Annotated in this window: 38 protein-coding genes; 24 read left to right on the forward strand and 14 right to left on the reverse strand. The window is 67.9% G+C overall.

Annotated features, from left to right (window positions below):
- The 7 genes from K1Y73_RS10905 to K1Y73_RS10935 all read left to right on the forward strand — a co-directional run.
- A partial coding sequence (locus tag K1Y73_RS10905; protein ID WP_225028327.1) for an aminoglycoside phosphotransferase family protein occupies nucleotides 1-872 on the forward strand: 872 nt, incomplete at its 5' end.
- The gene (locus tag K1Y73_RS10910; protein ID WP_225028328.1) at nucleotides 848-1546 is read left to right on the forward strand and encodes a nucleotidyltransferase family protein; all 699 of its coding nucleotides are present in this window, start codon (nucleotides 848-850) and stop codon (nucleotides 1544-1546) included. The genes K1Y73_RS10905 and K1Y73_RS10910, both read left to right, overlap by 25 nt.
- The gene (addB, locus tag K1Y73_RS10915; RefSeq protein WP_225028329.1) at nucleotides 1543-4467 is read left to right on the forward strand and encodes a double-strand break repair protein AddB; all 2925 of its coding nucleotides are present in this window, start codon (nucleotides 1543-1545) and stop codon (nucleotides 4465-4467) included. The genes K1Y73_RS10910 and addB overlap by 4 nt, the downstream gene beginning before the upstream one ends.
- Nucleotides 4464-7778 carry a double-strand break repair helicase AddA gene (gene addA, locus K1Y73_RS10920; RefSeq protein ID WP_225028330.1) on the forward strand — a complete coding sequence of 1105 codons (3315 nt, stop codon included), beginning with the start codon at nucleotides 4464-4466 and terminating at the stop codon, nucleotides 7776-7778. The genes addB and addA overlap by 4 nt, the downstream gene beginning before the upstream one ends.
- Before the next feature lie 58 nt (nucleotides 7779-7836).
- Complete coding sequence (trxA, locus tag K1Y73_RS10925) at nucleotides 7837-8163, forward strand: thioredoxin (RefSeq protein WP_225028331.1); 327 nt, start codon at nucleotides 7837-7839, stop codon at nucleotides 8161-8163.
- 108 nt (nucleotides 8164-8271) lie between these two features.
- Entirely contained in the window at nucleotides 8272-8829 is a 558-nt protein-coding gene (gene hslV, locus K1Y73_RS10930; RefSeq protein ID WP_225028332.1) for an ATP-dependent protease subunit HslV, read from the forward strand.
- An 81-nt stretch (nucleotides 8830-8910) separates the two neighbouring features.
- Nucleotides 8911-9972: a hypothetical protein gene (locus tag K1Y73_RS10935; RefSeq protein ID WP_225028333.1), complete on the forward strand. Its 1062-nt coding sequence runs from the start codon at nucleotides 8911-8913 to the stop codon at nucleotides 9970-9972.
- Nucleotides 9973-10004: 32 nt separating this feature from the next.
- Here K1Y73_RS10935 and K1Y73_RS10940 read toward each other — a convergent pair whose 3' ends face one another.
- The gene (locus K1Y73_RS10940) at nucleotides 10005-10508 is read right to left on the reverse strand and encodes a pyridoxamine 5'-phosphate oxidase family protein (RefSeq protein ID WP_225028334.1); all 504 of its coding nucleotides are present in this window, start codon (nucleotides 10506-10508) and stop codon (nucleotides 10005-10007) included.
- Nucleotides 10509-10597: 89 nt separating this feature from the next.
- On the opposite strand from K1Y73_RS10940, the gene hslU reads away from it, so the two are divergent.
- Nucleotides 10598-11899, forward strand: coding sequence for an ATP-dependent protease ATPase subunit HslU (hslU, locus tag K1Y73_RS10945; RefSeq protein ID WP_225028335.1), 1302 nt, complete (start codon nucleotides 10598-10600; stop codon nucleotides 11897-11899).
- A gap of 31 nt (nucleotides 11900-11930) precedes the next feature.
- On the opposite strand, the gene K1Y73_RS10950 is transcribed toward hslU, so the two are convergent.
- Complete coding sequence (locus K1Y73_RS10950; protein WP_225028336.1) at nucleotides 11931-12386, reverse strand: MarR family winged helix-turn-helix transcriptional regulator; 456 nt, start codon at nucleotides 12384-12386, stop codon at nucleotides 11931-11933.
- Nucleotides 12387-12432: 46 nt separating this feature from the next.
- On the opposite strand from K1Y73_RS10950, the gene K1Y73_RS10955 reads away from it, so the two are divergent.
- Nucleotides 12433-13653, forward strand: coding sequence for an MFS transporter (locus K1Y73_RS10955; protein ID WP_225028337.1), 1221 nt, complete (start codon nucleotides 12433-12435; stop codon nucleotides 13651-13653).
- Nucleotides 13654-13660: 7 nt separating this feature from the next.
- Here the strand turns inward: K1Y73_RS10955 and K1Y73_RS10960 are convergent, their stop codons facing one another.
- Nucleotides 13661-14491, reverse strand: a complete 831-nt coding sequence (locus K1Y73_RS10960; RefSeq protein ID WP_225028338.1) for a fumarylacetoacetate hydrolase family protein — start codon at nucleotides 14489-14491, stop codon at nucleotides 13661-13663.
- 46 nt (nucleotides 14492-14537) lie between these two features.
- A complete protein-coding gene (locus tag K1Y73_RS10965) occupies nucleotides 14538-15284 on the reverse strand; it encodes an SDR family NAD(P)-dependent oxidoreductase (RefSeq protein ID WP_225028339.1) in 747 nt (248 codons plus the stop codon).
- Nucleotides 15285-15406: 122 nt separating this feature from the next.
- Here K1Y73_RS10965 and K1Y73_RS10970 point away from each other — a divergent pair, with 122 nt between their 5' ends.
- Nucleotides 15407-16537: an alpha/beta hydrolase gene (locus K1Y73_RS10970; protein ID WP_225028340.1), complete on the forward strand. Its 1131-nt coding sequence runs from the start codon at nucleotides 15407-15409 to the stop codon at nucleotides 16535-16537.
- A gap of 5 nt (nucleotides 16538-16542) precedes the next feature.
- On the opposite strand, the gene K1Y73_RS10975 is transcribed toward K1Y73_RS10970, so the two are convergent.
- Genes K1Y73_RS10975 through K1Y73_RS10985 form a run of 3 tightly spaced genes read right to left on the reverse strand, consistent with a single transcriptional unit; the run spans nucleotide 16543 to nucleotide 18803 of the window.
- A complete protein-coding gene (locus K1Y73_RS10975) occupies nucleotides 16543-17103 on the reverse strand; it encodes a Smr/MutS family protein (protein WP_225028341.1) in 561 nt (186 codons plus the stop codon).
- 5 nt (nucleotides 17104-17108) lie between these two features.
- On the reverse strand, nucleotides 17109-18134 hold the full coding sequence (gene mltA / locus K1Y73_RS10980; protein WP_225028342.1) for a murein transglycosylase A: 1026 nt from the start codon (nucleotides 18132-18134) through the stop codon (nucleotides 17109-17111).
- Nucleotides 18135-18143: 9 nt separating this feature from the next.
- A complete protein-coding gene (locus tag K1Y73_RS10985; protein WP_225028343.1) occupies nucleotides 18144-18803 on the reverse strand; it encodes a Tim44/TimA family putative adaptor protein in 660 nt (219 codons plus the stop codon).
- Nucleotides 18804-18926: 123 nt separating this feature from the next.
- On the opposite strand from K1Y73_RS10985, the gene K1Y73_RS10990 reads away from it, so the two are divergent.
- The gene (locus tag K1Y73_RS10990) at nucleotides 18927-19418 is read left to right on the forward strand and encodes an FxsA family protein (protein ID WP_225028344.1); all 492 of its coding nucleotides are present in this window, start codon (nucleotides 18927-18929) and stop codon (nucleotides 19416-19418) included.
- Nucleotides 19419-19546: 128 nt separating this feature from the next.
- The gene (gene secB / locus K1Y73_RS10995; protein ID WP_225028345.1) at nucleotides 19547-20068 is read left to right on the forward strand and encodes a protein-export chaperone SecB; all 522 of its coding nucleotides are present in this window, start codon (nucleotides 19547-19549) and stop codon (nucleotides 20066-20068) included.
- Between the two features lie 16 nt (nucleotides 20069-20084).
- On the opposite strand, the gene nagA is transcribed toward secB, so the two are convergent.
- The 3 genes from nagA to K1Y73_RS11010 are packed head-to-tail and all read right to left on the reverse strand — an operon-like array spanning nucleotide 20085 to nucleotide 22974.
- Entirely contained in the window at nucleotides 20085-21191 is a 1107-nt protein-coding gene (gene nagA / locus K1Y73_RS11000) for an N-acetylglucosamine-6-phosphate deacetylase (RefSeq protein WP_225028346.1), read from the reverse strand.
- The gene (locus K1Y73_RS11005; RefSeq protein ID WP_225028347.1) at nucleotides 21191-22213 is read right to left on the reverse strand and encodes an SIS domain-containing protein; all 1023 of its coding nucleotides are present in this window, start codon (nucleotides 22211-22213) and stop codon (nucleotides 21191-21193) included. The genes nagA and K1Y73_RS11005 overlap by 1 nt, the downstream gene beginning before the upstream one ends.
- On the reverse strand, nucleotides 22210-22974 hold the full coding sequence (locus tag K1Y73_RS11010) for a GntR family transcriptional regulator (RefSeq protein ID WP_225028348.1): 765 nt from the start codon (nucleotides 22972-22974) through the stop codon (nucleotides 22210-22212). The genes K1Y73_RS11005 and K1Y73_RS11010 overlap by 4 nt, the downstream gene beginning before the upstream one ends.
- Before the next feature lie 189 nt (nucleotides 22975-23163).
- On the opposite strand from K1Y73_RS11010, the gene K1Y73_RS11015 reads away from it, so the two are divergent.
- From K1Y73_RS11015 to K1Y73_RS11060, 10 genes are all read left to right on the forward strand, one after another.
- Complete coding sequence (locus K1Y73_RS11015) at nucleotides 23164-24042, forward strand: N-acetylmuramic acid 6-phosphate etherase (protein WP_225028349.1); 879 nt, start codon at nucleotides 23164-23166, stop codon at nucleotides 24040-24042.
- 49 nt (nucleotides 24043-24091) lie between these two features.
- Nucleotides 24092-25339: an ABC transporter substrate-binding protein gene (locus K1Y73_RS11020; RefSeq protein ID WP_225028350.1), complete on the forward strand. Its 1248-nt coding sequence runs from the start codon at nucleotides 24092-24094 to the stop codon at nucleotides 25337-25339.
- A gap of 81 nt (nucleotides 25340-25420) precedes the next feature.
- The gene (locus K1Y73_RS11025) at nucleotides 25421-26338 is read left to right on the forward strand and encodes a carbohydrate ABC transporter permease (RefSeq protein ID WP_225028364.1); all 918 of its coding nucleotides are present in this window, start codon (nucleotides 25421-25423) and stop codon (nucleotides 26336-26338) included.
- A complete protein-coding gene (locus tag K1Y73_RS11030) occupies nucleotides 26338-27177 on the forward strand; it encodes a carbohydrate ABC transporter permease (RefSeq protein WP_225028351.1) in 840 nt (279 codons plus the stop codon). Before K1Y73_RS11025 ends, K1Y73_RS11030 begins: the two co-directional genes overlap by 1 nt.
- Entirely contained in the window at nucleotides 27174-28196 is a 1023-nt protein-coding gene (locus K1Y73_RS11035; RefSeq protein WP_225028352.1) for a Gfo/Idh/MocA family protein, read from the forward strand. The genes K1Y73_RS11030 and K1Y73_RS11035 overlap by 4 nt, the downstream gene beginning before the upstream one ends.
- A 7-nt stretch (nucleotides 28197-28203) precedes the next feature.
- Nucleotides 28204-29208, forward strand: coding sequence for an ABC transporter ATP-binding protein (locus K1Y73_RS11040; protein WP_225028353.1), 1005 nt, complete (start codon nucleotides 28204-28206; stop codon nucleotides 29206-29208).
- A gap of 312 nt (nucleotides 29209-29520) precedes the next feature.
- Nucleotides 29521-32565, forward strand: a complete 3045-nt coding sequence (locus K1Y73_RS11045) for an Ig-like domain-containing protein (protein WP_225028354.1) — start codon at nucleotides 29521-29523, stop codon at nucleotides 32563-32565.
- Nucleotides 32566-32586: 21 nt separating this feature from the next.
- A complete protein-coding gene (locus K1Y73_RS11050; protein WP_225028355.1) occupies nucleotides 32587-33900 on the forward strand; it encodes a TolC family protein in 1314 nt (437 codons plus the stop codon).
- Nucleotides 33897-36125, forward strand: coding sequence for an ATP-binding cassette domain-containing protein (locus K1Y73_RS11055; protein WP_225028356.1), 2229 nt, complete (start codon nucleotides 33897-33899; stop codon nucleotides 36123-36125). The genes K1Y73_RS11050 and K1Y73_RS11055 overlap by 4 nt, the downstream gene beginning before the upstream one ends.
- Complete coding sequence (locus K1Y73_RS11060) at nucleotides 36122-37294, forward strand: HlyD family efflux transporter periplasmic adaptor subunit (protein WP_225028357.1); 1173 nt, start codon at nucleotides 36122-36124, stop codon at nucleotides 37292-37294. Before K1Y73_RS11055 ends, K1Y73_RS11060 begins: the two co-directional genes overlap by 4 nt.
- Here K1Y73_RS11060 and fliP read toward each other — a convergent pair.
- From fliP to fliF, 4 genes are read right to left on the reverse strand one after another with little or no spacing between them, the layout of a single operon-like run.
- Nucleotides 37291-38013 (reverse strand): flagellar type III secretion system pore protein FliP, encoded by a 723-nt coding sequence (gene fliP / locus K1Y73_RS11065; RefSeq protein WP_225028358.1) that lies wholly within the window; start codon nucleotides 38011-38013, stop codon nucleotides 37291-37293. The two genes, K1Y73_RS11060 and fliP, sit on opposite strands and share 4 nt — an antisense overlap.
- Nucleotides 38010-38279: a FliM/FliN family flagellar motor switch protein gene (locus tag K1Y73_RS11070; protein WP_225028359.1), complete on the reverse strand. Its 270-nt coding sequence runs from the start codon at nucleotides 38277-38279 to the stop codon at nucleotides 38010-38012. Before K1Y73_RS11070 ends, fliP begins: the two co-directional genes overlap by 4 nt.
- Nucleotides 38272-38874, reverse strand: coding sequence for a FliH/SctL family protein (locus K1Y73_RS11075; protein ID WP_225028360.1), 603 nt, complete (start codon nucleotides 38872-38874; stop codon nucleotides 38272-38274). Before K1Y73_RS11075 ends, K1Y73_RS11070 begins: the two co-directional genes overlap by 8 nt.
- On the reverse strand, nucleotides 38874-40526 hold the full coding sequence (fliF, locus tag K1Y73_RS11080; protein WP_404819083.1) for a flagellar basal-body MS-ring/collar protein FliF: 1653 nt from the start codon (nucleotides 40524-40526) through the stop codon (nucleotides 38874-38876). Before fliF ends, K1Y73_RS11075 begins: the two co-directional genes overlap by 1 nt.
- A 72-nt stretch (nucleotides 40527-40598) precedes the next feature.
- On the opposite strand from fliF, the gene K1Y73_RS11085 reads away from it, so the two are divergent.
- Nucleotides 40599-41093 carry a flagellar basal body-associated FliL family protein gene (locus K1Y73_RS11085; protein ID WP_225028362.1) on the forward strand — a complete coding sequence of 165 codons (495 nt, stop codon included), beginning with the start codon at nucleotides 40599-40601 and terminating at the stop codon, nucleotides 41091-41093.
- 9 nt (nucleotides 41094-41102) lie between these two features.
- The gene (locus K1Y73_RS11090) at nucleotides 41103-41495 is read left to right on the forward strand and encodes a hypothetical protein (RefSeq protein WP_225028363.1); all 393 of its coding nucleotides are present in this window, start codon (nucleotides 41103-41105) and stop codon (nucleotides 41493-41495) included.
- Nucleotides 41496-41620 lie beyond the last annotated feature (125 nt).

Genomic DNA, 41620 nt, shown 5'->3' on the forward strand with positions numbered 1-41620 from the left:
ATCGCGCGGTGCTGATGCAGGCGCCGGGCGCCGCCGCCGAAACCGCGGCCTTCCTGCGCATCGCCGCGCATCTGGCCGGCCTGGGCCTGTCGCCGCCGCGGGTGCTGGAGGCCGATCCCGAAGCCGGGTTAGTGCTGCTGGAAGACCTGGGCGACGATCTGTACACCACGGTCATCGCCCGCGATCCGGCCGCTGAACCCGCGCTGATGCAGGCCGCCGCCGCGGCGCTGCTGGCCCTGCAAGCCGCCCCGCCGCCGCCGGGGCTGCAGGATCTTTCGGCCGCAACCTGGGCGCAATCGGCGCTGCTGGTCACCGATTTCTATGCCCCGGCCGAAGGCGCTCCGCTGGCCAAGGCGCTGCAATCGGCGCTTCAGGCCCATGCCGACGGCCCCCGCGTGATCCTTCTGCGCGATTTCCACGCCGGCAACCTGTTGTGGCTGCCCGACCGGCGCGGTCTGGCCCGGGTTGGTTTGCTGGATTTCCAGGATGCCCAGCTGGGCCAGCCCGCTTACGACCTTGTCTCGCTGCTGCAAGACGCGCGCCGCGATGTCTCGCCCGCCGCACAAAATGCGGCGTTAGAGACGTTTTCGGCAGGCCTGGGCCTGTCGCCCGGCGCGCTTGCCCCGGCCTTCGCCGCGCTGGGCGCCCTGCGCGCGTTGCGCATTCTGGGGATCTTCGCCCGGCTTTGCCTGCGCGATGGCAAGCCCAGCTATCTGATCCACCTGCCGCGGGTCTGGCGGCAATTGCAGGCCAACCTGGCCCATCCCGCCCTGACCGATCTGCGCGCCACCTGCGCGCGGCTGGTGCCGGAACCGGGCCCGGCCTTCATCGAGGATCTGAGGGCGCGATGCGGCAGCCAGTCTTCCCGCTGATGATCTTCGCGGCCGGTTTCGGCACGCGGATGGGCGCGCTGACCGCCCATCGGCCGAAGCCGCTGATCGCCGTCGCCGGCGTGCCGCTGCTGGATCGCGCGCTTGCGCTGGGCCGGCAGGCCGGGGCGGCGCCGGTGGTGGTGAACACTCATTACCTGGGCGATCAGATCGCCGCCCATCTGCAGGGCAGCGGCATCGCGATCAGCGACGAGCCGGATGAAATTCTGGAAACCGGCGGTGGATTGCGCCAGGCGCTGCCGCTTTTGGGCCCGGGCCCGGTGATGACCCTTAACCCCGATGCAGTCTGGGCCGGCCCCAACCCGCTGGCGCTGCTGGCGCAGGCCTGGGATCCGGCCCGGATGGATGCGCTTTTGCTGACCATGCCGGCGGAAAAGGTCAAGGGCCGCGGCGCCAGGGCCGATTTCACCCTGGACGAGCAGGGCCGCATCCGCCGGGCCGAGGGCGCGCCCGGCGTGCTGTATCTGGGCGCGCAGATCCTGAAGCCCGACGGTCTGGCGGACATTCCGGACCGTGCCTTCTCGCTGAACCTTCTGTGGGACCGGATGATCGCCGAAGGCCGCGCCCATGCGTTGACCTATCCGGGCAAATGGTGCGATGTCGGCAGCCCCGAAGGCCTGGCCGCCGCCAAAGCCCTGCTGGCCGGCGCGCCATGATCGGTCCGGTCCTCTTTCCCGAACCCGGCCCCCGGCTGTTCGCGCTTGCCCCCGGCGCCGACCTGCCGGCCAGCCTGGCGGCCGGCCTGCGCCAGCGCCTTTCGGGTCAGCCGCCCGAGGCCATGGCCGGGGTCACGGTCTTTCTGAACACCCAGCGCCTGCGCCGCCGTCTGCGCGATTGCCTGACCGAGACGGGGGCGACGATCCTGCCTCGGCTGCGTCTGGTCACCGAACTGGGCTCCGATCCCCTGCTGTCGGGCACCGCGCTGCCCGTCTCGCCGCTGGGCCGCCGGCTGGAACTGGCGGTGCTGGTCGAACGGCTGCTGCGCGCCGAACCCGGTTTGGCGCCACGTTCGGCTCTGTTTGACCTGGCCGACAGCCTGGCCGGGCTGATGGATGAGATGCGCGCCGAGGCGGTGCCGCCCGAGCGGGTGATCGGTCTGGACGTGGCCCAGCATGCGGCACATTGGGCGCGGGTGCAGGGCTTTGTCGGTCTGGTGGCGCGATTTTTCGGCCCCAGTGCCGCGCCCGATGCCGAGGCGCTGCTGCGCGCCGCGACCGAGGCGCTGATCGCACGCTGGCAGGCCGCGCCGCCGCAGGGGCCGGTGATCGTGGCGGGTTCGACCGGGTCGCGCGGGACGACGGCGCTGCTGATGCGGGCGGTGGCGCATCTGCCCCAGGGCGCGCTGCTGCTGCCGGGCTTCGATCTGGACCAGCCCGAGACGGTCTGGGCCGGGATGGAGGATGCGCTGACCCATGAGGATCATCCGCAATATCGCTATCGCCGGCTGCTGGACACGCTGGGGCTTGACCGTAGCGCCGTGCGCGACTGGGGCGCGCCCCCGCCCGACCCGGCGCGTAACCGGCTGATCTCGCTGGCTTTGCGCCCTGCCCCGGTCACCGATCAATGGATTGCCGAAGGGCCATCTCTGCCCGATCTGGCCCAGGCCACCGGGCGGATTACGCTGATCGAGGCGCCGGGCCCGCGGCAAGAGGCGCTGGCCATCGCCCTGCGCCTGCGCCAGGCGCTGGAGCAGGGCCAAAGTGCCGCGCTGCTGACCCCCGACCGCGAATTGACCCGCCGGGTCACCGCCGCGCTGGACCGCTGGGGCATCCTGCCCGACGATTCGGCCGGGATTCCGCTGCAACATGCGCCGCCGGGCCGGCTTCTGTGCCTGATCGGCCGCGGGCTGGGCCGGCGGCTGGCGGTGGATGAACTGCTGGCGCTGCTGAAACACCCGCTTGCCTTTTCCGGCGGCGACCGGGGCCAGCATCTGCTGCTGTCGCGCGAGCTGGAGTTGCATCTGCGCCGCAAGGGTCCGGCCTTCCCGGATGCCGGTTTCCTGACCGCCTGGGCCGCGGCGCGCGATGCCGCGCCCTGGGGCCTATCGCTGGCCGGCCTGCTGGACGGGATCGCCGCGGCCGCCCCGGCGCCGCTGGCCGATCTGGCCGCCCATCACCGCGCCCTGGCCGAAGCCTTGGCGGGGGGCGAGACTGGGGGGTCGGGCGGGCTGTGGGAAAAGCAGGCCGGGGCCGAGGCGCTGGCGGCGATGGAAGACCTCGCGCGCGAGTCGCCCGAGGGCTTTGCCCTGTCCCCCGCCGATTACGCCGCCCTGGCCGAGGCGGTGATCGCCCGCCGCGCCGTGCGCGACAGTCTGGGCCGCGACCCGCGGCTGCAGATCCTGGGCCCGCAAGAGGCGCGGATCCAGGGCGCCGATCTGGTCATTCTGGCCGGGCTGAACGAAGGCATCTGGCCCGCGCGACCCGCGCCCGACCCCTGGCTGAACCGCAAGATGCGGGCGGAATCGGGTCTGTTGCTGCCCGAACGGCGCATCGGCCTGTCGGCGCATGACTTCCAGATTGCCGCCGCCGCCCCCGAAGTGGTGCTGTCGCGGGCCTCCCGCGATGCCGAGGCGGAAACCGTGGCCTCGCGTTGGCTGAACCGGCTGACCAATCTGCTGTCTGGTCTGGCCGCGACCGGCGGGCCGCAGGCGCTGGCGGCGATGAAGGCGCGCGGCGATGCGCTTCTGGCGCTGGCCGCACAGGTGGAAACCCCCGCCCCCCTGCCCGCCGCCCCGCGCCCTGCCCCGCGTCCGCCGCTGGCGCTGCGCCCGCAGCGTCTGGCGCTGACCGCGATCGAACGGCTGATCCGCGATCCCTATGCGATCTATGCCGCCCATGTGCTGCGCCTGCGCCCGCTGCCGCCGTTGCGCGCCCTGGCCGATGCCCGCCTGCGCGGCGAGGTGCTGCATCGCGTGCCGGAAACCTTGCTGCGCCAGGGCCTGCCGCCGGATCCCGCCCAGGCGGCCGAGGCCTTGCTGCGGATCACCGCCGAGGTTCTGGCGCAGGATGTGCCCTGGCCCGGCATGCGTGCGGTCTGGCAGGCGCGGATGGCGCAGATCGCCCTGCCCTTTGCCGAAATGCTGCTGGCCGAGGGCGGAAGCCCGGCCGTGCTGGAACGCCAGTTCGAGGTGACCCTGCCCGATCTGGGCTTCACTCTGGTCGGCAAGCCCGACCGGATCGACCTGCTGGCCGATGGCGCGATCCGCATCGTCGATTACAAGACCGGCACGCCGCCCTCGAAAGACCAGCAGAAGCATTTCGCCAAGCAGCTGGACCTGGCCGCGCTGATGGCGGCGCTGGGCGCTTTCCCGGGGATCGAGGGCATTTCGCGGGTTCAGACCCAATATGTCGGGCTGAAGCCGGGCTTGAAGGTCGAGGCGCGGCTGCTGGGGCCCGAGGATATTGACCTGATCCGCCAGGAACTGACCGCGCTGATCCTGGCCTGGCGCGATCCGGCGCGCGGCTATGTCTCGCGCCGGGCGGTGTTCGGCCAGCGCGACGGCGGCGATTATGACGATCTTGCCCGCTTCGGCGAATGGGACATGACGGCCACGCCCGCGCCGGAGGATGTTGGATGACGACGCTTGCCACCCAGCACCAGAACGCCGCCGCCGATCCGGGCCAGAATGTCTGGCTGGTGGCCAATGCCGGTTCGGGCAAGACCAAGGTGCTGACCGACCGGGTGGCGCGGCTTTTGCTGCGCGGGGTCGATCCGCAGAACATCCTCTGCCTGACCTATACCAAGGCCGCCGCGGCCGAGATGCAGAACCGGCTGTTCAAGCGGCTGGGCGCCTGGGCGATGGCGCCTGAGGCCGAGTTGGTGACGAATCTGACCGATCTGGACGAGGCCGCGGCCTTGGCGCCCGACCGGCTGGCCCGGGCGCGTCAGCTGTTTGCCCGCGCGATCGAGGCGCCGGGCGGCATTCGCATCCAGACCATCCATTCCTTCTGCGCCAGCCTGTTGCGCCGCTTTCCGCTGGAGGCCGGCGTCTCGCCCGCCTTTACCGAGATTGACGACCGCTCGGCCGCGCTGCTGCGGGCCGAAATCTTCGATGCCATGGCCGAAGGTGCTGAGGCGCCGCTTCTGCGCGCCGTGCTGCCCGATGTGGGGGAAGAAACCGAAGGCTTCATCGCCCAGATCGTCGGCAATCGCGCGGCCCTGGCCCGGGCACCCAAGCCCGAGGCGCTGGCGGCGACCTTCGGCCTGTCGCCCGATCTGAATGAGGCGGCGCTTGAGGCCGAGGTCTATCTGGGCGGCGAGGCGACGATCCTGTCGGCATTGGTCGCCGCGATGCAGAAAGGCAGCGAGTCCGAGGCCAAGACGGCGGCCAGGCTGGCGGCGCTGGCGCCCTATGTGCCCGGCCCGGCGCTGAGCGAGATGCTGGAAGGCCTGCTGCTGACCGGAAAGGCGGCGAAGCAGCCGTTTTCCGCCAAGATAGGCTCTTTCCCGAACAAGGACACGCGGGCCGCGCTGGGCACGATGCTGGATCAGCTGAATGCGCTGATGCAGCGGGTGGAAAGCGCCCGGCCGCGCCGGCTGGCCTTGGCTGCGCTGCGGCAATCGGCGCGGCTGCATGCCTTTGCCGAGGCCTTCCTGACCCGTTACGAAGCCGCCAAATCCGCCCGCGGCTGGCTGGATTTCGACGATCTGATCCTGCGCGCCACAGCACTTCTGACCGATCCTTCCGTCGCGCCCTGGGTTCTGTACCGGCTGGATGGCGCCATCGACCATGTTCTGGTCGACGAGGCGCAGGATACCAGCCCGGCGCAATGGCGCATCATCGAAGCGCTGACGGCGGAATTCACCGCCGGCGAAGGCGCGCGCCGGGTGCCGCGGTCGCTGTTCGTGGTGGGCGACAAGAAACAGTCGATCTATTCCTTCCAGGGCGCCGATGTTGCCGGCTTTGACCGGGTGAAGGGTGATTTCAAGGCGCGGTTCGCCGGGGCCGATGCGGCTCTGACGGAACGGCCGCTGGTCTATTCCTTCCGCTCGTCCGAGGCGATCCTGCAGCTGGTCGACCGGGCCTTTCCGGGCGACCGCGCCCAGGCGCTGGGCGGCACATTCGAACACCGCGCCTTCAACGAGATGCTGCCCGGACGGGTGGATCTGTGGCCGCCGGTGCCCAAGGCCGAAAAGCCCGAGCCGGGCAATTGGTTCGACCCGGTGGATCTGCCCTCGGATGAGGATGCGCCGGTGGTTCTGGCCCGGCAGGTCGCGGAATGGATCGCCGACCGGCTGGCCGAAGGCGCGATGATCCCTGATCGGGGCGGGCCGCGGCGGATGCGGGCGGGCGATGTGCTGATCCTGGTGCAGCGCCGGAAAGAGCTGTTCCACGAGATCATCCGGGCCTGCAAGGCGCGCGGTCTGGCCGTGGCCGGGGCCGATCGGCTGAAGCTGGCCGAGGAACTGGCGGTGCGCGACATCCTGGCGCTGCTGCATTTCCTGAACACGCCCGAAGACGATCTGGCGCTGGCGACGGTTCTGCGCTCGCCCCTGTGCGGGTTGAGCGAGGGGCAGTTGTTCACCCTGGCGCAGGGCCGGCCGGGCTATCTGTGGGAACGCCTGCGCGAGACCGGCGATGCGCCGACGCTGGCCCTGCTGCACGATCTGCGCGACCGGGCCGAATTCCTGCGCCCTTACGAGCTGATCGACCGGCTTCTGACCCGCCATGGCGGGCGGGCGCGGCTGTTGGGGCGGCTGGGCGAAGAGGCGGCGGATGCGATCGACGAATTGCTGTCGCAGGCCCTGGCCTATGAACGCGCCGAAGTGCCCAGCCTGACCGGATTTCTGGTCTGGATGGAAGCGGGCGATGTCGAGGCCAAGCGCCAGGCCGAGGGCGCCGGCGCGATGATCCGGGTGATGACGGTGCATGGCTCGAAAGGGCTTGAGGCGCCGGTGGTGATCCTGCCGGAAACCCAGGATCGCAAGCTGACCGAACAGGACCGGCTGATCCCGCTGGAGGGCGCGGTGGCCTGGTCGGGCCGGGCGGAGGAAAACCCGCCGGCGCTGGCCGCCGCCAAGGCCGGGCGTCAGGCGGCGCGCGAGGCGGAAAACCTGCGGCTTCTGTATGTGGCACTGACACGGGCGAAATGCTGGCTGATCGTGGCCGGGGCGGGCGAGTGTTCGGAAGGGTCCTGGCACGGGATCGTCGCGGCGGCGATGGCGGGCCTGCCCACGGCGCCGTTGCCGGGCGGGGGCTTGCGCTATCAGTTCGGCACCTGGCCCGATCCCGCCGGGGCCGAGGCGGCAGTGGCACGGGCCGAGGCGCGGGCCTTGCCGGGCTGGGCCCTGGCGGCGCCGGGCGCGGCCCCGGCACCTGTGGTCGAGATCGGTCCGTCGGGCCTGGGCGGCGAGAAGCTGGTTCTCGGCGGTCTGACCGCGCCGGACCCGGCCTTTGACCCGGAAGAAGACCGTCTGGCCCGGGGCACCGTGCTGCATGCGCTCCTGGAACATCTGGCCGGCGTCGCGCCGCCGGACCGCCCGGCGCTGGCGGGCCCCCTGGGTGCGGATGCAGGCCTGTTGGCCGAGGCCGCGGCGATCCTGGATGCGCCCGATCTGGCCTGGATCTTCGGCCCCGGTTCCTATGCCGAAGTGCCGCTGGCCGGGCCCTGGCAGGGCGCGCGTCTGGTGGGGGCGGCGGATCGGCTGGTGGTGACCGAGGATCTGGTCACCGTGATCGACTTCAAGTCGAATGCCAGCCTGCCCGCCGGGCCCGAGGCCATTCCCGAAGCCTATCTGCGCCAGCTGGGCGCCTATGCGCATGTGCTGGCCGAGATCTATCCGGGTCGGCGGATCGAGACGGCGATCCTCTGGACCCGGGGCCCGCAGCTGATGCGGGTCGATCCCGAGATCGTGAGGGGGGCCCTGGCCAGATCCGCTATCCCTTGACGTGCCGGGGGGGCATCCTTACCTTCTTTCCCCGACATATTCCCTCAGGAGAGCCGCCATGGGCGAAGCCACCGTTGCCGTCACCGACGCCACGTTCGACGCGGAAGTCCGCAAATCGGACATCCCGGTCGTGGTCGATTTCTGGGCCGAATGGTGCGGCCCGTGCCGGCAGATCGGCCCGGCGCTTGAAGAACTGGCCGCCGAATACAAGGGCAAGGTCAAGATCGTGAAAGTGAATGTCGACGAGAACCCCGACAGCCCGGCCATGCTGGGTGTGCGCGGGATTCCGGCGCTGTTCCTGTTCAAGGATGGCGAAGTCGTCTCGAACAAGATCGGCGCGGCGCCCAAGGCGGCGCTGGCGAACTGGATCACCTCGGCGATCTGACCCGGTCGGGTCACGGTCGAGGTCAGGAAGGACAGAGGGGCGGTCCCGCGGGGCCGCCCTTTTCCTTTGCCGCCCCAGCGGCCATATAGGGGCAAAGCGGAGGCGCGGATGGCGGAAGACAAATTCCCCGGCTGGCACGGCACGACGATCCTGGCGGTGCGTCGGGGGGGCGAGGTGGTGGTCGCGGGCGACGGGCAGGTCAGCCTGGGCCAGACGGTGATCAAGGGCACGGCGCGCAAGGTGCGCAGGCTCAGCCCCGGAGGCCGCGACGTGGTGTGCGGCTTCGCCGGCAGCACCGCGGACGCCTTCACCCTGCTGGAACGGCTGGAGAAGAAGCTGGAAGCCGCGCCCGGGCAATTGGCGCGCGCCTGTGTCGATCTGGCCAAGGACTGGCGGATGGACAAGTATCTGCGCAATCTGGAAGCCATGCTGATCGTGACCGACGGCGCCGATCTGTTCGTGATCACCGGCGCAGGCGACGTGCTGGAGCCCGAGCATGACGTGGCCGCGATCGGCTCGGGCGGGAATTACGCGCTGGCGGCGGCGCGCGGGCTGATGGCGGGCGACCTGCCGGCCGAAGAGATCGCCCGGCGCGCCATGGCGATTGCCGCCGATATCTGCGTGTACACCAACGGAAATCTGACGGTCGAGACGATCCGCAGATAGCGCATGGGGCAGGGCCCGGGGCGCGCGCCGCCGCCGGACCCGCCAAAGGATTTGGTCCAGAATGAAAAGGCGGACAATCGGATGAAGCCAGAGGATTTGCGCGCGGCGGTGGCGGCGGGGATCGTGACCGAGGCGCAGGCGGCCTCGTTGAAGACCCTGATCGAGGCGCGCGCCGGCCAGCGGGCCGCCATGCCCGCCGAAGACGAGCCTTTCGAATTCTTCCGCGGCTTTTCCGAGATCTTCATCTCGATCGGCCTGGTGATCCTTCTGTCGGGCGTGGTCGGGCTGCTGACCTGGTTCGGCGGCTTCACCATCCTGGTCGCCGTGCCGCTGATCTGCGCCGCGGTGGCCTTCTGGTGGGCGCATTACTTTACCCTGAAGCGGCGGATGACCCTGCCCTCGATGGTGCTGGCCTCGGCCTATGGGGCGGGGCTGCTGATCTTTGCCATCACCCTGATGGGCCGGACCGGCATGGACGAGCGGACGGCGGCCACCCTGTCCTTCGCGCTGCCCGCGGCGGGGATGGTGCTGTGGTATCGCCGCTTCAAGCTGCCCTTCGCGGCCTTCCTGACCGGGCTTTTCGTGCTGGGGCTGGTCTATGCGATCACCGCATCGACCGCGCGGCTGGGCGATCTGTTCATGGGGATGAACGGGCTGGACGGGCTGTTCGACCTGCGCGAAAGCCCGGTCTTCGCCACCGCGACCCTGATCTTCGGGATCGGCGCCTTTCTGGCCGGCATGTGGTTCGACCTGCGCGATCCGCACCGGCTGGGCCGCTATGCCGCCACCGCCTTCTGGTGCCATATGCTGGCCGCGCCGGCGCTGGTGAACACCGTGGCGATGACCATCCTGTCCGGCAGGGATGGCGGCGGCGGGCTGGTTGCCTTGTCGGTGGCGCTGCTGATCATCGCGCTTCTGGCGCTGGTGATCGACCGGCGGTCTTTCCTGACCGCGGCCATCGCCTATATCGCGCTGGTGATCTCGGCCGTGGTGGGCGAGGGCGATGGCAGCCAGTGGATCGCGATCCTCTTGATCCTGGGCGCGCTGATCACCGGGCTTGGCACCTGGTGGGTGCAGCTGCGCGCCGGGCTGATGCGCGCCCTTCCGGCCTTTCCCGGCAAGGGCAGGCTGCCGCCCTGGTGAAAGGGCGGCACCCGGATTTGGCGGATTTGGGCTCAGGTCAGGCGGACCGAGGCGACATGATCGCGGTAGCTTTGCTTGGGGTCGATCCCCAGCAGCATCTTCACCCCGGCAAGCAGGCTGGAGCCGTCATGCCAGATCTGGGCCTCTTCGGCGTCAAAGCGCAGCAGCGCCAGCTTGGGGTCGGTCTTGCCGCCTTCATACCAGGCGGCGATGAAGGGGTTCCACAGCCGCTCGATCACCGCGCGGTCATCGTCGCGCACCAGCCGGCCATGAACGCAGGCAAACAGGCCATGGCCCTTGTCGGCAAAGGTGGCGACGGCGCGGCTGTCGGCCGTCACCGCGCGCACGATGTCGGTATCGACCGACGAGAAGAACCAGATCGGACCATGGGCGGGCCCGTCCTGGCCGGCGTCATCCAGCATCGCCGTCATCGGGCGGGTATGCGCGTCATCGACATGGGCAAGGCCCAGCATCATCGTGCGGTCCGACTTGACCGCTTTCCAGAATTTTTCCTTCAGCTCTTCGGGGGTGGACATGGCTGTCTCTCCTTGGATGGATATGAAGAGACAACCGCCGGTTCGGGCAAGGGTTCCGGCCACGAACCGGCTTGTGAACGGAGATCTGCATGACCGACCTGACCCCCCGCGAGATCGTAAGCGAACTGGACCGCTTCATCATCGGCCAGGCCGAGGCGAAACGCGCCGTCGCGGTGGCCCTGCGCAACCGCTGGCGCCGCAAGCGGCTGGGCGATGACCTGCGCGACGAGGTCTATCCGAAGAACATCCTGATGATCGGGCCGACCGGCGTGGGCAAGACCGAGATCAGCCGGCGGCTGGCGCGGCTGGCCAAGGCGCCCTTCCTGAAGGTCGAGGCGACGAAATTCACCGAAGTCGGCTATGTCGGCCGCGATGTCGACAGCATCATCCGCGATCTGGTGGATGTGGGCCTGGCCGAAACGCGGGCGCGGATGCGCGAAGAGGTGCGCGAAAAGGCGCGGCGCGCGGCCGAAGACCGGGTGATCGAGGCGCTGGCCGGCAAGGACGCCCGCGACGGCACGCGCGACATGTTCCGGGGCAAGCTGAAGCGGGGCGAGCTGGACGAGACCATGATCGAGATCGAGGTCCAGGATGCCGGGCCGCAGATCCCGATGATGATGGGCGGCGCGCCGGGCATGGAGATGCAGATGCAGGGTCTGCAGGATCTGTTCAAGGCCTTTGGCGGGCGCGGCCAGCGCCGGCGGATGACCGTGGCGCAAAGCTATGACGTGCTGCTTGGGCAAGAGGCCGACAAGCTTCTGGATGACGAGGCGGTGCGGGCGGCGGCGCTGGCGGCGGTGCAAGAGAATGGCATCGTCTTTCTCGACGAGATCGACAAGATCTGCGCCCGGGCCGATGCGCGCGGCGCCGATGTCAGCCGCGAAGGCGTGCAGCGCGACCTGCTGCCGCTGATCGAAGGCACCACCGTTTCAACGAAATACGGCCCGGTGAAGACCGACCATATCCTGTTCATCGCAAGCGGTGCCTTCCACATCGCCAAACCCTCGGATCTTCTGCCCGAATTGCAGGGCCGCCTGCCGATCCGGGTGGAACTGGAGGCGCTGGGCGAGGGCGATTTCGTGCGCATCCTGACCGAAACCGACAATGCGCTGACCCGGCAATATGCCGGCCTGATGGCGACGGAAGACCTGGCCGTCAGCTTCACCGAAGCCGGCATCGCCGCGATTGCCCGCATCGCCGCCGAGGTGAATCGCAGCGTCGAGAATATCGGCGCGCGCCGGCTGTACACGGTGATGGAGCGGGTCTTCGAGGAACTGTCCTTCACCGCCCCCGACCGCTCGGGCGAGACGGTGGTGGTGGACGAGGCCTTCGTCGAAAAGAATGTGGGCGCGCTGGCCCGCTCGGCCGATATCTCGCGCTATGTGCTGTAGCGCCCTGGCGTGAGGGCTGCGAAAAGCGGCTCTATTCTGGCGGAAACGCGGTTTCACCGGGCGCGGTCAGGGCTGCCAGCGCCGCCGAAAGCCCGGGACTGGGCGGCAGGCGGTCATGTTCTGCCTGCCAGAGCGGCAGCGCCTTTGCCAGAAGCGCATGGCCCGGCTCGGTCAGGGCGGGGCGACGGATGCGGCCATCCCGCGGATCGCCGGACAGCGTGACCAGCCCTGCGCGGTCAAGGCGGCGGATCGCGGCCGTGACCGTGGCCTGATCCATCGCCAGAAAGGCCGCAAGCTGGGCAAGGCTGGGCTGCCATTGCCCCGACAGCGCCATCAGCATCGAGAACTGGCCGGACGTCAGGCCCAGCGGCCGGAACACCGCATCAAAGCGCCGCGCCAGCGCCCGGGCGGCGCGTTGGCTGGCCAGGCAAAGGCACTGATCGCGCACGCGCTGCACGTCGCCAAGCGAAATTCTTGTCGGTTGCATGGTGCTTTGATATCAAAGCATATCGACTCGGACAAGCGGGGCGCAGATGCAGGATCCTTCCTATCGCTGGGTCGTCGTCGCGGCGGGGGGCCTGATCGGCTGCGTGGCCATGGGCGCGCTGTTCGCCCTGCCGGTCCTGCTGAACCCGATGGTGGCCGATACGGGCTGGTCGCGCACCGGCATTTCCGGGGCGATGACCGTCGCCTTTCTGGCCATGGCGCTTTGCGCGATGCTGTGGGGGGCGGCCTCGGACAGGTTCGGCGCAAGGCCGGTTGTGCTGCTGGGGGCGGGTCTGTTCACCCTGGCCCTGGTGCTTGCGTCCCGGGCGCAAAGCCTGCTGCAGTTCCAGCTGGCCTTCGGGGGGCTGGGCGGGGCGACGGTTGCGGCCTTCATTGCGCCGATGATGGCGACGGTAACAGGCTGGTTCAGCCGGCAGACGGCGCTTGCCGTCTCGTTGGTTTCGGCGGGGATGGGGCTGGCGCCGGTCACCATGTCGCCGCTGGTGGCCTGGCTGATCGGGCGACAGGACTGGCGCGAGGTTCTGTTGCTTCTGGCGGGGATCGTGGCGATCCTGACCCTGCCCGCGGCCCTGCTTCTGCGCCGCCCGCCGCAGGTGATTCAGCCGGAACAGAGCCTGTCTGGCCCCGGCCTCCACGATCCGCGCAGCCTGCGGCAAGTTGTGGTTTCCGCGCCCTTCCTGGTGCTGGTGGCGGCGAATTTCTTCTGTTGCGCCACCCATAGCGGCCCGATCTTCCACACGGTCAGCTATGCCGAACTGTGCGGCCTGTCGACCATCGCCGCCGTGTCGATCTATTCGGTCGAGGGGATTGCGGGCATGGCCGGGCGGCTGGGCTTTGGACTGCTGGGCGACAGGTTCGGTGCCAAGCGCGTGCTGGTGTCCGGGCTGCTGGCACAGGCGCTGGCGGCGATGCTTTATGTCTTTGCCGGCGGCCTTTATGATTTCTACGCTGTCGCGGCGCTGTTCGGCTTCATCTACGCCGGAACCATGCCGCTATACGCTGTTCTGGTGCGCGAGAATTTTCCGCTGCGGATGATGGGCACGATCATCGGCGCAACCAGCATGGCCGGCGGGCTGGGCATGGCGACGGGTCCGGTTCTTGGCGGCTGGATCTTCGATCGCACCGGCGGCTATGCCGGCATGTATTTCACCAGCCTTGGCCTGGGCCTGGTGGCGACCCTGGTGATGCTGACCTTCCGCCCCATCCCACAAGGCGCCGCGGCCGAAACCCCGCCGACCGCGGCCTGAACAGGCTCTAATCCTGCACGCAGACCTGTTTCTGCCGCCCCAGCCCTTCGATCCCCAGTTCCACCACATCGCCCGCCTTCAGATAGCGCGGCGGTTTCTGCCCCATGCCGACGCCGGGCGGCGTGCCGGTCGAGATGATGTCGCCGGGATGCAGGGTAAAGAATTGCGACAGGTAGGAGATCAGGAAATTGACCCCGTAGACCATGGTCTTGGTCGAGCCGTCCTGCATCACCTTGCCGTTGACCTTCAGCCACATCGCCAGGTCCTGCGGATCGGCCACCTCGTCGGGGGTGACCAGCCAGGGGCCGGTCTGGCCGAAATTGTCGCAGCTTTTGCCCTTGGTCCATTGGCCCGCGCGTTCCTGCTGGAAGGCGCGTTCCGAGACGTCATTGACCACGCAATAGCCGGCGATATGGGCCGGGGCCTCGGCCTCGGTCACATATTTCGCGGGCTTGCCGATCACGACGGCCAGCTCCACCTCCCAATCGGTCTTCAGGCTGCCGCGCGGGATCAGGATCGGGTCGTCCGGGCCGCAGATCGCGCTGGTCGCCTTCATGAAGATCACCGGCTCGGGCGGCACCGCCATGCCGGATTCTGCGGCGTGGTCGGCGTAGTTCAAGCCGATGCAGATGAATTTCCCCGTCCCCGCCACGCAGGGCCCCAGCCGCGGCGTGCCCTCGACCACCGGCAGGCTGTCGGGGTTGGGCAGGCTGTCCAGCCGGGTCAGAACCGCGCCGGCCAGATCGGGAATATGCGAGGACAGATCGCGGATCGTGCCATCGTCATGCAGAAGCCCGGGCCGTTCATGCCCCGGGTCGCCGTAGCGCAGGAATTTCATTCGGCTATCCTTCGGTTGGTCGCGGCATGCTAGCGGCGCCTTCGGCCTAGGCCAAGGGCGGAAGCCCGGCCGCCGCGCGCAGACCCGGCTCGCGGATATCCAGCTCTTGCCCCAGCCGCGAATCGGCTTCGGGCGTGCAAAGCCAGGCCAGCATCCGGGCGGGCTGCGCGGCCGGGGCCAGCGCGCTGCGCGGCAAAAGCGAGACTTCGTTGATCCCCGAGGCGCGGATCGCCGCCTGCATCGCGGTATCCACCACGCCCGGCGCCAGGCCGAAGGCCCGGATGCCCTGGGCGCCATATTCCAGATGCAGGCATTGCGTCAGCATGGCCAGCCCCGCCTTGCCGGTGCAATAGGCCGCCCAGCCTTCCTTCGCCCGCCGTGCCGCGCCGGACGAGACATTGATCACCGTCCCGCGCCCCCGGGCCAGCATGGCCGGCAGGCACAGGCGGATCGCATCGAACTGGGCGACCAGATTCGTCTCTATGCTTGCGGAAAACGCCGCGATGTCGAGATCAAGCATCCGTCCGGCGGGCGCGATGGTGGCCGCGTTGTTGATCAGGATGTCAAAGCCCGGTGCGGTGATCTGGGCCAGGCGCGCGCGATCGGTGATGTCGCAGATCACCCCATGGCCCGCCCCGTCCAATGCCGCCCGGGCCGAGGCCAGGCTTTCGGCGCTGCGCGCGGTGAAAGTGACCTGGGCGCCCAGATCGGTCAGGGCGCGGATCGTGGCCAGGCCGATGCCGCCGGCCCCGCCGGTGATCAGGGCCGTCTGACCGGAAAGCCTGTGGGTCATCGCATCCTCCCGCTGTGTCCCTTTGACATATGTGACCGCGCCGTGTGCGTCACGGCAAAAACGTGCCGTCGAAAGGCTTCAACCCCCCTTGACCCGGCGCGGCGTCCCCGCAAGCTGCGCGCATGCATCGCATCCTTCTTGCCGCCTTCCTGAGCCTTCTTCTTGCCTGCTCGCCGCGCGGCGAGTTTGTCGATCTGTCGCAGCTGCCGCCCGAAAAGGCCCAGGCCGCGGCGGCCAGCGGCGCGCGCGAGGTGGTGTTCGTCGCCACGACCCGAAAGGGCAAGGGCGGGGCCAAGACCTTTGGCTATGAGCGGGCCGATGCCCCCACCTTCCTGCGCATCGACGTGCGTGTGCCGCCCGAGCGCAAGACCGGCGAAGTGGCCTGGCCGAAGAACCCGCGCCGCGCCGATCCGGACCACGATTTCCTGACCTATGACGAGACTGTCTTTCCCGATGCGGCGGCCTTCCGTGGCGCGCTGCGCGCAAGCATGAAAAGCCGCGGCCAGCGCGATGTCGTCGTCTATGTGCATGGATTCAACAACACCATGGCGGAAAGCGTCTATCGCGTCGCCCAGATGCACAATGATCTGAAAGTGCCTGGCGTGGCGGTGCATTACGCCTGGCCCAGCCGCGGCTCTCCGCTGGCCTATGTCTATGACCGCGATTCCGCGCTGGTCGGGCGGGACGGGCTGGAGGAGTTGCTGAACCAGGTCGCCAATGCCGGCGCCAACCGGATCATCATCGTCGCGCATTCCATGGGCGGCGCGCTGACGATGGAATCGCTGCGGCAGATCTTTCTGTCGAATGATCGCCGGGTGATTTCGCATCTGGGCGGCGTGGTGCTTCTGTCGCCCGATCTGGATGTCGACCTGTTCCGGTCGCAGGCCCGCGCCATCGGCAAGCTGCCGCAACCTTTCCTGATTTTCGGCAGCACCCGGGATTCGGTGCTGAACATCTCGTCCAAACTGTCGGGGGCGCCCGACCGGCTGGGCAATCTGAAAACCCTGGCGCGGATCTCGGATCTGCCGGTCACCTACCTGGATACCGCGGCCTTCGATGTGGGCGGCGGGCATTTCAATGTCGGCAATTCGCCGGCCCTGATCCAGCTTCTGGGCGGCATCGCCAATATCGACGCGGCCTTCCGGGCCGAGGCGGCGGCGCGGGTCGGCCTGCTGCCGGGCGTGGTGCTGACGCTGCGCAATGCCACGGGCATCATCCTGGCGCCGGTCGAAAAGCTGGCGACGCCCGATTAAGGCCGCTAGCGGCGGCGCAGATAGACATAAAGCGCGCCGGCACCGCCATGTTTCAGATGCGCTTCGCTGACCTGCTGCACCACCGCCGACAGCGGCGCCAGGCGCAGCCAATGCGGCACCTGATGGCGCAATGCGCCAATCGGACGCGGCACCGGATCATGCACGGCCTTGCCCTTGCCGGTGATCACCAGCACCAGCCGCATCCCGGCAGACTGGGCGTTCAGCAGAAAGCCGATCAGCTGGGGATGCGCCTCGGCCAGGGTCATGCCGTGCAGGTCGATCCGCGCCTCGGGCGCCAGCTTGCCACGGGTCATCTTGGCATGGGTCCTGGCATCCATCCGCAGCAGATCCGGCACCGGGGCAGGGGGCTGGGGTGCGGGTTTCTCGCCCAGGCGGAACGGCGGAATGCGGCTTTGGGCCGGCTGTTTCGGCGGGTCGGGCAGCGGCGGGGCAGGGGTGGCGCCCGGGTCGGGCAACGGCAGATGCGGGTTGTGCATCGGCCGGATCGACCGGGCGACCGAGGACCACAGCTCGGCCTCGTCTGGGCGCAGGCGGCGACGGCGCATCGGGCCTATCCGCCCGAAGCCAGCGCATAGGCGCGGTCGATCGGCAGCAGCACGACCATGCGCCCGCCATCCTTCACATCGCCGGCCGCCTGGCCCGCCGCATCGCCGAAGCCATAGAAAATATCCGCCCGCTGTGCCCCTTTGATCGCGCCGCCGGTATCCTGCGCCACCATCAGCCGGTTCAGCGGCGCGCGGCCCTCTTTCTCGATCCAGACCGGCGCGCCCAGAGGGGTGAATTTCGGATCCACCGCCAAAGACCGCAGCGGGGTGATCGACCGGCCCATCGCCCCGATCGGGCCCTTTTCCGCCGGCAGATTGCCCAGCTTGCGGAAGAAGACGTAAGAAGGGTTGGTGTTCAGCAGATCATCCCCGGCACCGGGATGCGCCCTGACCCAGGCGCGGATCGCCCCGGCCGACACCTGATGCGCCGACATGATGCCGCGCCGCACCAGTTCCTGCCCGACCGAGCGATAGGGGTGGCCGTTCTTGCCGGCATAGCCGACCCGGATCACCCGCCCGTCGGTCATGCGGATCCGGCCCGAGCCCTGGATCTGCAGGAAGAACACCTCGACCGGATCGTCCAGCCAGGCGATCTCCAGCCCGCGCCCGCGCAGGATGCCGCTTTCGATCGTGGCCCGCGAATGCCAGACCGCGCCATCCGGCAGTTCCGGCGGGCGGCGATAGATCGGCCAGGCATAGCGCGGGGTGCGCACCGGCGAGCCGTCCAGTTCCGGTTCGTAATAGCCGGTGAACAGCGCCGGCGGCGTGCCGATCACCACCGGCTTGAAGAACAGTTCGAAAAACGCCCGGGCGGAGCCGTCATCGGGCGGCACATCGGCGGCCAGCGCGCATAGGGGCGCCCAGTCTTCCGGCCCGATCCGGTCGCATGTGTCCAGAAACGCCCGCAGCGCCGAGGCCTGGCCATCTTCGCGCCAGCCGGCCAGCGATTCGAATTCGACGACCTGCGCCTGTGCCATGCCCGCCCCTGTCAGCGCGAGAAGAAGACAGAGGCTGCGGAACAGCGCGGCCATGGCAAGGGCTCAGTCGCCGGTGGCCACAAGCTGCCAGTTCGGATCGTCCACCCCCATGCGGCGGGCGAAGGTCCAGACGTCGCGCTGGCGCTTGACCGATTTCGTGTCGCCCTCGACCACCTCGCCGGCCTTGTCGCGCACGACCTGGGTCAGCTCGCCCACGAAGCGCACGGTGATCTCGGCAAAGCCCGAGCCCCGGTCGAAGGTTGCCTCTTCCAGCACCATTTCCTTGAGACCGACGAAATTCGCCTCGACCGACAGGCCGTCTTTGGCGCGCTGTTCGATCACTTCGGTAAAGCTTGCCTCGACCTCGTCCGACAGGAAGGCGCGGACCGGGTCGATATCGCCGCGTTCGAAGGCCATCAGGATCATCTCATAGGCCTGCCGCGCGCCGGCCAGGAAGGGCGTCACCGCAAAGGCCGGCTCGACCAGCTTCATCGCCGCCAGCGCCTTGGCCGAGGACGAACCGTCAGGCACATGGTCGATGATGTCGCGGTCCGGCCCGCCCTCGATCACTTCGAAATCGCGCTTGACCTGGGGACGCACGTCTTCCAGAGGGATCGGCGGTTTTTCGAACCCGTCGCGCGTGCCAAGAACCGAACGCAGCTTGAGGATCAGGAAGACCGCAATCCCTGCAAGGACGAGAAGCTGGATCAACGACGAGTTCACGGGGCAAGGCTCCGGCAAAAGGGGCTGGCCCGGCTTGGGACCGGGCAGGTTCGATCCTATGTAGGGTCGGGGCGGGTCCAAGTAAACCTTGGGCCGGGGCCTGCGACATGACGGAGTGGTGAAATGTGGCTTCTTCTTGGGCTTCTGGCCTGGCCGCTGGTGGAAATCGCGCTGTTCGTCTGGATCGGCGGCGCGATCGGCGTCTGGGCCACGCTGGCCTGGGTGCTGCTGAGCGCCGGTCTGGGCATGGCGGTGATGCGGGTTTCGGCGGCGCGCAGCGCGGTCGGCTTGCAGGACGGGCTGCGCCAGATCCGCAGCGGCGATCCGGCCGGGCAGCTGGCGGGCGGGATCTTCGGCCTGCTGGCCGGGGGCCTGCTGGTCCTGCCGGGCTTCCTGACCGATGCGCTGGGTCTTCTGCTGCTGATCCCGCAGGTGCAGCGCGGTCTGGCGCGCGCGGCGCTGGCCCGCGCGGTGGTGGTGCGCGCCGCGCCGATGCGCCGCTCGGATGTGATCGACGGCGAATGGCAGGAAGTCCCGCCCGAGACCGCCCGCCGTCTTGATGGAAGCCCGGGCGGGCCGCGGCACGGCTCGGGCTGGACCCGTGACCAGCCCTGACACGGCAGGGCGCGGGTCAGGCTTTCCGCCCTGGCTTTTGGCCCAGGCTTTCGGCATTGAGACCGCGGGGCCTTCCTGCTAGCACCGTGCAGGTCATTCCGGCCCGCGCGGCCGACGAGGAGGTTTCAATGACGGATGAATCCGCAACCGGAAACGGCGCCCCGGCCCCGGCAGCCGCCCCGCAACAACAGGTGCGCATGCAGGTTCTGGCGCAATATGTGCGCGATCTGAGCTTCGAGAACATCGTCGCCCAGAAGGGCCTGGCCAGCGGCGACGTGCAGCCCGATGTCGAAGTCGCGGTCAGCCTGGATGCGCGCAAGCGCCAGGCCGAGCATCAGTATGACGTGCTGATCAAGTTCAAGGTCACCTCGAAGAACAAGGTGAATGGCGAGCCGCTGTTCCTGCTGGAACTGGAATATGGCGGCACCTTCCTGATCGATGGCCTGCCCGAGGCGCAGCTGCATCCGTTCCTGCTGATCGAATGCCCGCGGCTGCTGTTCCCCTTCATCCGCCGCATCATCTCGGACGTGACCCGCGACGGCGGCTTCCCGCCGCTGAACGTGGATCAGGTGGATTTCATGGCGCTGTACCGCCAGGAAATGGCCCGCCGCGCCCAGGCCACCGCGCCGTCGACGACGACGCCGAACTGATCGGCCGAACGGATCGTCAGACCAGCCTTTCGCCCGCGCGCCACACGCCGCGCAGGCTGAAATCCGGCCCAAGATGCACGAAATCCGCCCGGGCGCCCGGGCGGAGATGGCCCAGATCGCCCCGACCGATCAGCGCCGCGGGCCGCGCCGTCGCCATGGCAAAGGCGGTTTCCACCGGCGCGCCGACCTGCGTGACCATCATGGCGATGGCCTGCGGCAGGGTCAGATCCGCCCCGGCCAGCGTGCCATCGGCCAGCGTCAGCCGCCCGCCCCGCCGCAGGATCCGCCGCCCGCCCAGGGTGAATTCGGTCAGATCCGTGCCCGCCGGCGCCATTGCATCGGTCACCAGATAAAGCCCTTCGGGATTGGCGGCCATCGCCACCCGCATCGCCGTGGGGTGGACGTGATGGCCATCGGCGATCAACCCGCAGTGCAGGCCCGAGGTCATTGCCGCCCCGGCCAGGCCCGGCTCGCGATGGCCAAGCTGGCTCATCGCATTGTAAAGATGCGTCACGCCCTTCGCGCCGGCGGCAAAAGCGGCGCGCGCCACGTCATGGCTGCAATCGGTATGGCCCAGAACCACGATCACCCCGGCGGCGGTCAGGCGGGCGATCTGCTCGGGCGTCACCGCCTCGGGCGCGACGGTGGTCAGCAGGGCCGGCAGGCGTTTTCGGCCTTCACAGAGCCGCATAAGCTCGGCCTCGCCCATCGGCCGGATCAGCGCCGGATCGTGGGCGCCCTTGCGGCGCGGGTCAAGATGCGGCCCTTCCAGATGCAGGCCCAGAAAGCCCGGATGCCGGCAGCGCGCCCCGGCGTCGATCAGCGACGCGTTGGCGGCATCGGTATCGGTGATCAGCGTCGGCAGAACGGCCGTGGCGCCCAGCCTCGCATGCGTGTCGCAGAAGCGGTCCAGATCGGCCGGGCCGGTCGCCCCGCCGATCATATGGCCGCCGCCGCCATTGACCTGCAGGTCCAGAAGGCCGGGCAGAAGGTAGCCGCCTTCCAGAAAAACAGTCTCTGTACCGGCGGAATCCGTGATTTTTCCGTCGGCAACCGTCAGCGTGCCCGCGCTGTGCAACCGGCTGCCGTCGAACAGGGCAGGGCCCGAATAGGTGACAGACATCACAGCGTCTCCGTGACCTTGCGCAGATGTGGCGGCAGATCGGGGTCGAAGCCGCGCCGCCGCGACAATTGCTCGGCAAATTGGTAAAAGCCGGTGACCAGAACCAGCGGGGCGACCAGTGGGTGCAGGCCCGGGATCGAGGGCAGGGTGGTTGCCCCCGCGGCCGGCGCGCCGGTCAGAAAGACATCGGCCCCCTGATCGGCCAGGCGTTCGGCCGTGGCAACCAGTTGCGGCAGGGCTTCGTCGGCCACACCCAGCGCCAGAACCGGAAACTGCGCCTGCACGATGGCAGCAGGGCCATGCAGGACTTCGGCCGCCGAATAGGCCTCGGCGTGCAGGCCGCAAACCTCTTTCAGCTTCAGCGCGGCCTCGCTGGCAATCGCAAAGGCCGGCCCGCGCCCCAACACATAGGCCTGGCTGCCCCGCGCCAGCCGATCGGCCAGCGGCGACCAGTCCAGCGCCAGCGCCCTATCCAGCGCCTCGGGCAGCGCGCGCAGCGCCTGTTTCAGTCTCTGATCCTGCTGAAACTCTGCCAGAAGCGCCAACCCGGCCAGGGCCGAGGTGACGAAGGTTTTCGTCGCGGCGACGCTTTGCTCAACCCCCGCCCGCAGCGGCAGGCAATGGGCCGATGCCTCGGCCATCGGGCTGGTCTCGAAATTGGTGATCGCCACGGTGGCCGCGCCCCCCGCCGCCGCCGCGCGCATCATTTCAACGATGTCCGGGCTGCGGCCGGATTGGGAAATGCCGATGCAGGCGGCCCGGTCCAGATGCAGCGGCCGGTGATAGATCGAGGCGATCGATGGCCCGACCGAGGCGACGGGCAGGCCGGCCAGCAGTTCGGTGGCATATTTCAAATAGGTCGCCGCATGATCCGACGAGCCGCGCGCCACCGTCACGAACAGGCGCGGATCGACTTTCTGCAGGGTTAGAGCCGCTTTCTCCACCTCGACCCGGCTGTCGCGCAGAAAGCGCGCGGCCGCTTCTGGGATCTCGGCCACTTCGCGGGCCATGTGCGATCTCATGCAGCACCTCCTTCGGGATCAAGTTTCAGTTCGACGGCGAAGTCATAGGCATCGCCGCGATAAAGCGACCTTGTATATTCGACGACGCGCCCGTCGGGCAGATAGCCGATCCGTTCGATCTTCAGCCCGGCAGCCCCGGGTGGCACTGACAGCAACTCGGCATCGCGGGGCGACAGATTGGCGGCAGAGATGCGCTGCACCGCGCGCACCGGCCGGCAGCCGCGGCGTTCCAGGGCAGTATAGAGACTGTTTTCCACCTCATCCGGGTCGGGCAGCGCGCTCAGCGGCAGCGCGGCGCGTTCGATGGCCAGGGGTGTGCCATCCGACCGCCGCACCCGTTCCAGCCGCGCGACCCTGGCGCCCGGCCCCAGCCCCAGCGCCATGCTTTCCTCGGGGGCCGGCGCGTCGATCCGGCGCGACAGCCAGATCGAATCCACCGCCCGCCCGCGCCGCGCCATGTCTTCGGTGAAACTGGTCAGCACCGACAGCGCCTGTTCCAGCCGCTCGACCCGCGGCGCCACGAAGGTGCCCGATCCGCGGCGCTGCACCAGCTGCCCCGCCGCCACCAGTTCCTGAATCGCCTTGCGCACCGTCACCCGCGACAGGCCGGTCATCGCCGCCAGATCGCGTTCCGGCGGCAGGCTGTCGCCGGGGGCAAGCTTTGCGGTGGCAATCGCCTCGGCCAGGCGCCGCTGCAACTGCAGATACAGCGGCCCCGCGCCGGGGTCGTCAAAGGCGCCAGGCTGAAACGGCAGGCTCACCGTCGGGACCCCTTGCCGGACACGCGCGTCATATGGCCTCCTGAGCAGGGTTTTGATGATACCATGATAATACCAAATCCAAACTGGTATTGCCGTATGTGCCAAAATCTAGCGCCAAATCGCGGTTTCCTACAAGAGACTTTACAGGTGGTATTGTTTTGGCATTATCACAGAATCAGGGGGAATCACATGGCCGAAGGCTCGACCGAAGCGCGCCATCCGTCATCGGACGGGTTGCACCGGATTCCGGCAGCCGAGGCATTGGCGCGGCTTCTGGCGGCGCAGGCCGATGCGCTGGCCGCGGTCGGGCCGGCCCTTCCCGCGATCGAGGCGGCGGCGGATCTGGCCCTGGCGGCGCTGGCCGGGGGCGGCCGCCTGGCCTATGCCGGGGCCGGGTCGTCCGGGCTGATGGCGCTGGCCGATTGTCTGGAACTGGCCGGCACCTTCGGCATCGCGCCGGCGCGCACGCCGGTTCTGTTTGCCGGCGGGGCCGAGGCGCTTTTGCACATGCGCGGCGCGGTCGAGGACGATCCGCAGCTTGCCGCGGCCGATTTTGCCCGCTCGGGGTTGCGGGCAGGCGATGCGGTGATCTGCATCTCGGCCTCGGGCACCACGCCCTATACGCTGGAAGTGGCGCGTCTGGCGCGCACGGCGGGCGTGCGGGTGGTGGGGATCGCCAATGTGCCGGGATCTGCCCTGCTGGCGGGCAGCGATGTTGCGGTGGTGCTTGCGACCGGGGCGGAAATCGTGGCCGGATCGACCCGGCTGGGCGCGGCCACGGCGCAGAAAGCGGCGCTGAACCTGATTTCGGTGCTGCTGGGCATCGGGCTTGGCCATGTGCATGACGGGTTTATGGTCAATCTGGTGGCCGACAATGCCAAGCTGCGCGGCCGGGCCGAGCGGATGGTGGCGCTGCTGTCGGGGGCCGATTTGGGCCATGTCAGAGCCGCTTTGGCCGCGACCGGCGGGGCGGTGAAGCCGGCGGTTCTGGTGGCCCGGGGGCGATCGGCCGACGAGGCCGCGGCGGATTTGCAGCGGACGGCAGGCCATCTGGCGCCGCTGTTGTGACGAAAGCGAAGCAATGGGCCGCCAAGGCCCGAGCAACAGGGAGAACGAGATGACCAAGTCTTTCCGCACGATGCTGCTGGCCAGCACGGTTCTGGCGGGTCCGGTCCTGGCCGAGACCACGCTGACGATCGAAAGCTGGCGCAATGACGACCTGACGATCTGGCAGGATGTGCTGATCCCGGCCTTCAACGCCCAGCACCCCGACATCACCGTGGTTTTCGCCCCCTCGGCGCCGACCGAATACAATGCCTCGCTGAATTCCAAGCTTGAGGCGGGGTCTGCCGGCGATCTGATCACCTGCCGGCCCTTCGATGCCTCGCTGGACCTGTACACCAAGGGCTATCTGGCCGATCTGACCGATCTGGCGGCGATGGCGAATTTCTCGCCCGTCGCGAAATCGGCCTGGCAGACCGATGACGGCAAGGCCACGTTCTGCGTGCCGATGGCCTCGGTGATCCACGGCTTCATCTACAATGCCGATGCCTTTGCCGAGCTGGGCCTGACCCCGCCCAAGACGAACGCCGAATTCTACGCCGCTTTGGACAAGATCAAGGAAGACGGCACGTATATCCCCATGGCCACGGGCACCAATGACCAATGGGAAGCGGCGACGATGGGCTATCAGAACATCGGGCCGAATTACTGGAAGGGCGAAGAGGGCCGGTTGGCGTTGATCGCGGGCACCCAGAAGCTGACCGACGAGCCCTGGGTCGCGCCCTATCGCGAACTAGCGAAGTGGAAGGATTATCTGGGCGACGGGTTCGAGGCGCAGACCTATCCCGACAGCCAGAACCTGTTCACCCTGGGCCGCGCCGCGATCTATCCGGCCGGATCCTGGGAAATCGCGGGCTTCAACAGCCAGGCGGGCTTCAAGATGGGGGCCTTCGCGCCGCCCGTTCAGGCCGAGGGCGATACCTGCTATATCTCGGACCATACCGATATCGCGATCGGCATGAATGCGGCCTCGCCCAATGCCGAAGCGGCGAAGGTGTTTCTGGAATGGGTCGGCTCGGCCGAATTCGCCAAGCTTTACGCCAATGCCCTGCCGGGGTTCTTCAGCCTGAATTCCACCCCGGTGGCGATGGAAGACCCGCTGGCGCAGGAATTCGTGTCCTGGCGCGAGACATGCCAGCCGACGATCCGGTCGACCTATCAGATCCTGTCGCGCGGCACGCCGAACCTGGAAAACGAGACCTGGAATGCCAGCGCCAATGTGATCAAGGGCACCGAGACGCCGGAAGATGCGGCGAAGCGGCTGCAGGATGGGCTGGCAAGCTGGTACGATCCGCAGAAGTAAGCGCGGGTTGAGGCGAAGACCGGGGGGCCAGCCCCCCGGACCCCCCGGGATATTTTTGGACAGATGAAGAGGGGCGATGGCATGGCGCAGGGGCGGCCGGTGCGGTGGCATATCGCAGTGTTCCTGGCACCCGCCGTGGCGGTTTATACGGCGCTGATGATCATCCCGCTGTTCGGGACGCTGGCGCAGAGCCTGTTCAATCTTGAGGCGGGGGCGCGGGTCTTTGTGGGCCTGGGCAATTTCCGGCGGCTGTTCGGCGAGGCGCTGTGGTCGGATGCGTTCTGGAATGCGCTGGGCAACAATCTGTGGTTCTTCCTGATCCATATGTTGGTGCAGAACCCGATCGGCATTGCGCTGGCGGCCTTGCTGTCTTCGCCGAAGCTGCGGATGGCGGCCGTCTACCGCACGGCGATCTTCGTTCCGACCATTCTGTCCTTCGTGATCGTGGGCTTCGTCTGGAAGCTGATCCTGTCGCCGATCTGGGGCATCGCGCCCGGGATGCTGGATGCGGTGGGGCTGAAATCGCTGTTCGCGCCCTGGCTGGGGAAAGAGGAATACGCCCTGACCGCGCTGGCGCTGGTGTCGGTCTGGCAATTCGTCGGCATTCCGATGATGCTGATCTATGCCGCCCTGCTGAGCATTCCCGACGAGGTGCTGGAGGCCGCGGAAATGGACGGGATCACTGGCTGGTCGCAGTTCTGGAAGATCAAGCTGCCCTTGATCCTGCCGGCGATCGGCATCATCTCGATCCTGACTTTCGTGGGCAATTTCAATGCTTTCGATCTGATCTACGTGGCGCAGGGCGCGCTGGCGGGCCCGAATTACGCCACCGACATTCTGGGCACCTTCCTGTACCGTACCTTCTTTGGCTTCCAGCTGCAGACCGGCGATCCCTATATGGGTTCGGCCATTGCCGGGGCGATGTTCGGCATCATCCTGATCGGCGTCTGCCTGTACCTGTTCGGCATTCAGACCCGGCTGCGGAGGTATCAGTTCTGATGGCCCACGCCCGTTCCCATCTGGGCCGCAGCATCGCCGCCCATGCCGCGCTGATCGCCTATACGGTGATCGCGCTGTTCCCGGTTTTCGTGATCGTCATCAACAGCTTCAAAAGCCGCAAGGCGATTTTCGCCGATCCGCTGGCGCTGCCCGGCCCCGGCACATTCGATCTGGTGGGCTATCAGACGGTGATGAAACAGGGCGATTTCCTGCTGTATTTCCAGAATTCGATGATCGTGACCTGCGCCAGCCTGTTCTGCGTGCTGCTGTTCGGGGCGATGGCGGCCTTTGCCCTGTCGGAATACCGCTTTCGCGGCAATCTGCTGATGGGCCTGTATCTGGCGCTGGGGATCATGATTCCGATCCGGCTGGGCACGGTCGCGATCCTTGAGATCATGGTGGCCAGCGGGCTGGTGAACACGCTGACCGCGCTGATCCTGGTTTACACCGCTCAAGGCCTGCCGCTGTCGGTGTTCATCCTGTCGGAATTCATGAAGTCGGTCTCGGATGACCTGAAGAATGCCGGGCGGATCGACGGGCTTTCCGAATATGCGATCTTCTTCCGGCTGGTGCTGCCTTTGGTGCGCCCGGCCATGGCAACCGTCGCGGTCTTTACCATGATCCCGATCTGGAACGACCTGTGGTTCCCGCTGATCCTGGCCCCGGCCGAAGAGACCAAGACGGTGACGCTGGGCGCCCAGGTTTTCATCGGGCAGTTCGTCACCAACTGGAATGCGGTTCTGGCGGCGCTGTCGCTGGCGATCCTGCCGGTTCTGGTGCTGTACCTTGTCTTCTCGCGGCAGTTGATCCGCGGCATCACTGCAGGAGCCGTCAAATGATCCGCACTCTGGTGGCCGGGCTGGGCAATATGGGCCGCAGCCATGCACTGGCCTATCATCGCGACCCTGATTTCGATCTGGTCGGGCTGGTCAACCGCTCGACCCCGCGGCTGGACCCGGATCTGGCCGGATATGAGGTCACGCCCGATTTCCATCAGGCTCTGACACGGCTGAAACCCGATCTGGTCTGCGTGGCGACCTATACCGACAGCCATGCCGATTTCGCCGTGGCCGCGATGGAGGCGGGGGCGCATGTCTTCGTGGAAAAGCCCCTGGCGATGACGGTGGCCGAGGCGCGGCGGGTGGTGGATTGCGCGAAGGCGACCGGGCGCAAGCTGGTGGTCGGCTATATCCTGCGCCACCATCCCAGCTGGATGCGGATGATCGCCGAGGCGCGGGCCCTGGGCGGGCCCTATGTGTTCCGGCTGAACCTGAACCAGCAAAGCGCGGGCCCGACCTGGGAGGTACATAAGCAGCTGATGCAGACCACCAGCCCCATCGTCGATTGCGGTGTGCATTATGTGGATGTGATGTGCCAGATCACCGATGCGCCGCCGGTCGAGGTGCGCGGCATGGGGCTGCGCCTGTCGAACGAGATTCCGCAGGACATGTACAATTACGGGCATTTCCAGGTGATCTTCGCCGATGGCTCGGTCGGCTGGTATGAGGCCGGCTGGGGGCCGATGATGTCGGACACCGCGTTTTTCGTGAAAGACGTGGTCTCGCCCAATGGCGCGGTGTCGATCCGCATGCCGGAAAGCGCGAAGTCGGATGATCACGACACGCATACGAAAACCTCGATGCTGCGGATACATCGGGTCGGCCAACCGGATCAGGATCTGAACATGGCGGATGAGCCGGGGCATCAAGAGCTGTGCGAACGAGAGCAGGCCTTCATGGCCCGCGCGATCAAGGAAGACATCGACCTGACCCGGCATATGGAAGATGCGGTGCGGTCGCTTGCGGTCTGTCTTGCGGCGGATGAAAGCGTCCGCTCGGGCCAGCCGGTGAAACTGTGAGGGGCCGATGGGCGCGCTTGAGCTGAAGGGGATCACCAAGCGCTTTGGCGCGACCGAGGTGATCAAGGGCGTCGACCTGCGGGTCGAGGATGGCGAATTCTGCGTCTTCGTCGGGCCTTCGGGCTGCGGGAAGTCAACGCTGCTGCGCATCATCGCCGGGCTGGAAGACGCATCAGCCGGCGATATCCTGCTGGATGGGGTGCGGGTCAATGATGTGGCCCCGGCCCGGCGCGAACTGGCGATGGTGTTCCAAAGCTATGCGCTCTATCCGCACCTGACCGTGCGCGACAACATGGGCCTGGCGCTGAAACAGGCCGGGATCGGCAAGGCCGAGATCCGCGCCGCCACCGACAAGGCCGCGCAGATGCTGGCGCTGGAGCCCCTGATGGACCGACGGCCGGCGGAACTGTCGGGCGGGCAGCGGCAGCGCGTGGCGATCGGCCGGGCGATCGTGCGCACCCCGAAGCTGTTCCTGTTCGACGAGCCGCTGTCGAATCTGGATGCCGCGCTGCGGGTGGCGACGCGGATCGAAATCGCCCGCCTGCATCGCGATCTGGGCGCCACGATGATCTATGTGACCCATGACCAGGTCGAGGCGATGACCTTGGCCGACAGGATCGTTGTCCTGCGCGCGGGCAAGGTCGAACAGACCGGCCGGCCGATGGATCTGTACAATGACCCCGACAATCTGTTTGTCGCGGGCTTCATCGGCTCGCCGCAGATGAATTTCCTGAACGCCCCGGCCCTGTCGGCGCCGGGCGCGACTTTGGGCGTGCGGCCCGAACATCTGCAGGTCTCGCGCAGCGCCGGCGCGATTGAAGGCCAGGTCAGCCATGTCGAGAAGCTGGGCGGCGAAACCCTGGCCTATGTGAAATCCGCCCTGCATGGCCTGCTGACCCTGCGGCTTTTCGGGGAACATGATTTTATCATGGGCGAGACGCTGTATCTTTCACCAGAGCCGCAACGGCAATTCCATTTCGATGCCGAGGGTCTGCGCCTTCGGATTGTTTGATCCGATGTGAATAACATCTTCCGGTTGTAAATGGGCGGGCCGAGGGGGAAAAATCGGCCCGTTACATCAATTTCACCCCATACCCACTAGAAATATCACACAAACTTGGATATCCAGTTTTCCAATATGGGCTGACAGGCAGCCTGAAACACAACATGTCGGCATAGAACCGACTGTCTGAGGCGGAGTAGTGATATGGTCAAGGCGATTGATTTCGCCGTCCGCGATTCTGCGGGCGGAGTGGTGCATGGTACCGTTTCTGGAAATGCGGCGAACAGCGTCGTGCAAATGGGGATCGGCGACGAGATTTCATTGAATCTCGCACGCCAAAGCATCACCGGCTATGCAAAGCATGGCGATGATCTGGTGATTACCCTGGTCGATGGGCGTGAAATCACGCTGGACGGCTATTTCAATACCGTGGGCGAGGCAAATCAGCTTTACCTGTCGCAGAATGGCGAAGTGATTGCCGTTGAATTGACCCCGGGCAATGCCGGCACGGTTCAGGTGGCCTATGGCCCGGCCGATGGCTGGGACAAGTTCTCGACGCTGGACGATCTGCGCTTCGCCCAATCCGACGATCTGGCCATGGTGCAGGGCGCTTCGGACGATCCGGCCGGCATGGCGATGTTCGTGCCCGGCCTTCTGGGCCTTGGCGGCGCCGGCGCGGCGGCGGCAGGTGCGGTGATCGTCGGCGGCGTCGTTGCGGGCGGCGGCGGCGGTGGTGGCGGCAATGGCTCGGGCCCGGCGGCGCCCACGGTCGATGATCCGACCTCGTCGCATACGGTCACGACCAATACCGAAGACCCGACACTGCATGTCTCGGGCACGGGCGAGCCGGGCGACCAGGTCGTGGTCAAGATCGGCGACCAGACCCAGACCACCACGATTGGCGAAAACGGCACCTGGCAGGTGACCTTCCCCGAAGACGGGCTGCCCGCCGACGGCAATCATGAAACCGAAGTCACCTTCACCCATGGCGACGGCACGACCGAAGTGCTGGACGGGCCGACCTTCATCCTTGACCTGACCCCGCCGGCCGTGTCGATCACCGAAGGCGTGCAAAGCACCGGCGATGTCGAGAATGCGGCGGAATATGCCGATGGCGTCACGATCCGCGGCGCGGGCGAAGTCGGCGCGACCGTCACGGTCAACGTGAACGGCCACAGCCAGACCACCACGATCGGCGAAACCGGGACCTGGTCGGTGACCTTCCCGACCAGCCAGGTGCCCGAGGGCGAACACCAGTTCCCGATGACGGTTACCGCCACCGATGCGCTGGGCAATGCGACCGTCATCACCGACACGCTGGTTGTCGACACGCTGGCCGACCCGATCGGCTTCGATGCGGTCACTGCGGACAATACCGTGAACGCGGGCGAGAATGGCGCTGGCTTCTCGATCACCGGCAGCTCGACCGCCGGCGCCGTGCTGGAGGTGACGCTGCAAGGCGTTACCCAGACCGTGACCGTGGGCAGCGATGGCAGCTGGACGGCCACCTGGGCGGCGGGCACGCTGACGGCGGGCGAATATGACGCCACCGTCACGGCGACCACCACCGACTGGGCCGGCAACACCAACACCCAGACCCATACGTTCCGCGTCGACACCACCACTTCGGTGGCCTTCGCGACCACGCCGGTTGCGGTTGACGATGTGGTCAACGCGACCGAAGCGGCGGCTGGCGTGACGCTGACCGGCACGGCCGAGGCCGGCGCCACGGTTCAGGTCAGCTGGAACGGCACCACCCTGCCGGCCACGGTTGCCGCCAATGGCAGCTGGTCGGTGACCTTCCCGGCAGGCGCGGTTCCGGGCGGCAGCTATGCCTCGACCGCCACGGTCACCGCGACCGATGCGGCCGGCAACACCGCCAGCGCCACGCGGCTGGTCACGGTCGACACCGAAACCTCGGTGGCCTTCAACGCCAGCCAGGCCGGCGGCGACAGCATCGTCTCGGGCAGCGAACGCGGCGCCGGGCTGACCCTGACCGGCACCGCCGAGCCGGGCGCCACGGTCGAGGTCACCTTCCAGGGTGTCACCCGCACGGTGACCGCCTCGGGCACGGGCGAATGGTCGGCCAGCTATGCCGCGGGCGACTATTCGGCCGGCACCTATGACAGCACCGCGACCGTCGTTTCGACCGATGCGGCCGGCAACACCGCGACCGCCAGCCATGTCATCCATGTCGACACCGAAGTCGCGCCCTTCTCGATCACCAAACTGTCGACCGGCGCCGACCAGGTGCTGAACGCGGCTGAAGCCGCCAATGGCCTGACCGTGACCGGCACGGTCGAGCCGGGCTCGACCGTCACCCTGAAGCTGAGCGGCGGCGCCAGTGTCACCGCCACCGTCGCGGCCGATGGCAGCTGGACCGCGGTGATCCCGCCGGGGCAGCTGCCCTCGGGCGAAACCACCGCGGCGCTCAGCGTCACCGCAACCGACGCGATCGGCAACGTCGCGACGCGCAGCGAAACCGTGGTCATCGACACTTTCGTCCGCGACTTCGCGCGCAGCGGCGGCGCGATCGGCGGCGACGGGGTGCTGAACGCCCAGGAAACCGCGGCGGGCCTGGTCTTCTCGGGCACGGTCGAACCCAGCTCGACCGTGGTGGTCGCGATGTCCTCGGGCGGAAGCAAGACCGTGACCGCCGGCACCGATGGCAGCTGGACCGTGGCCTTCGGCGCGGCCGATCTGCCCAGCGGCGAGGGCAATGCCAGCGTCACCTTCACCGCGACCGACCCGGCCGGCAACACCGCCACTTTCAGCGACAGCTTCGCCTATGACACGGTTCTGCCCGGCATCCCCGAGGTCATCAGCTTCTCGCGCACCAGCGCCGGGCTGCGCGGCATCGGCACCGAGCTGACCGACGACACCTACAGCTTCACCGCGGTCAACAGCGATGGCAGCACGCAGACGATCGGCGCGACCCGCCAGGACGACACCTTCTATGGCGAAACCGAGTTCCGGCTGACCCAGACCGTGCCGGATGGCACCTATCTGGTGATCAACACCGGCGATGCGGCGGGCAACCACACCTCGACCCTGCTGATCGTCGACAACTCGGCGGCGGTGGATGTCGATCTGGACCGCGCGGGTCTGGGCGGGTTCGACCTGTCGGCCATCGACCTGACCTTTGCCCCCGAGGCGCATCTGACGCTGACCGCCGGCGATCTGGCCCGGCTCAGCGGCAGCGATCACGATCTGCTGGTCAAGGGCGGCTCGGACGATCACGTGGCCCTGTCCAGCGCCACCGCGACCGGCGCAAGCCAGGTGATCGACGGCGAAACCTACGATGTCTACAGCCTGGGCGGCCGGACCGTTCTGGTGGACGAGGACATCCAGACCACGGTGATCTAAGGTAAGGCCGGGATCACCGGGATGTTCCGCACCCCGAAGGACCGGATCGGCGCCGCGGCCCTGACCCTGGCGCTGGCCGGCTGCATGGGCCAGGGCGACGCGCCGCAGGCTTCAAGAACCGCACTGGCGCCGGGCGATCCGGCGCTGGTCGCCCCGGAACTGACCGCGCGGGGCGAGGTGGTTTCCACCCTGTTCCCCGCGCTTCAGGCGCGCCGCTCGGTTCTGGCCCCGGGCAGCGCCTATCGCATCGTGGCCGATGCGGTGCTGCAGGCCAGCGCCGCATCGGCCGAATCCGCGCTGCGGGTCAAGCGGCTGACCGCCGAGGCGCGGTCGAAGAACTGGCTGCCGAAGATCGGGCCGGATGTCAGCCTGACCTCGCTGTCCTCGATCGTGGCCGGGCTGGTCCTGGATCAGGCGCTGTTCGACAATGGCCGGCGCCGGGCCGAACGCGATCTGGCGGCCGCCGATGTCGAAGTGGCGGCGGTGACGCTGGCGACCGAGTTGAACAACAGGGTCTATGAAGGCCTGAGCCTGTATATCGAGGCAGAACGTGCCGCGGATCTGGCCGCGATCACCCGCACGGCGCTGGCCCGCATGGACGAATTCGAACGGATCGTCCGGGTGCGCTTTGAGGGCGGGCTTTCGGACAAGTCGGAATATCGGCTGATCAGCCAGAAGCGCGCGGAAATGCAGGCCACGCTGGCCAGCGCCGAAGAGGGCCGTCTGACCGCCTTGGCGGAACTCAGCGCGCTGGCTGGCGGGCCGGTCGCTGCGGCCTCGGGCCTGTCGGTGCTGCCGGACGATGCCGAAACGCCCGAAGCCTTGGCGGTGCTGAAGGCCCGGGGCGAGGCCGCGCGGACCCTGGCCGAATTGCGCCTGGCGCGGGCCGGGCTGCGGCCCGGTCTGGCGGCCGAAGCGGGGCTGGGGCTGGATGGCGGGCTGTCCACCACGGTTGCCGTCGATGGCGAGGCCTTCGGGTTCGGCCATCGGGCCAAGCTGCAGGCCCTGGCCGAGGGCGAGGAAGTCGCCCGGCGTCAGGTGGAAGAAACCGGCCGCGACAGCGCCCGCAAGATCCTGTCCCTACAGCGCGACATTGCCAGCCTGACCGTCGAACAGGCACAAGGTGCTGCGGTTTTGGCCGCAACAGAGACGAATCTGGATCTGTTCACCGAACAGTACAAGGCCGGCGGCCGCACGCTGATCGAACTGGTGGGCCAGTTCGAGTCGCTGGTGAAGATGCGGCGCGATCAGGCCAGTCTGCGCTATGAAATTGCCCGGGCGCGGCTGCAGATTGCCGCCCTGCGCGGGGTTCTGGTCGATGGAGCGTCGATGTGACCGCGGATCGGATCATTTCCTTCGATGTGAATGCCGCGCAGCTTGCGCCGGCAGGCGCCCGGCCCGCGCCGCCCGCACCTGCGCCGCCCGACCCCGAGGATGAGGATCTGGCGGGTCTGGCGCAGCTGGGATCGGTCTATGCCGGGCTTCTGGGCTGCGATCTGCCCGCGGCCGATCTGCGCGACCATCTGCAGCGCGGGACAGCCGCGGTGCCGGGCCTGACCGAGCTTGCCGGGGCCCTGCGCGCCGGTGGGCTGGGCGCGCGCCTTGTTCCGGCGCCCGACCTGCCCGCCGAAGGCTGGCCGGCCCTGGCCGAGTTGCGCAATGGCCAGATCGTGCTGATCCTGCGCCTGACCGAAATCGGGCCCGAGCTGTATGATCCCGACGCGCCGGATCTGCGGGCCGAAGTCGCGCTTGATGCGTTCATGTGTCACTATTCCGGCCGAATCCTGCAGGCGGGCCTGCGATTGGCCGATCTGGAACGCCGCCATGTGCCCGCGCGCACGGCGCCGCACTGGTTCTGGGGCGAATTCGCGCAGCACCGCCGCGCCTTTGCCGAAGTCGCCGCCGGATCGCTGGTGGCGAACCTGCTGGCGGTTGCCGTCGCGCTGTTCTCGCTGCAGGTCTATGACCGGGTGATCCCCTATCAAAGCGAGGCGACGCTGTGGGTTCTGGCGCTGGGCGTCCTGCTGGCGGTGGGGCTGGAGGGGGTGCTGAAACTGGCCCGCGCCGCGCTGATGGAAAGCACCGGCCGCCGCATCGAACATGCGGTGCAGGGCCGGCTGATGGACCGGCTGCTGGGCATGAAGATGGGTCCGGGCGAGCGGCGGCCCTCGGAACTGTTCACCGCCATGCGGGATTTCAGCCAGGTGCGCGAATTCTTCACCTCGGCCACGATAGGCACTTTGGCCGATCTGCCCTTTCTTCTGGTCTTCCTGGCGCTGGTCGCCTCGATCGGTGGGCCGCTGGTTCTGGTGCTGCTGCTGGGCGGCGCGCTGATGGTGGTGCCGGGCTTCCTGATGCAGCGCCGGATGGTCGCGCTGACGCAATCGACGCAGGGCGCCTCGCTGCGCGCGGCGAAGCTGCTGCAGGAAGCGGTGTTCGAGCATGAAACCGTCACCACCCAACGCGGCGAAGCGCGGGTAAAGCGGATTTGGGCCGAGTTGGTGACGCTTTCCGCCGCTAAGAATGCCGACCAGAAGCATCTGACGACGCTACTGTCGACCTGGGCCGCCGGGGTGCAGCAGGCGACCTATATCGCCGCGGTGGTGGTGGGCACCTATCTGGTGTTCGCCGGCCAGTTCACGGTGGGCACGATCATCGCCATCGGCATCCTGACCGGGCGCACCCTGGGCCCCCTGGCGCAGGTCGCCGCGCTGATGGCGCGGTGGAGCCAGGTGAAAGCGGCTCTGATCGCGCTGGATGCCGTGGCCGGGGCGCGTCAGGCCGAAGAGCCGGGCCGCCGTTATCTGCGCCGCGACCGGCTGACCGGCGCGTTCGAGCTGCGCCATGTGGAATTCCGCTATGATCCGCAAAGCGCGCCCACGGTGGATATCAACGCCGCCGCCATTCCGGCCGGCCAGCATGTTGCGGTTCTGGGCGCCAATGGGTCGGGCAAATCGACGCTGCTGCGGCTGCTGGCCGGGCTTTACGAGCCGTCGAAGGGCCGCATCCTGATTGACGGGCTGGATCTGGGCCAGATCCATCCGCGCGATCTGCGCCGTGGCATCGGCTATCTGGGCCAGGAAGTGCGGCTGATCGCCGGCACGATTCGCGACAATCTGAACATGAACCAGCTGGAACGCAGCGACGACCGGCTGCTGGCGGCGCTGGATTTCGCCGGGCTTGGCCCCTTCGTGCGCAACCATCCGCGCGGGCTGGATCTGGAGATCCGCGAATTGGGCGAGGGCCTGTCGGTCGGTCAGCGCCAGTCGATCGGCTGGGCGCGGCTGTGGCTGCAGGATCCGCGCGTCGTGCTGCTGGATGAACCGACGGCGGCGCTGGACCAGACGCTGGAGGCGACGCTGGTGTCGCGGCTGAAGCTGTGGCTCGAAGGGCGCACGGCGGTGATTGCCACCCATCGCGTGCCGATCCTGCAGCTGACCACGCGGACGCTGATCCTGCAGAATGGCCGGCTGGCGGTGGATGGGCCGAAGGATGCGGTTCTGGCGCATCTTGCGAAAGCCCAGGCGTCGGGGGCCCAGGCCGCGGGGGCCGGCGCATGACCGTCTGGACCGAAGATTACGAAACCCGCCGCCGCCCCTCGGCAGTGATCTGGGCCATCGCCGCGGCGCTGGTGGTGTTCCTGATCTGGGCGTCGCTGGCCTGGGTGGATGAAATCGTCCGCGCCTCGGGCACGGTCGTGTCGTCGTCGCGGCCGCAGATCATCCAGAACCTGGAAGGCGGGATACTGGCGGAACTGTCGGTGGCGGAAGGCGATGTGGTGCAGCCCGGCCAGATCCTGGGCCGGTTGCAGGCGACGCAATATCAGTCGGAGGTCGACGATTTCGCCGATCAGATCGCCGGGCTGGAGATCCGCAAGCTGCGGATCGAGGCCGAGATGCGCGGCGAGGCGAAGTTCCTGGTGCCCAGGGATCTGGCGGCGCGGGTGCCCGAGATCGTGGCGTCCGAAGCCACGTTGCTGAAGGCGCGCAGCGAGGATCTGGCGGCGCGCCGCGCCGGGGCGCAGGCGGTTCTGGACCAGACCGAGAAGGAACTGGACATTCTGGAGCGCATGCTGAAGCAAGAGGTCGTGCCGCTGATCGAAGTGACGCGGGCCCGCAAGCTGCGCGAGGATGCGGCGGCGCGTCTGGCCGAAGTGGTGACCGAGGTCGAGCTGGACCGCGCCAAGGACTATGCCCAGACGCTGGGCGATCTGGCCTCGCTGAAGCAGAAGCGCAAGATCGTTGAAGACCAGTTGAAGCGCACCGATCTGGTGGCGCCGATGCGCGGCGTGGTGAACAAGATCGCGATTTCTACCATTGGCGGGGTGGTGCGGCCGGGCGAAGAGATCCTGCAGATCATCCCGCTGGACGAGGAGTTGTTCGTCGATGCGAAGGTCAAGCCGCGCGACATTGCGGCGGTGCGCCAGGGCCAGAGCGCGGTGGTGAAGCTGTCGGCCTATGATTACACGATCTGGGGCAGTTTGAAGGGCGAGGTCACCTTCGTTTCCGCCGATACGTTCATCGACGAACGCTCGCGCGCCGCCGATGGCGATCCGCATTACATCGTGACGCTGAAGGTCGACCTGTCGCAGCTGAACGACCGGCAGAAGAAGATGGAGATCCGCCCCGGCATGCAGGCCGAGGTCGAGCTGGAAACCGGCGGCAAGACGGTGCTGACCTATCTGACCAAGCCCCTGTACAAAAGCCGCGAGGCGCTGCGTGAACGCTAGGGCCCGTAGCTGCGCACCAGCGCCGAGGCCAGCAGGCTCCACCCGTCGGCGACGACGAAGAAGGCCAGCTTGAACGGCAGCGACACCACCGCCGGCGGCACCATCATCATCCCCATCGACATCAGGATCGCCGAGACGACCAGGTCGATGATCAGGAAGGGCAGGAAGACCAGAAAGCCGATTTCAAACGCGCGCTGAATCTCTGACAGCAGGAAGGACGGCACCAGAAGCGACAGCGGCGCGTCGACGATGGCGCCGGGCGGGCGCGGGCGCAGGGCGTCCAGCGTGGCGAAGGTTTCGGGGTCGATGCGGGCCGACATGAACAGGCGAAACGGCTTTGCGGCTTCGAGAAAGGCCTGGGTCAGGTCCAGCCGGTTCTGGGTGAAGGGCTCGATCCCGCGGGTCCAGGCTTCGGTGAAGACCGGGTCCATGACATACCAGGTCAGGAACATCGCCAGGCTGACGATTAGCATGTTGGGCGGTGCCTGTTGCAGCCCGATGCCCTGGCGCAGGATCGACAGGACGGTGACGATGAAGGGAAAGCAGGTCACCATGACCGCCAGCCCCGGCACCACCGACAAAACGGTGATCAGCGCCAGAAGCTGCACCGACCGCGCGGCCAGGCTTTCGCCCTCGCCCAGGTTCAGCGTGATGTCCTGCGCCAGCGCCGGGCCGGCCAGCAGCAGCGCCAGCAGCAGGGCAAGGCCGATGCGCCTCACAATCCGCCCTTCAGATTGGCGACTTCGGTCAGCCTGACGCCCAGCTGACCGGAATTCTCGCCCTCAAGCTCGGTCAATTCGCCGCGCGCGATCAGCCGGTCGCCGACATACAGCTCCACCGGATCATCGACCCGGCGGTCCAGCGGCAGGATGGCATCGCGCGACAGGCGCAGCAGGTCTTTCACCAGGGGTCGGGCGCGGCCGACCGAGATGATGATCTCGATCGGGACCTGGGCGAAGGGCGATGTGTCGGTCAGGTCATCCATTTGGCGATATCTCCTCGGCAAGGCTGAAGAAGCTGCGCACGGCAGTGGCGATTTCGGCGGTGACACGGGTCAGGTCGACCTTGGCCTCGGCCGCGCCGAGCCGGATATAGACCTGACCCTCGCCCAGGGTCGGCTCTTCCTCGATCGTCAGGGGCAGGCCGGTCGCCTGTTCGATCAGCCCCTCGACCGCTTCGCGCATGCCGGGGTTCAGCACCAGGACCGCCGGCTGATCGCCCAGCGCCTCGGCCAGGGGCATCAGCCGTTCCAGCACCAGAGGCGCCAGCGTCTCGCGCGCCATGACCGGCAGCAGCCGGTCGGCCATCTCGGTCAGCAGCGGCTCAAGCGCCTTCAGGATATGCGCCCGCGCTTCCTGATAGGTGAAGGACAGCGCCTGCAGATTGCGGGCCAGATCGGCGCGGATCCGGGTCTGGTCTTCCGACTGCGCCGCGGCGGCATCGTCCCAGCCCGCCTTGTAGCCCTGTTCATAGGCCGCAAGCTTGGCCTCTTCGACGGCGCCGATTTCGACCGTGGCCGCGGCGGCGGCCGGTTTCGGCCGCGTTTCGGCATCGAAGACCTCAAGCTTGGGCATCGGCATCAGGCGCGCTCCTCCTCGGGCTCCAGCCAGCCGCGCAGGATCTCGATCGTCTCGGCCTGGCGTTCCTCGATCAGCCGGCGCAGGCGGGCGGCCGGGTCTTCCGGCGGCTCGGCCGTGGCTTCGGACATGAAGTCGACCATCGGCAGGTCGGGCAGGGCAAAGCCATCGTCGATCTCGCCGGTCAGCGCCTCGCCCCCGATCGCGCCTTCCGCCCCGGGCAGCGCCAGCGGGGTGGTGCCGGCAGGCAGCGCGGCCATCGCCCCGCCCCGGGCCGAGGTGAAGATCGGCCGCAGCACGAACAGGCCCAAGACCAGCGCCACCAGCGCCAGAACGCCGATCTGGATCGCCGCCATCACGTCGATCGGGCCCAGGGGCGGGAACAGGCTGGCCTGCGCCTCGGTCCCGTCAGTGGGCAGGGGCGAGAATTCCAGCGATTTGATCGACAGGATATCGCCGCGGCTTTCATCCAGCCCCACCGCTGCGGCCACCAATTCGCGCAGATCGGCCAGCTCTGCCTCGCTGCGGGCGGCCCAGCTTTGCGTGCCGTCCTGCGCGGTGGTCAGCGTGCCGTCGACCAGCACGGCCACGGTCAGCCGCTTGACCCCGCCCGGCGCCTTGGTCAGCGCGCGCTGGGTTTCCGACACTTCGTAATTCACCCGCTCGCGCGTGTCGCTGGATTGCGACTGGCCGCCCGATCCAGTGCCGCCCGCGCCCTGCGGCAGGTTCGAGGCCACGGTGACATCGGCCGCGGGCTCGGTCGCCTGCTTGCTGGATTCCTCGGTTTCCGAGGAAATCGCCACCCGCCCCTGCGGGTCCAACGTGCGCTGGGTGATCTGTTCGCTTTCGGTGATCAGATCCACCGCCACCTCGACCACCGCCTTGCCGGCCCCGACCCGCGCCGCCAGCAGCCGTTCCACCCGTTGGCGCAATTCAGCCGCCCGGTCCGAGGCCGCCGCCCCGCCCCCGGCCGGGTCTTCGTCGGCCCCGGCGATCAGCCCGCCGACCGTGTCGATCACCTGCACGTCTTCGGGCCGCATCCCGGCCACGGCCGAGGCGACCAGGTGTTTCAGCGCCCGGGCCTGGTCTTCGCTCAGCGTGCCGCGCGCCGTCGTCACGGTCACGCTGGCCGTGGGAGGGATGTCGCGGCGGAACGGGTCCGACGGGCCTTGCGCGATATGCACCCGCGCGGCGCGCACTTCGGGCACCGACAGGATGGTGCGGGCCAGCTCACCCTCTTTCGCGCGCCAATAGGCGGCGTCGAACATCTGGCTTGTGGTGCCGAAGCCCGACAGCGAATCCAGAAGCTCGTACCCGGCGCCACCGGCCGAGGGCAGGCCTTCGCCCGCCAGCGCCATGCGCAGCGCGTCGCGTTCAGTGACATCGACATAGATCGAATCGCCCCGCACCTCATAGGCGACGCCCCGCGTGTCCAGCGCCGCCACCACCTCACCCGCGGCGCGCCCGTCCAGCCCGGCATAAAGCAGTGCCATCTGCGGCCCGCCGGCCATGCGCGCCAGCGCCAGCACTGCCAGAAACACCGCAATCGTGGCGCCGGCGACGAACAGCCTGCGCCTGGGGGAAAGCCCGGTCCAGATCGAGAGCAGATTCTGCACGTTCCCCTCCTGCGGAAGTCCTTCCCGCCGGGTCAGCATTGAAGGGTCTCGCTTAACAATCGGTTAGGGGCCTTCGGTCTATTTTCGCCTGATCGCGGAACGGAGGCCGAAGTGTCGGATACCGCTGCCCCGCCCGAAGAGGCGCCGAAGAAGAAATCGAAACTGCCGCTGATCCTGGGGCTGGTCTTGATGCTGGCCCTGGGCGGTGGCGGATTTTACGCGACCTGGTCAGGCATGATCCTGGGCGGCGACCATGCCGGGGGCGAAGGCGGCGACCATGCCGCCGAAGCGCCCGACCCGCTTCCCGACATCGCCTTCGTGCCGATCGAACCCGTGGTTGTGTCGCTGGGGCCGGGATCCAGCAGCAAATACCTGAAATTCACCGCCCAGCTGGAAGTCGCCAAATCCTATGCCGGCGAGGTGACGGTGCTGATGCCGCGCATCCTTGACGTGCTGAACAGCTATCTGCGTGCGGTCTCGATGACCGATCTGGAAGATCCGGCCGCGATGGTGCGGCTGCGCGCCCAGATGCTGCGCCGGGTGCAGATCGTCACGGGCGAGGGGCGGGTGCGCGATCTTCTGGTCACCGAATTCATCCTGAACTAGGGGGGCGATGTGCAGCTGATCTCGGATTCCCTGCTGCTGGCGGCCACGATCGGGGCGGCGGTCTATTGCTATGTCCTGGCCGCGCGGCTGCGCCGTTTCACCACGCTGGAAAGCGGCATGGGCGGGGCGATCGCCGTGCTGTCGGCCCAGGTCGACGACATGACGCGGGCGCTGGAAAAGGCGCAGGGCGTGGCCGGCGCGTCGGAGAAACGTCTGGAAGAGCTGACGAATCGCGCCGATGTGCTGGCCAAGCGGCTGGAGCTGATGGTCGCCTCGCTGCACGATCTTCCGGCGCCGCCACCCGGCCCTGCCCCCCGCCCGCCTGAAGATGACGAAGACCAGCGCCGTCTGCGCTTCATCCGGCGCCGCAGCCCGCGCGGCTCGGCCGAGGCGGTGGAATGACGCGCGCCCCGGGAAAACGGCGGCGGCAGGCCGGGCGCGGGGCGCTGATCCTGATCGCGCTGATGTTCGCCGCATCGGGTGCGCTGCGCCTGGGCGATGGGCTGGGCAGCGCGATTGCCCAGACC

The organism is Xinfangfangia pollutisoli, assembly GCF_020179405.1.
Taxonomy (GTDB): domain Bacteria; phylum Pseudomonadota; class Alphaproteobacteria; order Rhodobacterales; family Rhodobacteraceae; genus Pseudogemmobacter; species Pseudogemmobacter pollutisoli.

Bases quoted from the DNA above. Each gene is read 5' to 3' on its own strand.
- K1Y73_RS10910 (WP_225028328.1), top strand. From the start codon at position 848: ATGCGGCAGCCAGTCTTCCCGCTGATGATCTTCGCGGCCGGTTTCGGC.
- addB (WP_225028329.1), top strand. From the start codon at position 1,543: ATGATCGGTCCGGTCCTCTTTCCCGAACCCGGCCCCCGGCTGTTCGCG.
- addA (WP_225028330.1), top strand. From the start codon at position 4,464: ATGACGACGCTTGCCACCCAGCACCAGAACGCCGCCGCCGATCCGGGC.
- trxA (WP_225028331.1), top strand. From the start codon at position 7,837: ATGGGCGAAGCCACCGTTGCCGTCACCGACGCCACGTTCGACGCGGAA.
- hslV (WP_225028332.1), top strand. From the start codon at position 8,272: ATGGCGGAAGACAAATTCCCCGGCTGGCACGGCACGACGATCCTGGCG.
- K1Y73_RS10935 (WP_225028333.1), top strand. From the start codon at position 8,911: ATGAAGCCAGAGGATTTGCGCGCGGCGGTGGCGGCGGGGATCGTGACC.
- K1Y73_RS10940 (WP_225028334.1), bottom strand. From the start codon at position 10,508: ATGTCCACCCCCGAAGAGCTGAAGGAAAAATTCTGGAAAGCGGTCAAG.
- hslU (WP_225028335.1), top strand. From the start codon at position 10,598: ATGACCGACCTGACCCCCCGCGAGATCGTAAGCGAACTGGACCGCTTC.
- K1Y73_RS10950 (WP_225028336.1), bottom strand. From the start codon at position 12,386: ATGCAACCGACAAGAATTTCGCTTGGCGACGTGCAGCGCGTGCGCGAT.
- K1Y73_RS10955 (WP_225028337.1), top strand. From the start codon at position 12,433: ATGCAGGATCCTTCCTATCGCTGGGTCGTCGTCGCGGCGGGGGGCCTG.
- K1Y73_RS10960 (WP_225028338.1), bottom strand. From the start codon at position 14,491: ATGAAATTCCTGCGCTACGGCGACCCGGGGCATGAACGGCCCGGGCTT.
- K1Y73_RS10965 (WP_225028339.1), bottom strand. From the start codon at position 15,284: ATGACCCACAGGCTTTCCGGTCAGACGGCCCTGATCACCGGCGGGGCC.
- K1Y73_RS10970 (WP_225028340.1), top strand. From the start codon at position 15,407: ATGCATCGCATCCTTCTTGCCGCCTTCCTGAGCCTTCTTCTTGCCTGC.
- K1Y73_RS10975 (WP_225028341.1), bottom strand. From the start codon at position 17,103: ATGCGCCGTCGCCGCCTGCGCCCAGACGAGGCCGAGCTGTGGTCCTCG.
- mltA (WP_225028342.1), bottom strand. From the start codon at position 18,134: ATGGCCGCGCTGTTCCGCAGCCTCTGTCTTCTTCTCGCGCTGACAGGG.
- K1Y73_RS10990 (WP_225028344.1), top strand. From the start codon at position 18,927: ATGTGGCTTCTTCTTGGGCTTCTGGCCTGGCCGCTGGTGGAAATCGCG.
- secB (WP_225028345.1), top strand. From the start codon at position 19,547: ATGACGGATGAATCCGCAACCGGAAACGGCGCCCCGGCCCCGGCAGCC.
- nagA (WP_225028346.1), bottom strand. From the start codon at position 21,191: ATGTCTGTCACCTATTCGGGCCCTGCCCTGTTCGACGGCAGCCGGTTG.
- K1Y73_RS11005 (WP_225028347.1), bottom strand. From the start codon at position 22,213: ATGAGATCGCACATGGCCCGCGAAGTGGCCGAGATCCCAGAAGCGGCC.
- K1Y73_RS11015 (WP_225028349.1), top strand. From the start codon at position 23,164: ATGGCCGAAGGCTCGACCGAAGCGCGCCATCCGTCATCGGACGGGTTG.
- K1Y73_RS11020 (WP_225028350.1), top strand. From the start codon at position 24,092: ATGACCAAGTCTTTCCGCACGATGCTGCTGGCCAGCACGGTTCTGGCG.
- K1Y73_RS11025 (WP_225028364.1), top strand. From the start codon at position 25,421: ATGGCGCAGGGGCGGCCGGTGCGGTGGCATATCGCAGTGTTCCTGGCA.
- K1Y73_RS11030 (WP_225028351.1), top strand. From the start codon at position 26,338: ATGGCCCACGCCCGTTCCCATCTGGGCCGCAGCATCGCCGCCCATGCC.
- K1Y73_RS11035 (WP_225028352.1), top strand. From the start codon at position 27,174: ATGATCCGCACTCTGGTGGCCGGGCTGGGCAATATGGGCCGCAGCCAT.
- K1Y73_RS11040 (WP_225028353.1), top strand. From the start codon at position 28,204: ATGGGCGCGCTTGAGCTGAAGGGGATCACCAAGCGCTTTGGCGCGACC.
- K1Y73_RS11050 (WP_225028355.1), top strand. From the start codon at position 32,587: ATGTTCCGCACCCCGAAGGACCGGATCGGCGCCGCGGCCCTGACCCTG.
- K1Y73_RS11060 (WP_225028357.1), top strand. From the start codon at position 36,122: ATGACCGTCTGGACCGAAGATTACGAAACCCGCCGCCGCCCCTCGGCA.
- K1Y73_RS11070 (WP_225028359.1), bottom strand. From the start codon at position 38,279: ATGGATGACCTGACCGACACATCGCCCTTCGCCCAGGTCCCGATCGAG.
- K1Y73_RS11075 (WP_225028360.1), bottom strand. From the start codon at position 38,874: ATGCCGATGCCCAAGCTTGAGGTCTTCGATGCCGAAACGCGGCCGAAA.
- fliF (WP_404819083.1), bottom strand. From the start codon at position 40,526: ATGCTGACCCGGCGGGAAGGACTTCCGCAGGAGGGGAACGTGCAGAAT.